The 56,396-nt window shown below is 67.2% G+C and carries 53 protein-coding genes and 1 pseudogene (1 of these 54 running past the window's edge); 19 read left to right on the top strand and 35 right to left on the bottom strand.

Translation table 11 applies throughout. The features are described 5' to 3' along the window. Nucleotides 1-90, top strand: partial view of an Nramp family divalent metal transporter gene (locus O1Q03_RS15325; RefSeq protein WP_269504475.1) — the 3' portion only. The gene continues 1,191 nt to the left of window position 1, outside the view; the window shows 90 of its 1,281 coding nt (coding positions 1,192-1,281); its start codon lies beyond the left edge, outside the window; the stop codon is at nt 88-90. Nucleotides 91-249: 159 nt separating this feature from the next. On the opposite strand, the gene O1Q03_RS15320 is transcribed toward O1Q03_RS15325, so the two are convergent. After that, nucleotides 250-528: a hypothetical protein gene (locus O1Q03_RS15320; RefSeq protein WP_269504474.1), complete on the bottom strand. Its 279-nt coding sequence runs from the start codon at nt 526-528 to the stop codon at nt 250-252. A gap of 476 nt (nt 529-1,004) precedes the next feature. After that, nucleotides 1,005-1,652, bottom strand: coding sequence for a hypothetical protein (locus O1Q03_RS15315; protein WP_269504472.1), 648 nt, complete (start codon nt 1,650-1,652; stop codon nt 1,005-1,007). 242 nt (nt 1,653-1,894) lie between these two features. Here O1Q03_RS15315 and O1Q03_RS15310 point away from each other — a divergent pair, with 242 nt between their 5' ends. The 5 genes from O1Q03_RS15310 to O1Q03_RS15290 all read left to right on the top strand — a co-directional run bounded on the left by O1Q03_RS15310 (nt 1,895) and on the right by O1Q03_RS15290 (nt 6,707). Continuing rightward, complete coding sequence (locus O1Q03_RS15310) at nt 1,895-3,229, top strand: NAD(P)/FAD-dependent oxidoreductase (RefSeq protein WP_269504471.1); 1,335 nt, start codon at nt 1,895-1,897, stop codon at nt 3,227-3,229. 60 nt (nt 3,230-3,289) lie between these two features. Then, nucleotides 3,290-4,381, top strand: a complete 1,092-nt coding sequence (locus O1Q03_RS15305; protein WP_269504470.1) for a potassium channel family protein — start codon at nt 3,290-3,292, stop codon at nt 4,379-4,381. A gap of 148 nt (nt 4,382-4,529) precedes the next feature. After that, nucleotides 4,530-6,008 (top strand): sensor domain-containing diguanylate cyclase, encoded by a 1,479-nt coding sequence (locus O1Q03_RS15300; protein WP_269504468.1) that lies wholly within the window; start codon nt 4,530-4,532, stop codon nt 6,006-6,008. Between the two features lie 6 nt (nt 6,009-6,014). Next, nucleotides 6,015-6,194, top strand: coding sequence for a hypothetical protein (locus tag O1Q03_RS15295; protein WP_269504467.1), 180 nt, complete (start codon nt 6,015-6,017; stop codon nt 6,192-6,194). Nucleotides 6,195-6,374: 180 nt separating this feature from the next. Beyond that, complete coding sequence (locus O1Q03_RS15290) at nt 6,375-6,707, top strand: cupin domain-containing protein (RefSeq protein WP_269504466.1); 333 nt, start codon at nt 6,375-6,377, stop codon at nt 6,705-6,707. A 165-nt stretch (nt 6,708-6,872) separates the two neighbouring features. Here the strand turns inward: O1Q03_RS15290 and O1Q03_RS15285 are convergent, their stop codons facing one another. Continuing rightward, complete coding sequence (locus O1Q03_RS15285) at nt 6,873-7,631, bottom strand: SDR family oxidoreductase (protein ID WP_269504464.1); 759 nt, start codon at nt 7,629-7,631, stop codon at nt 6,873-6,875. A 114-nt stretch (nt 7,632-7,745) separates the two neighbouring features. Further along, the gene (locus tag O1Q03_RS15280; protein ID WP_269504463.1) at nt 7,746-8,690 is read right to left on the bottom strand and encodes a LysR family transcriptional regulator; all 945 of its coding nucleotides are present in this window, start codon (nt 8,688-8,690) and stop codon (nt 7,746-7,748) included. 184 nt (nt 8,691-8,874) lie between these two features. Here O1Q03_RS15280 and O1Q03_RS15275 point away from each other — a divergent pair, with 184 nt between their 5' ends. Further along, nucleotides 8,875-10,089 carry an FAD-dependent oxidoreductase gene (locus O1Q03_RS15275; RefSeq protein WP_269504462.1) on the top strand — a complete coding sequence of 405 codons (1,215 nt, stop codon included), beginning with the start codon at nt 8,875-8,877 and terminating at the stop codon, nt 10,087-10,089. Nucleotides 10,090-10,365: 276 nt separating this feature from the next. On the opposite strand, the gene O1Q03_RS15270 is transcribed toward O1Q03_RS15275, so the two are convergent. Both O1Q03_RS15270 and O1Q03_RS15265 read right to left on the bottom strand, forming a co-directional pair. Then, the gene (locus O1Q03_RS15270; protein WP_269504461.1) at nt 10,366-11,295 is read right to left on the bottom strand and encodes an alpha/beta hydrolase; all 930 of its coding nucleotides are present in this window, start codon (nt 11,293-11,295) and stop codon (nt 10,366-10,368) included. Nucleotides 11,296-11,356: 61 nt separating this feature from the next. After that, nucleotides 11,357-12,460 (bottom strand): OpgC domain-containing protein, encoded by a 1,104-nt coding sequence (locus O1Q03_RS15265; protein WP_269504460.1) that lies wholly within the window; start codon nt 12,458-12,460, stop codon nt 11,357-11,359. A 384-nt stretch (nt 12,461-12,844) separates the two neighbouring features. Between O1Q03_RS15265 and O1Q03_RS15260 the strand changes: the two genes are divergently transcribed. Next, nucleotides 12,845-13,999: a porin gene (locus tag O1Q03_RS15260; protein WP_269504457.1), complete on the top strand. Its 1,155-nt coding sequence runs from the start codon at nt 12,845-12,847 to the stop codon at nt 13,997-13,999. A gap of 54 nt (nt 14,000-14,053) precedes the next feature. On the opposite strand, the gene O1Q03_RS15255 is transcribed toward O1Q03_RS15260, so the two are convergent. Next, nucleotides 14,054-14,956 (bottom strand): LysR family transcriptional regulator, encoded by a 903-nt coding sequence (locus tag O1Q03_RS15255; RefSeq protein WP_269504455.1) that lies wholly within the window; start codon nt 14,954-14,956, stop codon nt 14,054-14,056. A gap of 141 nt (nt 14,957-15,097) precedes the next feature. On the opposite strand from O1Q03_RS15255, the gene O1Q03_RS15250 reads away from it, so the two are divergent. After that, nucleotides 15,098-16,114 (top strand): aldo/keto reductase, encoded by a 1,017-nt coding sequence (locus O1Q03_RS15250; protein WP_269504453.1) that lies wholly within the window; start codon nt 15,098-15,100, stop codon nt 16,112-16,114. A 128-nt stretch (nt 16,115-16,242) separates the two neighbouring features. Next, the gene (locus tag O1Q03_RS15245; protein ID WP_269504451.1) at nt 16,243-16,983 is read left to right on the top strand and encodes a sulfite exporter TauE/SafE family protein; all 741 of its coding nucleotides are present in this window, start codon (nt 16,243-16,245) and stop codon (nt 16,981-16,983) included. A 28-nt stretch (nt 16,984-17,011) separates the two neighbouring features. On the opposite strand, the gene O1Q03_RS15240 is transcribed toward O1Q03_RS15245, so the two are convergent. Together O1Q03_RS15240 and O1Q03_RS15235 are read right to left on the bottom strand one after the other, a co-directional pair. After that, complete coding sequence (locus tag O1Q03_RS15240) at nt 17,012-17,398, bottom strand: ester cyclase (RefSeq protein ID WP_269504449.1); 387 nt, start codon at nt 17,396-17,398, stop codon at nt 17,012-17,014. Between the two features lie 49 nt (nt 17,399-17,447). Beyond that, on the bottom strand, nt 17,448-18,344 hold the full coding sequence (locus O1Q03_RS15235) for a LysR substrate-binding domain-containing protein (protein WP_269504448.1): 897 nt from the start codon (nt 18,342-18,344) through the stop codon (nt 17,448-17,450). Nucleotides 18,345-18,886: 542 nt separating this feature from the next. Between O1Q03_RS15235 and O1Q03_RS15230 the strand changes: the two genes are divergently transcribed. The 3 genes from O1Q03_RS15230 to O1Q03_RS15220 all read left to right on the top strand — a co-directional run bounded on the left by O1Q03_RS15230 (nt 18,887) and on the right by O1Q03_RS15220 (nt 21,712). Continuing rightward, nucleotides 18,887-19,705, top strand: coding sequence for a M23 family metallopeptidase (locus tag O1Q03_RS15230; RefSeq protein ID WP_269504447.1), 819 nt, complete (start codon nt 18,887-18,889; stop codon nt 19,703-19,705). 137 nt (nt 19,706-19,842) lie between these two features. Then, nucleotides 19,843-20,742, top strand: coding sequence for a class A beta-lactamase (gene bla, locus O1Q03_RS15225; protein WP_269504446.1), 900 nt, complete (start codon nt 19,843-19,845; stop codon nt 20,740-20,742). A gap of 97 nt (nt 20,743-20,839) precedes the next feature. Further along, complete coding sequence (locus O1Q03_RS15220; RefSeq protein WP_269504445.1) at nt 20,840-21,712, top strand: LysR substrate-binding domain-containing protein; 873 nt, start codon at nt 20,840-20,842, stop codon at nt 21,710-21,712. A 22-nt stretch (nt 21,713-21,734) separates the two neighbouring features. Here the strand turns inward: O1Q03_RS15220 and O1Q03_RS15215 are convergent, their stop codons facing one another. From O1Q03_RS15215 to sapR, 9 genes are all read right to left on the bottom strand, one after another. After that, entirely contained in the window at nt 21,735-22,070 is a 336-nt protein-coding gene (locus O1Q03_RS15215; RefSeq protein WP_269504444.1) for a type 1 fimbrial protein, read from the bottom strand. A gap of 363 nt (nt 22,071-22,433) precedes the next feature. Beyond that, nucleotides 22,434-22,688 carry a GlsB/YeaQ/YmgE family stress response membrane protein gene (locus O1Q03_RS15210; protein WP_269504443.1) on the bottom strand — a complete coding sequence of 85 codons (255 nt, stop codon included), beginning with the start codon at nt 22,686-22,688 and terminating at the stop codon, nt 22,434-22,436. A gap of 128 nt (nt 22,689-22,816) precedes the next feature. Then, complete coding sequence (locus tag O1Q03_RS15205; RefSeq protein WP_269504442.1) at nt 22,817-23,578, bottom strand: ABC transporter ATP-binding protein; 762 nt, start codon at nt 23,576-23,578, stop codon at nt 22,817-22,819. Further along, on the bottom strand, nt 23,575-24,492 hold the full coding sequence (locus tag O1Q03_RS15200) for an ABC transporter ATP-binding protein (RefSeq protein WP_269504441.1): 918 nt from the start codon (nt 24,490-24,492) through the stop codon (nt 23,575-23,577). Before O1Q03_RS15200 ends, O1Q03_RS15205 begins: the two co-directional genes overlap by 4 nt. Before the next feature lies 1 nt (nt 24,493). Beyond that, complete coding sequence (gene nikC / locus O1Q03_RS15195) at nt 24,494-25,408, bottom strand: nickel transporter permease (RefSeq protein WP_269504440.1); 915 nt, start codon at nt 25,406-25,408, stop codon at nt 24,494-24,496. A 66-nt stretch (nt 25,409-25,474) separates the two neighbouring features. Then, a complete protein-coding gene (locus O1Q03_RS15190; protein WP_269504437.1) occupies nt 25,475-26,545 on the bottom strand; it encodes an ABC transporter permease in 1,071 nt (356 codons plus the stop codon). Nucleotides 26,546-26,555: 10 nt separating this feature from the next. Further along, on the bottom strand, nt 26,556-28,157 hold the full coding sequence (locus O1Q03_RS15185; protein ID WP_269504436.1) for an ABC transporter substrate-binding protein: 1,602 nt from the start codon (nt 28,155-28,157) through the stop codon (nt 26,556-26,558). A gap of 64 nt (nt 28,158-28,221) precedes the next feature. Beyond that, entirely contained in the window at nt 28,222-28,785 is a 564-nt protein-coding gene (gene ddpX / locus O1Q03_RS15180; RefSeq protein WP_269504435.1) for a D-alanyl-D-alanine dipeptidase, read from the bottom strand. A 17-nt stretch (nt 28,786-28,802) separates the two neighbouring features. Then, on the bottom strand, nt 28,803-29,690 hold the full coding sequence (sapR, locus tag O1Q03_RS15175) for a sap1 transcriptional regulator SapR (RefSeq protein WP_269504434.1): 888 nt from the start codon (nt 29,688-29,690) through the stop codon (nt 28,803-28,805). A gap of 258 nt (nt 29,691-29,948) precedes the next feature. Here sapR and O1Q03_RS15170 point away from each other — a divergent pair, with 258 nt between their 5' ends. Continuing rightward, complete coding sequence (locus O1Q03_RS15170) at nt 29,949-30,197, top strand: XRE family transcriptional regulator (protein ID WP_269504433.1); 249 nt, start codon at nt 29,949-29,951, stop codon at nt 30,195-30,197. Nucleotides 30,198-30,200: 3 nt separating this feature from the next. Next, nucleotides 30,201-31,535 (top strand): type II toxin-antitoxin system HipA family toxin, encoded by a 1,335-nt coding sequence (locus tag O1Q03_RS15165; protein ID WP_269504432.1) that lies wholly within the window; start codon nt 30,201-30,203, stop codon nt 31,533-31,535. Between the two features lie 192 nt (nt 31,536-31,727). On the opposite strand, the gene O1Q03_RS15160 is transcribed toward O1Q03_RS15165, so the two are convergent. From O1Q03_RS15160 to O1Q03_RS15140, 5 genes are all read right to left on the bottom strand, one after another. Continuing rightward, nucleotides 31,728-33,317 carry an ABC transporter substrate-binding protein gene (locus O1Q03_RS15160; protein ID WP_269504431.1) on the bottom strand — a complete coding sequence of 530 codons (1,590 nt, stop codon included), beginning with the start codon at nt 33,315-33,317 and terminating at the stop codon, nt 31,728-31,730. 138 nt (nt 33,318-33,455) lie between these two features. Next, nucleotides 33,456-33,788 carry a sugar ABC transporter ATPase gene (locus O1Q03_RS15155; RefSeq protein ID WP_269504430.1) on the bottom strand — a complete coding sequence of 111 codons (333 nt, stop codon included), beginning with the start codon at nt 33,786-33,788 and terminating at the stop codon, nt 33,456-33,458. Between the two features lie 241 nt (nt 33,789-34,029). Then, nucleotides 34,030-34,359: a hypothetical protein gene (locus O1Q03_RS15150; protein WP_269504429.1), complete on the bottom strand. Its 330-nt coding sequence runs from the start codon at nt 34,357-34,359 to the stop codon at nt 34,030-34,032. Nucleotides 34,360-34,519: 160 nt separating this feature from the next. Then, entirely contained in the window at nt 34,520-36,079 is a 1,560-nt protein-coding gene (locus O1Q03_RS15145; protein ID WP_269504428.1) for a DHA2 family efflux MFS transporter permease subunit, read from the bottom strand. A gap of 433 nt (nt 36,080-36,512) precedes the next feature. Beyond that, entirely contained in the window at nt 36,513-37,415 is a 903-nt protein-coding gene (locus O1Q03_RS15140) for a LysR family transcriptional regulator (RefSeq protein WP_269504427.1), read from the bottom strand. 146 nt (nt 37,416-37,561) lie between these two features. Here O1Q03_RS15140 and O1Q03_RS15135 point away from each other — a divergent pair, with 146 nt between their 5' ends. Beyond that, nucleotides 37,562-39,592, top strand: a complete 2,031-nt coding sequence (locus tag O1Q03_RS15135) for an FUSC family protein (protein ID WP_269504426.1) — start codon at nt 37,562-37,564, stop codon at nt 39,590-39,592. Nucleotides 39,593-39,732: 140 nt separating this feature from the next. On the opposite strand, the gene O1Q03_RS15130 is transcribed toward O1Q03_RS15135, so the two are convergent. After that, the gene (locus tag O1Q03_RS15130) at nt 39,733-42,057 is read right to left on the bottom strand and encodes an FdhF/YdeP family oxidoreductase (protein ID WP_269504425.1); all 2,325 of its coding nucleotides are present in this window, start codon (nt 42,055-42,057) and stop codon (nt 39,733-39,735) included. A 152-nt stretch (nt 42,058-42,209) separates the two neighbouring features. Here O1Q03_RS15130 and O1Q03_RS15125 point away from each other — a divergent pair, with 152 nt between their 5' ends. Further along, nucleotides 42,210-43,631, top strand: coding sequence for an aminotransferase-like domain-containing protein (locus O1Q03_RS15125; RefSeq protein ID WP_269504424.1), 1,422 nt, complete (start codon nt 42,210-42,212; stop codon nt 43,629-43,631). Nucleotides 43,632-43,683: 52 nt separating this feature from the next. On the opposite strand, the gene O1Q03_RS15120 is transcribed toward O1Q03_RS15125, so the two are convergent. Beyond that, nucleotides 43,684-44,919 (bottom strand): mechanosensitive ion channel family protein, encoded by a 1,236-nt coding sequence (locus tag O1Q03_RS15120; protein WP_269504423.1) that lies wholly within the window; start codon nt 44,917-44,919, stop codon nt 43,684-43,686. Between the two features lie 356 nt (nt 44,920-45,275). On the opposite strand from O1Q03_RS15120, the gene O1Q03_RS15115 reads away from it, so the two are divergent. Then, a complete protein-coding gene (locus O1Q03_RS15115; RefSeq protein ID WP_269504422.1) occupies nt 45,276-46,994 on the top strand; it encodes a SulP family inorganic anion transporter in 1,719 nt (572 codons plus the stop codon). Between the two features lie 65 nt (nt 46,995-47,059). On the opposite strand, the gene O1Q03_RS15110 is transcribed toward O1Q03_RS15115, so the two are convergent. Continuing rightward, on the bottom strand, nt 47,060-47,935 hold the full coding sequence (locus O1Q03_RS15110) for a LysR substrate-binding domain-containing protein (RefSeq protein ID WP_269504420.1): 876 nt from the start codon (nt 47,933-47,935) through the stop codon (nt 47,060-47,062). Nucleotides 47,936-48,030: 95 nt separating this feature from the next. Here O1Q03_RS15110 and O1Q03_RS15105 point away from each other — a divergent pair, with 95 nt between their 5' ends. Next, a complete protein-coding gene (locus O1Q03_RS15105; protein WP_269504419.1) occupies nt 48,031-48,630 on the top strand; it encodes a LysE family translocator in 600 nt (199 codons plus the stop codon). 30 nt (nt 48,631-48,660) lie between these two features. Here the strand turns inward: O1Q03_RS15105 and O1Q03_RS15100 are convergent, their stop codons facing one another. The 9 genes and pseudogenes from O1Q03_RS15100 to O1Q03_RS15060 form a co-directional block, all read right to left on the bottom strand. Then, entirely contained in the window at nt 48,661-50,115 is a 1,455-nt protein-coding gene (locus O1Q03_RS15100; RefSeq protein ID WP_269504418.1) for a DHA2 family efflux MFS transporter permease subunit, read from the bottom strand. After that, entirely contained in the window at nt 50,112-50,675 is a 564-nt protein-coding gene (locus tag O1Q03_RS15095) for an isochorismatase family protein (RefSeq protein ID WP_269504417.1), read from the bottom strand. Before O1Q03_RS15095 ends, O1Q03_RS15100 begins: the two co-directional genes overlap by 4 nt. 70 nt (nt 50,676-50,745) lie before the next feature. Continuing rightward, on the bottom strand, nt 50,746-51,201 hold the full coding sequence (locus tag O1Q03_RS15090; protein WP_269504416.1) for a MarR family winged helix-turn-helix transcriptional regulator: 456 nt from the start codon (nt 51,199-51,201) through the stop codon (nt 50,746-50,748). A 119-nt stretch (nt 51,202-51,320) separates the two neighbouring features. Then, the gene (locus O1Q03_RS15085) at nt 51,321-51,566 is read right to left on the bottom strand and encodes a DUF7661 family protein (protein ID WP_269504415.1); all 246 of its coding nucleotides are present in this window, start codon (nt 51,564-51,566) and stop codon (nt 51,321-51,323) included. A gap of 51 nt (nt 51,567-51,617) precedes the next feature. After that, nucleotides 51,618-52,697, bottom strand: a complete 1,080-nt coding sequence (locus O1Q03_RS15080; protein ID WP_269504414.1) for a serine hydrolase — start codon at nt 52,695-52,697, stop codon at nt 51,618-51,620. A gap of 570 nt (nt 52,698-53,267) precedes the next feature. After that, the gene (locus tag O1Q03_RS15075; protein ID WP_269504413.1) at nt 53,268-53,522 is read right to left on the bottom strand and encodes a hypothetical protein; all 255 of its coding nucleotides are present in this window, start codon (nt 53,520-53,522) and stop codon (nt 53,268-53,270) included. Nucleotides 53,523-53,557: 35 nt separating this feature from the next. Further along, nucleotides 53,558-53,821 (bottom strand): PAAR domain-containing protein, encoded by a 264-nt coding sequence (locus O1Q03_RS15070; RefSeq protein ID WP_269504411.1) that lies wholly within the window; start codon nt 53,819-53,821, stop codon nt 53,558-53,560. A 194-nt stretch (nt 53,822-54,015) separates the two neighbouring features. Next, entirely contained in the window at nt 54,016-55,608 is a 1,593-nt protein-coding gene (locus O1Q03_RS15065; protein ID WP_269504410.1) for a type VI lipase adapter Tla3 domain-containing protein, read from the bottom strand. 216 nt (nt 55,609-55,824) lie between these two features. After that, nucleotides 55,825-56,396: pseudogene (locus tag O1Q03_RS15060) on the bottom strand (DUF2875 family protein); the annotation flags it as partial.

Below are 56,396 nucleotides of genomic sequence, written 5' to 3'. Positions count from 1 at the left end.
AACGGGCGCGCGACGCACTGGGCCGCGATTGGCGCGACGGTCGTCATTTGTATGCTGAATGTCGTTTTACTCGTGCAGCAATTGCCGTAGTGATTCGTATTGCGGCAGTAAGCGAATAACGGTTTTTCGGCGTGAGTTAAATAAGCGCGGTGGAAAATGTTGCATGCCGGCATCGCGGCGATATGTCTTTTTTACGGTGGCATGCAAGAAGGAGGAGGCAGGCCCGCGTGGGTCGGCGGGCCTGGTCGCTTATCGCGCTTTCAGCATTTCGTCGGCGATGCGATACGCGTGGAGCGCGCGCTTGGATTCGTAGTCGGCAATCGCCGATACGTTGCGGCCGGCATCGCGTGACAATAACCCTTGCAGCGCGGCCGCCGCAAAGAAGTCACGCAGTTCCGGCACCGGCTGCGTCGATTCCGGCGGCGCGGCAACCACGGGCTCCGGCTTCCAGAAAACCGGCGACGGGAGCGAGGCTTTGTGTACGGAAGCAGTTTTCTTGGGGCTCACATCCTGGGACAACGACATCATTTCTTCCCCTTCGATCAGGTGTCAGTTGTGAAGCAACGTAAGGTTCCTCGTTTTACTTGGCCAGCAGGTTTATTTTTGTCGTCCTGAAGAAGTGCTAATCGATGGAGCGACGCGAATATTCGCCGGTAATGCCCCAATCCGTCAGACGAAAACTAACGGGTTGCAGCCGTTATACAAGAGCATCTTTTGTTCCCAAGCGCGTTGAAGACGAGTGCGCTGTGTGTGAATCGATTGCGAGGGGGATGTCGACGCGAACGACGTACCGGGAGCACGCGATGACTGTGCGATGGCGCACTGATGTATGTGCCGGTTTGAGTGTTCGCGCGAAAACTCAGAGGAATAGCGTTCGCGATGAATGGCACCGCACGTGATCGTCATGATCGAACAAGCGGGGCCGGCGACATGCGCGATGTGAGTGTCGAAATGCGCTGTGCGCGCTCGCCATGATTCAGCAACGGCTGCTGAATGCGATCGCGTTACGCCGGCATATAGGTGAACGGCTCGCCGTCTTCCCGTTCGACCGACAACAGCCGCTTCAGTTGATCGAGCGCGAACAACTGCTTGCCTTCCGCCGCCGCTTCTTCGATCGCGGCATCGACGAGTTTTCTTGCGCGTGCAAGGATCACGGACCGCTGACGCGCGATCTCGAGCACCATGCGTTGCTCGACGTTCAGCCGGTTCGATTGCTTGTCGCTCAGGTGACGCCAGCGCGCGCGAAGCTCGGCCCACGTGATGCGCTGAAATTCCGGAATCGTGCGCGGGAGCATACCGGCTTCCGCGGGCTCGGGCTGCGCGCGCAATGCACATCGCAGCGCTTCGCGGGCGCGCCATTCATCGGAAAACGGCGCATACGCGTCGCGCGTGCGGCCGATCGGATTCGCACGTTCGATTTCCTTTTCGAGCAGGTAGGTCAATCGTCTCAGTGCGGAGCCGTGTGCGAGCATGTCGGGATCGAGCATCCGGATCCGGCGCGATGCATCGGCAACGTGGGCCTTCAGCTCCCACAGCGTCAGGCGCAGATGCTGGACCTCGAGGATCAGGCGCTGGACGTCGGCATACGTGCACTTCGTCCACCATTCGGTGAGGTCGTTCAGCTTCGGGGGATCGAAGGGCGGGAGGATCATGGTTACTGCAGCGGTACTGTATGGATATACAGTTTATCGCGCGGTAACATAGCGCCGTCAAGGCGAAAAAATGGGGCCGGCCGGCGGATAATCCTGATCGGCGGTGACGCTGCCGGTGGCCCGGCCGTGCATCGACTTCCCGTGTTTTCGTCATACAGATCCACTTACCTGAGAGCCTGATCCGGCGGCCGCCATCGCATACGTCGACGAATGCACCGGCGTACCGACGCCAACAGAAAACAATGACCACCACCTATCCGCTGCATGACGCACTGACCCGCGCCGACCAGGCGTTCCCGGCCGATGCCGACATCGTGATCGCCGGCGCCGGCATCATGGGTTGCGCGGCTGCGTACTATCTGGGCCTGCGCGGCCTGAAGGCCGTCGTGCTCGACAAGTCGCGCATCGCCGGCCAGCAATCGACCCGCGCATGGGGTTTCGTGCGGCAGCAGGGCCGCGAATCCGCGGAAGTGCCGCTGATGATGGCCGGCATGCGGATCTGGGAAGGGCTCGAGCAGGCGCTCGGCTTCGACCTCGAATGGCGGCAGGGCGGCTGCCTCTATATCGCCGACAACGAAGACGACTGGGCATCGTTCCAGGCATGGCTCGCCGTCGCGCGCGAACACGGGCTCGACACGCGCACGCTCACGCGTGCGGAGATCGGCGCACGCGTGAGCGGCCTGTCGACGCAGGCGCGCACGCTCGGCGGGCTGTACACGGCGACCGACGGGCAGGCCGAACCGCGCCGCGTGGCCGCCGCGTTCGCGGCGCGTGCGGCCGAAGCCGGCGCGCGTTTCTTCGAAGGCTGCGGCGTGACGGCGATCGAGACGGCCGGCGGCGCCGTCGTCGGCGTCGTGACCGAGCGCGGCACCATCCGCACGCGGCGCGTGATCTGCGCGGCCGGCGCGACGAGCTTCCGGCTCCTCCACGGCGTCGGCATCCGGCTGCCGCAGCAGGCCGTGCGCGGCACCTGCATGCGCACCAACGTGCTGCCCGACGTGTCCGCGTCGACGATCTGGGGGCATGGGCTCGGCATCCGGCAACGCAAGAACGGCGCGATCAATCTCGCCGACGACATGCAGGTCGACGTCGAACTGACGCTCGGCCATCTGCGAGGCCTGAGCCTGTTCTGGCCGGAGTTCTGGGCGCAGCGCGAGAAGTTCCGGCTGCATCTGAACGCGGCCGCGTGGCGCGACGCGTGGGCGCGCATCAGCGGCGGAGCCGGGCCGATCGAGCCGCGCGATCCGCAGCCGCAGCCGAACCGCGCGCACGCGCCGCGCGCGCTCGCCAAGCTGAAGGCCATGTTCCCCGCGCTGAAGGACGCGCAGATCGTCGAGGCGTGGGCCGGCATGATCGACGTGCTGCCCGACGGCATTCCGGTGATCGATGCACCGGGCACGCCGTCCGGGCTCGCGATCGCCACCGGGTTCTGCGGGCATGGCTTCGCGATGGGGCCGATCGTCGGCCGGCTACTGGCCGAATGGGTCGATACCGGCGCACCGTCGCTCGACCTGTCGGCGTTTCGTGCGCGGCGTTTCGTCGACGGCACGATGGTGCGGCCCCGCAGCATGCTGTAACGCCGGCGTGCGCCTGTTCCCGTCGTAGAATCGAGCCCGCATTGTTCAGGAGAATTCTCGTTGGCAACGCCTTCCCAGCGCCGCTCGTTGCGCCTGCGCCTGCGTCGCGCCCGCGACCCGTGGCAGGCGCCGCGCACGCGCACGCTGTTCACTCGTCCCGCGACGTCGCCGCGCCGGACGCTGCTGTTCCGCCTCGGCGCGGTCGTGTTGCTGTGCATGCTCGCGTTCCTCGTGCTGTATCTCGACCGCGACGGGCTGCGCGATTCCACCAAGAGCACGCCGATGAACGTCGCCGATCTCGTGTACTTCACGATGGTCACGGTCGCGACGGTCGGTTACGGCGACATCGTGCCGGTCACGGCGCGCGCGCGTCTGATCGATGCCTTCTTCATCGTGCCGATCCGCATCGGCATCTGGTTCATTTTCCTGGGCACGGCCTATCAGTTCGTGATCCAGCGCGTCATCGAGGAATTCCGCATGAAACGCTTGCAGAAGCAACTATCCGATCACATCGTCGTGTGCGGTTACGGCCTGTCGGGATCGATCGCCGTGCGCGAGCTGCTCGAAAGCGGTGTCGATCCGTCGACGATCATCGTGATCGATGCGCAGCAGCAGGCGCTCGAGGCCGCGACGTCGCTCGGCGTGACCGGGCTGCTCGGCGATCCCGCGCACGAGGATCTGCTGCAGCAGGCGCAGGTACGCGCGGCGAAGGCCGTGATCATCTCGGTGACCGACGATCCGACCGCGATCCTGCTGACGCTGTCGGTGCGCAGCATCGCGCCCGAGACGAAGATCGTCGTGCGGATCCAGGAAAACCTGTATCAGCGGCAGCTACGGCAGGCCGGGGCCGACGTGATCGTGTCGTCGACCAAGATCGGCGCGCTGTTGCTCGCGGACGCGGTGCATAGCCGCTATATCGTGCCGTTCGTGAACGACATGCTGTCGACGCGCGGGCGGGCGACGCTGCTCGAGCGTGAGGCATTGCCGCACGAGATCGGCTGCATGACCAACGTCGTGCCCGGCGCAATCGTCGTCGGGCTCGATCGCTGCGGGAAGATTCTGTCGTTTTATGAGGATCCGCCGTGCCGGATCGAGGCGGGCGATACGCTGGTCGTGATTCAGTCGGCGAGGATTCCCGATGCGGATGTTTGACGGCCGGAGATGACTCGGCGCGGCATCGACACACCGATGCCGGACCATGATGGGGGCATTTCCCCAGCTTGATATGCCCCTCTCTATTTTTTAGTATGAAGTAATCGCGTCGAGCGACTAGATACCAACTTGGTTCCCGAGGAGACACATGCATTCCAGGTCGGCGGCTCCCTATACGATCGTCGTGATCGGCATCGTGGTTGCGTGTGCATTGATGGGTCTGTGCGTGCTGCAGTTGTTCCAGAGCCGCAACGACGCGCTGGAGCGGGCGAGCGAAACCTCGCGCAATCTCGGCCTGATCGCCGAGCGCGACATCGAACGCAATTTCGAACTCTACGACCTGTCGCTGCAGGCGGTCATCGACGGCCTCAAGCGTCCCGACGTGATGAACGCGCCCGCGAGCCTGCGGCGCGCCGTGCTGTTCGACAACGCGATGACGGCGCAATTTCTCGGTTCGATGCTGGTGCTCGATGCGGGCGGCAACATCATCCTCGATTCGGCCAACGACGTGCCGCGTCACGGCAATTTTGCCGATCGCAAGTACTTCACCGTCCACCGCGACGATCCGAATGTCGGGCTCTACGTCAGCGACCCGTTCCAGTCGCGCCTGCGCGGGGGCTCGCTCAGCATCGCGCTCACCCGGCGGATCTCGAACCCGGACGGCTCGTTCGCCGGCGTCGCGGTCATCGCCGTCAACCTCGAATATTTCCATCAGCTGTTCGCCGGCCTGTCGCTCGGGCAGCACGGTTCGATGTCGCTGATCGGCAACGACGGCATCATGGTGATGCGCCAGCCGTACGACGTTCACAACATCGGTCGCGACATCAGCCATGCCGCGACCTTCCGGCGGTTCGAGACCGCGCAGGAAGGAGTGTTCTCGGAAACGTCGTCGCTCGACGGCGTGCGTCGCCTCTACTACTTCAGGCACCTGCCGAAGCTGCCGCTGCTGATCATGGTCGCGGAAGCGGAGGCGGATATCTACGCGGCGTGGCGGCATCGGGCCCTGACGATCGGCGCGCTGATGGCAATGTTCGGCGCCGCGTTCATCGCGGTGTCGGTCATGCTCGGCACGCAGCTGCGGCGCCGGATGCGTGCCGAGTCGGAACTCGTGCTGCTCGCGCGCACCGACGGCCTCACCGGCCTGAACAATCGCCGCAGCTTCGCGGAAGTGCTGGATCGCGAATGGCGTCGCGCACGGCGAGCACGATCGGTCTTCTCGTTGCTGTTCGTCGACGTCGACCGTTTCAAGGCCTATAACGACACCTACGGCCATCAGGCGGGCGACGACGCGCTGGCGGCGGTCGCGCGTTGTATCGGCGACAACATCCGCCGGCCGGCCGATACCGCGGCCCGCTACGGCGGCGAGGAATTCGTCGTGCTGCTTCCCGATACCTCCGAGAAGGGCGCCGCCCAGATTGCCGAACGCATTCGCGCGGCGATCGACGAGCTGCCGCTCGAGCACGCCGGCAGCGAATACGGGCACGTCACCGCCAGTATCGGCCTCGCGAGCTGGACGCCCGAGCACGATGCGCAAGCCGAAGCCGTGATCAAGGCCGCCGACGAGGCGCTGTACGCCGCGAAGGCGAATGGACGCAACAGGGTGGCCGCCTTTCACGCGAGCGCGTGACGCGGCGTGGCCGGCGCCGGTAAGCTCGCGAAGAATCCGTTCTCGGCTGCGGCGATCGATGGCTTCATCGAACTGAATCGCGGGCTGAACAGCGGCCATATTTCATTCGCGAGCGACGACACCGCCGTGATTCGAAAAGGGCAGGTGACGTTCGAGCGCGTTGCCGCGGAGATCGTGAGCCAGTGACGGCGCGATCGTTCCATCAATCCGGCAACGTATGTCGCTGCGCGTTGCGAAGCCGACGGCGCGGATGCCGTCGGCGCGTTCCCGACCGGCTGGCGCGGCGAATGAAGTTCGCCGCAACGAGGGTCACCGCGCTACAGTGGACGACAACCGCCTTCATGTGAGGGCCGACGAGGTCGAACCATGCCACTTCAAACCGGCAACCTGTTCAGCATCGAGCAAGCGCGCGGCGACGACGAGCGAGTAGACCTGCTCGTCGCGGGATCGCGCCTGAACGTCGAGCGGATCGTGTCGATGGGGCACGCGAGTCCCGACGGGTTCTGGTACGACGATCCGCGCGCCGAATGGGTTGCGTTGCTGTCCGGCGCGGCCGCGCTCGAATTCGAGGGGGAGCCGGCGCTGCACGACATGCGCGCCGGCGACTACGTGCTGATCGAACCGCATTGCCGGCATCGCGTCGCGTGGACGCATCCGGAAGAGCCGAGCGTCTGGCTCGCGATCTATCACGAACGTTGAAACGCTGAACGGCAGCCTTAAAGGAGTGGAGCGCGTCAAGGATCGCCGTCGGTTCGTCAGCGTCGAGCCATCGTCGACGGGCAAGAAAACGAGGCGGCGGCGACGGAACATGCGGCGCGCCCGCCCCGCACCCGGCACCGCCCGGTCGAACCCTTGCGATCCCGCTTATCCACGCCCGACGAACGGCATCGTCGTCGCCATGATCGTCATGTTGAGGATGTTCGTATCCAGCGGAAGATTCGCCATCTGCACGACCGCGTTCGCGACGTGCGAGACGTCCATCCGCGCTTCGGGCGCCATGCGTCCGTCGGCCTGCAGCACGCCGTCCGTCATCCGGTTCGTGAGCGACGTCGCCGCGTTGCCGATGTCGATCTGGCTGCACGCGATGTTGTATGCGCGGCCGTCGAGTGCGAGCGACTTCGTGATGCCGGCCACCGCATGCTTGGTGGCCGTGTACGCGATCGTGTTCGGGCGCGGCGTATAGGCCGAGATCGAACCGTTGTTGATGATCCGGCCACCCTGCGGCGTTTGCGCTTTCATCACACGCCACGCTGCCCGCGCACACAGAAAGACGCCCGTCAGGTTCGTCGCGACGACGGCGTTCCACACGTCGAGTTCATATTCGTCGAGCGCAACGGCCGGCGCGTTGCGGCCGGCGTTGTTGAACAGCACGTCGAGCCGGCCGAACTGCTGCGCGATCTGCGCGAACGCGCGATCGACCGACGCTTCGTCGGCGACGTCGGCCGGAAACACGTGCGCGTCGCCGTGCGCGGCGGCGATCGCCTCTTTCGTTTCGCGCAACGATTCTTCGCGGCGTCCGATCAGTGCGACGGTAAATCCCGCGCCGGCGAGTGCGATCGCCGCGGCACGGCCGATGCCCGATCCGGCGCCCGTGACGGCTGCGAATTTCTGCGAGACAGACATGACTTGATTCCCTGGGGTTGGGTGACGAAAGAGGCGGCAAGCGCGCAATGGCAGGCCGTGCGCCAATTGAAGCGACATCGTACCGCGCACGGCGGGACACGCGGCGCCGGGCCGCTATTTCCTGCGCGCGGGCGCGGGCTTTCGTGCACGTCCTTCGGCTTCCGAGAACAGGCTGACGACGACCTCCCGCAACCACCGGTTGCCTTCGTCCTGATTCACGCGCGTGTGCCACAGCATATGAATCGGCGCACCCGGCAGCGTGATGGGCAGCGCATGCCAGCTCAGCGAAAACGGCGCGGCGAGTTGCAGCGCGAGATGCTCGGGCACGGTCGCGATCAGGTCGGTGCGTTGCAGGATATAGCCGACGCTCATGAAATGCGGGACCGTGAGCCGCACGCGGCGCTTGACGCGCCGCCGCTTCAGCCATTCGTCGACCTGCCCGTGCCCGGTGCCGGCCGACACCACGACCAGATGCTCCGCTTCGCGCCATGCATCGATCGTGAGTGGCGCGCCTTCGAGCGGATGCCCGCGCCGGAACAGGCACACGTATCGCTGATCGAACAGGCGGCGCTGATAGAAGCCGCCCTGCAATTGCGGCAGCAGCCCGATCGCGAGATCGACGCGGCCGTCGGCCATTTCATCGCTGAGGTTCACGCTCGTGTTGCGCACCGTATTGAGCGCGATGCCCGGCGCCGCTGTCGACAGATGTTCGAGCAGCGCCGGCAGGAACACGACTTCGCCGATGTCGGTCATCCCGATCGTCATCGTGCGCGACGCGCGCAGCGGATCGAAACCCGTCTCGGGATTGAGCGCGGCATGCAGCGTCGACAGCGCCTGCGCCACCGGCTCGGCCAGGCGCAACGCAAACGGCGTCGGGACCACGCCGCCGGGCCCGCGCACGAACAGCGGATCGCCGAGCCGGCGGCGCAGCTTCGCGAGCGCGTTGCTCACGCCCGGCTGGCTCATGTTCATCTGCTCGGCGACGCTCGACACGCGCCGCTCCTGCATCAGCCGCTGAAAAAGCAGCAGCAGATTGAGGTCGATCTCGCTCAGTTCCATGGTGCGGCCGTGCTCCCGGTCATTCCGTTCGGTGATGAAGCAGATTCCCTGCATTTTATTGTGGGATGAGGGTGCGCTGCTGACAATACCGATACCGCGCATGCATTCGACAGGGCGCGCCGAGCAGGCCACGCGCGCCGCGGCCTCGATAACCGACTATCTGAATCCCGGAGACACCTTCATCATGCAGACCAATCTGAACATCGCGATCGTCGGCGCCGGCATCGGCGGCCTGACGCTGGCGCTTGCGTTGCGCGAGCGCGGCATCGACGCGCAACTGTACGAGCAGACCGACGTGCTGCGCGAGGTCGGGGCGGCCGTCGCGCTGTCGGCGAATGCGACGCGCTTCTACGAACGGATGGGATTGCGTGCCGCTTTCGACGCGGTGTGCGCGGAAATCCCGGCGCTCGTCTATCGCGACGGACGCAGCGGGGCGGTCATCGGCCATCATCGCGGCGAACCCGACTATCGCCGGCAGTTCGGCGGATCGTACTGGGGCGTGCATCGCGCGGATCTGCAGGCGATCCTGTCGCAGGCCGTCGGTGTCGAGCAGATTCATCTCGGCCATCGGCTCGTCGATCTCGCGCAGCATCCGGACCGCGTGACGCTGACGTTCGACAACGGCAAGCGTGTCGATGCCGATCTCGTGATCGGCGCGGATGGCGCGCGTTCGATCACGCGGCGCTGGATGCTCGGCTACGACGACGTGCTGTATTCGGGGTGTTCGGGTTTTCGCGGCGTGGTGCCGGCCGGGCGGATGGACCTGTTGCCCGATCCGGAGACGATCCAGTTCTGGGTCGGTCCGCACGGCCACCTGCTGCACTATCCGATCGGCGACGACGGCGACCAGAACTTCCTGCTGGTCGAGCGTCATCCGTCGCCGTGGCCGTCGCGCGACTGGGTCATGCCGGCCGAAGAGGGCGAGCAGTTGCGCCTGTTCAAGGACTGGCACCCGGCGGTGGTGCAGATGATCACCGCGGTGCCGATCAGTCAGCGCTGGGGGCTGTTCCATCGGCCGCCGCTCGGCCGCTGGAGCCGCGGGCGCGTGACGCTGATCGGCGACGCCGCGCATGCGCTGGTGCCGCATCACGGGCAGGGCGCGAACCAGTCGATCGAGGATGCGGTGGTGCTGGCTGAGCAGCTGGCGAAGGCCGGGCCGGGCAACTGGCGCGACGCGCAGGAAGCGTACGAGCGGCTGCGGCGCGGTCGCACGCGCAAGGTGCAGTACGCATCGATCACGGCCGCCGATGTGCTGCATCTGCCCGACGGGCCGGCCGCGCAGGCGCGCAATGTACGGCTCGGCGAACGCGACAGCGTGCTGCATCACCTGGACTGGATTCACGATTTCGACGCGCTCGCCGACGAGCCGAATGAGCGCCAGGGCGGGACGTGGCTTTGATTGGGTTGCGGATTGTGTGATCGGGTCGGTGCGCACGCGGGCAATTGCACCGTGACGAGCTTGTAGATCGGCACGTCGGGCGGGTCGCGTCCCGCAGCCGCGGCCTGCGCGCGCATGTCGGCGACATAGCGCGCGAGCGTCGCCGTAAGGCGGGCGGCTCGCCGTTGCGATTCTGCGTTCAGGAGCGCATCAGCTTTGGCTGTTCACTGGAATGCGTGTTCTCGCGTCCGGGTCCGTGCCGTGCTGGCTTGATGTCGCATGCAACACGGACCTTCATCACTTCACGCACTCCAGCGCGTACTTCAACCCCTGCCCGAGCAGTCCGCGCCACACTTCCCACGTATGCCCGCCGCCGACGATGCGCAGCTCGGCCGCGTTCTGCGCGCGGCGCAGGTGCGTGTACAGCACGCTCGATTCCGCCTGGATCGTCAGGTCGTCGTCGCCGGCCGCGATGAACATCGGCACGCGCCAGTTGCGCGCGAAATAGCCGCGCATCAGCGCCGGATAGTTGAGCTCGTGCCACACGCGCGGATCGAACTGCCGGTCGCCGAATACGCCGACGTAGCGCGCGGCGGAATTGAGCGGCGGCTCGTTCGCGTAGATCGCGGGGCTCAGCAGCATCGCGCCGCAGAACAGGCCGGGCTCGAGCAGCGAGAAACGCAGCGCGCCGAAGCCGCCCATCGACACGCCGCCGATCGCGCGGCCCGCGCGCTGGTTCGATACCGCGAAGTGCGCTTCGACTTCCGGCAGCAGGTCGTTGAGGAACGCGCTCTGCATCTTCTCCTTGCGATCGACGTACCAGTCGGTGCCGCCCTGCGGCATCACGATCACGACGGGCGGAATCTCGTGGCGCTCGATCAGCGTGTCGGTCGTGGCCTGCAGCCGGCCCTGCGTGATCCAGTCGTTCGCGTTGCCGGCATTGCCATGCAGCAGGTACATCACCGGGTAGCGCGCGCCCTCCGGGTTGTAGCCGGGCGGCAGGTAGACGGTATAGGACCAGTCGCGCTTCAGCGACGCCGACCGAAACGAGCGCAGCACGACGCTGCTGCCGGGATTGACCGGCGCCTCCTGCGCGGCCGGCGCCGGCGGGGCGGCCTGCGCCGACGGCGAGGCCGGCAATGCCGCCATCGCGCCCTGCGTGGCATGGGCGGTGGCAACGGAGCCGGCGATCAGGGCGACGGCGAACGGAAGGGCAAGTCGGCGCATGGCGAATCGTTTCAGGAAGAGCGCCCGCTATCGTAGCAGCGGTGCGTGACGGCGCGGCGCGTCATCGCCGCACACGGAACGGGAACGGCAGCCGCGATACCAACGGTGCATAGAGCCTCGCGACGAGATACAGCAAGCCGATCGCGACGACGTCGGCGGTCAGGCCGAGCGGCACGTCGAGGTAGCCTTCGGTCGCCTGGTACAGCAGCGAATCGACCGCGAGCGAGATGCAGGTGCCCGCGACGAAGCACAGCAGCCCCTGCCGGCCGATCGTGCCGATCCACGGCATCGCGTGCGCGACCTTCTTCATCCACCCGAGGTGCACGAGCTTGGCCGCGAGCCACGCGATCGCGAGGAAGTTGCCGAGCCGCAGCGCGCCGAGGTTCTGCTTGATCGACGGATCGGTCGGGAACGGCTCGACGCGCAGCCGGTAGTACGCGCCGGCCGCGACGACCGCGAGCGCCGCGGCCGTGAGCAGCCACCCCTGCGGCTTCGGCGCGAGCGTCTGGTACACGGGCTGGCAGCGCGCGATCACGCCGAACACGAACAGGAACTGCCACGCGAACGGATTGAAGTCCCACGGCAGGCCTTCGACGGTCGGCAGGAAGCGCGCGACATGCGGCGCGGCGTACCACAGCGATCCGCTGAACGCGAGCAGCAGCCACGGCTGCGTGCGCGCGAGCGGCAGCGCGAGCGGCACGAGCAGCGCGAAGAACGCGTACATCGGCAGCACCGATGCGAGATACGGCTGACGGCGGAACAGCAGGATGTCGCGCAGCGCCGCGAGCGGCTTGTGGAGCAGGCCGTCGAGATCGTTGGTCGGCATGTTCGGCCCGTCGATCGAGAACGCGTTCAGCACGGCCGTGATCAGCAGCATCAGGCCGGCCGTCACCAGGAACGCGCGGTAGATCTCGAACGCGCGGCGGATGAAGCGCTGGCGCGCGGCGGCCTCGTCGTGGCGCTCGGCGAGCGCGTTGTACGCGATGGCGGTGGCGAAGCCGCCGAGGAACACGAACACCTCGGCCGCATCGCACAGCGCGTACGCATGCAGCGTCACGCGCGACAGGATGCTGCCGCCGATGTGGTCGACGACGATCACGAGCAGCACGAGGCCGCGGAAGAAATCGAGCTCGGCGTAGCGGCCGGGCCGGGCGGCGGCGGTCATCGAGCCGCCTCCCGGCGCGCGCCGCGGGCGCGGCTGGCAGCCGCCGCGCATGAATCGGGGTGAAGCATGACTTCGTGAAGAAATGACGAATGGATGCGCATTGTGCCATCGATGCGACATCGCTCGGGTTTATGCGGATGGCGCACCGGCCAGCGGCTGCCGGCAAGCCCGGTCCGGCAGCCTGCCGAACGGGGCAGCAGGGCGGCAGTTGGACCCGCGCAACGCTTTGCATGCGGGCTCCACGCCCCCGATGGACGGCCGGTTTGCGACGTGACACCATTTTGTCCTCGCGGCTGCACACCGCGTTGTCCGCCCAGCGGGCCACTCCATATAAACAGACCAATGATGCGCCGGGCGCACGGCCCCCGGCTCCGGAGATCCGTCATGAGGAAGCACGTCATTTTTGCCGCCGCGCTGGCAGCGTTCGCCGCGCCGGCCTTCGCGCAGGACAGCGTCACGCTGTACGGCCTGATCGACGAAGGCTTCGACTACACGAACAACGTAAACGTAAACGGGGTCGGAAAAACGGATTACCAACTGGCGAGCGGCTATGCGCAGGGCAGCCGCTGGGGCCTGAAAGGCAGCGAGGATCTCGGCGGCGGGCTGAAGGCGATCTTCACGCTGGAAAGCGGCTTCGACGTGAACAACGGCCGGCTCAACCAGGGCGGCCGGATGTTCGGTCGTCAGGCGTTCGTCGGGTTGAGCGCGTCGCGCTTCGGCACGCTGACGTTCGGCCGCCAGTACGACTCCGTCGTCGACTATCTCGCGCCGCTGACCGCGAACGGCAACTGGGGCGGCACGCTGTTCTCGCATCCGTTCGACAACGACAACACGGACAACTCGTTCCGCGTCAACAACACGGTCAAGTACGCGAGCCCCGACTGGAACGGGCTGACCTTCGGCGGCACCTACAGCTTCAGCAACAGCACCGGCTTCGCGACCAACCGCCAGTACAGCGTCGGCGCGCAGTATTCGCTCGCCGGGCTGCAGGTCGCGGCCGCGTATCTGCAGGCGAACAGCCCGGGCGTCGGCAGCGCGGGCGCGATCGCGGCCGACGACGCGAATTTCGTCGCCGAGCGCCTGCGCATCTTCGGCGGCGGCATCAACTATACGTTCGGCCCCGCGACGGTCGGCTTCGTCTATACGAAGACCGACATGAAGCACCCGGTGTCGACCATTTACCTGCCGGCCACGACGTTCGACGGGCTCGGGCTGACCGCGACGAAGTTCCAGAACTTCGAGATCAACGGCAAGTACCAGCTCACGCCCGATTTCTATCTCGGCGCGCAGTACGTGTACACCGACGGCAAGTTCGACGGCGCGGGCGGCGCGATCAAGCCGAAATACCACACGGTCGGCCTGATGGCCGACTACAGCCTGTCCAAGCGCACCGACGTCTACCTGCAGGGCGCATGGCAGAAGGTCGGCGGCGACAAGACGGGCACCGCGGCCGACGGCGGCTACGTGGTCGGCACCGACGGCCCGTCGTCGTCGTCCAACCAGTTCGCGGTGCGCGCCGCCATCCGCCACAAGTTCTGAGTGCGCGAGCGCAGGCCGGGGCCCGATCGCCCCGGCAGCGATGCCGTCATTGCGTCAGTGCGTGTCGCCGAGCGTTAGCGCGAGCCAGTCGACGAAGATCCGCACGCGCGGCGCGAGGTGCCGGCCGTGCGGAAACACGACCGACACCGGCAGCGGCGCCGCATGCCATTCCGGCAGCACCTCGACCAGCGAACCGTCTTCGAGGAGCGGCGCGAGCCCGTCGCGCGGCGCCTGGATCAGCCCGAGGCCTGCCAGGCAGCACGCGAGATACGCTTGCGAGCTGTTGACCGCGACGATGCTGCGCATCTTCACCGTATGCAGTTCGCCCGAGTCCATGTCCGCATATTCCCAGTCCAGCTCGCGGCCCGTGCGGTTCGAGAAATAGCCGACCGCGAGGTGGTCGGGCAAGTCGTCCGGCGAGCGCGGCGTGCCGTGTTGCGCGAGATAGCCGGGCGACGCGCAATTGATCTGCGCCATCTCGCCGATGCGCCGCGCGACGAGCGACGTGTCGGACAGCACGCCGACCCGCACCGCGCAGTCGATCCCGTCGGCGATGAGATCGATGAAGCGGTCGGACGTGCTCAGCACGACGCGCAGGTCGGGATAGCGAGCGTGGAAATCCGGCAGCGCCGGAATCACTTTGTTCAGCGCGAAGCGCTCGGGCAGGTCGACGCGGATCAGGCCGCGCTGGGCCGCGCCGGCTTCGTCGAACAGCGTCTCGGCGTCGTCGAGATCGGCCAGCAGCCGCGTGCAGCGCTCGTAGTAGGTCGCGCCCTCGACGGTCAGCGCGACGCGCCGGGTGGTCCGCTGCAGCAGGCGTACCCCCAGGTGTTTTTCCAGATACTGGACGGCATTGCTCACCGTCGGGCGCGGCAATTGCAGCTGCTCGGCCGCTTTCGTGAAGCTGCCGAGGTGGGCGACGCGCGCAAAGATGCGCATTGCTTGCAGATGATCCATGCGGGGCGGGGCGTTGGGGGAATGGGGAGAGGCTCCATTGTTAATCAGCGTCGAATGATTTGGTTGGGCGTTTCGCGTTTATCGTGCGCGCCAATGCGGCCAGAATCCGGTTCATTCATTCACCACTGCAAGGAAACGGACATGGACAAGCGTCAACTGGGCCGCACTGGCCCGCAGGTTTCGGCGATCGCACTCGGCTGCATGGGGATGTCGGATTTGTACGGGCCGGCGGATCGCGACGAGAGCATCGCGACGCTGCACGCGGCGCTCGACAACGGGATCACGCTGCTCGATACCGGCGACTTCTACGGGATGGGCGACAACGAGATGCTGATTCGCGATGCGCTGCGCGGCCGGACCCGCGAGCAGGTGCTGATCAGCGTGAAGTTCGGCGCGCTGCGCGATCCGGCCGGCGCGTTCGTCGGCTACGACGCGCGGCCCGACGCGATCCGCAACTTCGTCGCGTATTCGCTGAAGCGGCTCGGCACCGACCATATCGACATCTACCGGCCCGCGCGCGTCGATCCGGCCGTGCCGATCGAGGAGACGGTCGGCGCGATCGCCGAGCTCGTGAAGGCCGGCTACGTGCGTCATATCGGTCTGTCGGAGCTCGGCGCCGACACGATCCGCCGCGCGGCGGCCGTCGCGCCGATCGCCGACCTGCAGATCGAGTACTCGCTGCTGTCGCGCGGGATCGAGGCGGACATCCTGCCGACCTGCCGCGAGCTGGGGATCGGCGTGACCGCGTACGGCGTGCTGTCGCGCGGGCTGCTCGGCGGCGGCTGGAGCGCGGCACGGCAGGGCGAGCGCGATTTCCGCGCGGCCAGCCCGCGCTTCCAGGGCGAGAACCTCGCGCACAACCTCGCGCTGGTCGACGCGCTGCGCGCGATCGCCGACGAGAAGGGCAGCAATCCCGCGCAGATCGCGATCGCATGGGCGCTGTCGCGCGGCGACGACATCGTGCCGCTGGTCGGCGCACGCAAGCGCACCCAGTTGCAGGACGCGTTGCAGGCGTCTAAATTGCAACTAACGGTCAATGATCTCGCCCGCATCGAAGCGGCGGTTCCCGCCGGGGCGGCAGCCGGCGAACGTTATCCGGCCGCGCAGATGGCGCACCTCGACAGCGAGCAGGGCCGGGGGCCGGCGCACGGCACATGAACGACGAGGCCGACCGGATGACGGGGCCCGTCGGACGGGCCCGAGCCAGCCTCAGGCAAAACCAGATGGCAGGCGGCGCGACGGTGGTTCACCATCGGCGCCGTCTTCAACCGGACGGAATGCCAATCATGCACCTTCATACGCTGACGATCATCGTGCTGGTCTTTCTGCTGGCCGGCGCGGTCAAGGGGATGATCGGCCTCGGGCTGCCGACGATCGCGATGGGGCTGCTCACGCTCGCGATGCCGCCGTCGGCGGCCGCGAGCCTGCTGCTCGTGCCGTCGTTCATCACCAATGTGTGGCAGCTGTGGCTCGGCCCGTCGTTCGGGCCGCTGCTGCGTCGTCTGTGGCCATTGCTCGGCGGGCTCGCGATCGGCACGCTGACGGGCGGCCTGCCCGCGCTCGCGGCCGGCAGCGCGTGGACGCACGCGGCGCTCGGCGTCGTGCTGATTGCGTACGGCGGCTGGGGGCTTGCCGCCGCGCGGCTGCCTGCGCCGGGGCGCCATGAAAAGTGGCTGTCGGCCGTGGTCGGCTACCTGACCGGCGTCGTGACGGCCGCGACCGGCGTGTTCGTCGTGCCGGCCGTGCCGTACCTGCAGGCGCTGCGCCTGTCGAAGGACGACCTGATCCAGGCGCTCGGGCTGTCGTTTACCGCGTCGACGATCGCGCTCGGCCTGCAGCTGCACGTGACGGGCGCACTGCAAACCGTCGATCTCGGCGTGTCGGCGCTGGCGCTCGTGCCGGCGCTCGCGGGAATGATCGGCGGCCAGTATGCACGCCGCGTGATGAGCGAGAACGCGTTCAAGCGCTGCTTCTTCGTCGGGATGATCGCGCTCGGCGCGTACATGGCCGCGTCGGGGCTGCGATAAGCGATAAGCGCCGCGATGGCCTGCGCCGTCAGAGTTGCGCTTCGATCGCCGCCTTGTCGATCACCGACCACACCTGCCGGATCTTGCCATCGTGATATTCGTAGAACACGTTCTCGGCGAACGTGACGCGCGTGCCGTCGACAGCGAGCCCCATGAACGCCCCCTTGGGCGCGCATGCGAAGCGAAGCCGGCACGCGACGCGCGGCGGCTCGCACACCAGCAGCCGGATGTCGAAACGCAGATCCGGAATGTCGCGGAAATTCTGCTCGAGCAGCGCGCGATAACCGGATAGCCCGAGCGGCCTGTCGTTGTGGATCACGTTGTCCGCGACGTGCTCGCCGAGCGCCGCCCAGTCCTGCCGGTTCAGGCAGTCGATATACGCGCGGTAGCGGGTAGCGAGATCCGTTTCTGCCATGGCCAATGCCTCCGTAGATATCGATGGGGTGCGCCGGAACCGGCGCGTGTTACCGCGACGCGGTCTCGCCCGACAGGAACGCGACGAATGCCTGCGTGTATTTCGGCAGCGCGTCGAACGAACGCGCGCAGAGCGTGAGCTTGCGGTGGCTCCACGCGTCGGACAGCTCGACGAGCCGCACGTCCATCGTCTGCATCGCCCGTTCGGCCGCATGGCGCGACACGATGCCGATTCCGACGCCGCTCTCGATCACGCGGCAGATCGCGTCGAAACTCTTCAACTGCACACGGTAGCGGATCCGCTTGCCGAGCGCACGTGCCTGATCCGCGAGATGGACCTGCAGCGCGCTGCCGTCGGTCAGCCCGATGAAATCCGCATCGGCGATCTCGCCGAACGCGACCTTGTCGCGCGCGGCGAGCGCGTGCGCGGCCGGCACGACGACGATCAGCCAATCCTCGCGGAACGGCTTCTGCTCCAGCCCGCCGAGCCCGACCGAATCCGCGACGATCCCGACCTCGGCCGTCTTGTTGCGGATCGCATGCACGATCTCCTGGCTCGAGCGCTCCTCGACGCTCATCGACAGTTTCGGATGATGCGGCAGATACGCGGCGAGCGCGTCGGGCAGGTATTCGCTCAGCGAGGCCGTATTGCACAGCAGCCGGATGTGCCCGCGCAGCCCCTGGCCGTATTGCTGCAGTTCGCCGCGCATGTGGTCGATCTGCTGCAGCACGGTGCGCGCGTGGTGTTCGAGCGCGAGGCCGGCATCGGTCGGCTGCGCGCCCGACTTGGTCCGGTGCAGCAGCGGCACGCCGAGTTCGTCCTCCATCCCGCGAATGCGCTCGCTCGCGGCCTGCAGCGTGATGTGGGTACGCTCGGCGCCGCTCGTGATCGTGCCGGCCTCGCAGATGTTCAGGAAAAGCCGTAGGTCGGTCAGGTCGAAGCGCATGGTCGGGTGGGGGGCGCGTAAGGACGGGAATGGCCGATAAGTTAGCAGGAACCGCAGCCGCGGTCTCAGGCTGCGCTTGAGGGCCCGTTCGTCGGTTCCGCATTTTCCGGGCACGCTCGACACCGGATCATGGCCGCATATCAACCGGGGAGACTGTGATGCGGATCGATTCGTCGTGGGGCGTGGCGTTCAAGATCGCGTTGCACCTGCTGTTCCTGTGCATCGGCATCGCGTGGGCGTGCGCCGAATTGATGGACTGGTTGCGCTAGGCCGAACGCGCGGCCGACGCTTGCCGTCTCGGCTGAGCTGGCGCGCTGGATGGTTTATCGAAAGTCATTCGAAATAACGACGCAGCGCGCCATTTTCTTCGCGTATAGCATCGACGGCGGCGAAATTATTCCGATTCCGATCATTTTTTCGGCAATAAATATGTGTCCGTGCCGCGTTCGTGATCGTTTGTCATCATTGTTTGCATCCGGTTACACGTCGGTCGTTCCGTTTTTGAGATGCTTGAAAGATTGTCAAAACGGAGTCGATCGTCCATGAAACAGCACGCGATTAACCGCAATGCGGCGTGGTTGTCGGGCTTGGCCGCCGTGCTCGTCATGGCCGGTTGTGCGAGCACGCAGTCCGTTCCGCCAAGCGACACGCTGGCGAGTTCGGCGCCGTCGGCTGCCGCACCGGCCGGGCCAGCACCGGCGCCGATCCTCGTCGCGCAGAAGTACGTCGTGAAGCGCGGCGACACGCTGTCGCGCATCGCGTCGTCGAGCGACTGCAGCGTGGCGGAGTTGCGCACCTGGAACAAGCTCGGCGCGCGCAGCGCGTTGCGCAGGGGGCAGGTGCTGCGCATCGTCCGGCAGCAGCCGTTGCAGGCGCCGGGTGCGACCGGTGGCACCCGGCAGGCGGCCGTCGCCGCCGCGAGCGATGCGGCGGCCGGCGCGTCGGCGTCGAGCGACCGGCAGGTCGTGAAGGAAACGAAGCGGCACGCGGGCGCGGTCACGCTCACCTGGCCCGCTCAAGGGCGCATCGTCGACGCGTTCCGACCCGGGCAGAACCGCGGCATCCAGATCGCCGGGCGCTCCGGCGACCCGGTCCGTGCAGCGGCCGATGGGCGCGTGATGTATGCGGGCACGGGCCTGAACGATTACGGCAGCCTGATCATCGTGCAGCACAACGCGGATTTTCTGACGGCGTATGCACACAACCGCAAGCTGCTGGTGAAGACCGGCGACATCGTGCACCGGGGCGACGCGATCGCCGAGATGGGCGACCTCGACAACTCGCGCGTCGCGCCGCTGGAACGCGGCCGCACTCGCTGCTACGCTAGCACCTGTTCATGCGGCCCCGTTCATCGTGGGTAGACGGACGCCTCGCGGCGATGCCCGGCAAATGCCGTCGCGAGCCGGCCGTCGGCGTGAACCGGCGCGCATCGTCGTGTTGCCGTGTTGCGCGCCCGCGTTGCCTGGTGCCACCGTTTCCGACAGAACCCCAGCCATTCATGGAACACTCTCCGACACGCCGCTCGCTGTTGCTCGCCGCCGTCGCCGCACCGTTCGTCGCCGCGTGCTCGTCGGCGCCCGTGGCCGACCAGGGGCGCGCCCACGCCGCGCAAGCCGAGCTCGCCACGCTCGAACAAGCGTCGAACGGCCGGCTCGGCGTCGCCGTGCTCGATACGTCGAACGGCACGCGCATCGCACATCACGCACGCGAGCGCTTCCCGCTGTGCGGCACCTATGCGGTCTCCGCCGCCGCCGCGATCCTCGCGCGCGCCGCGCTCGACGCATCGCTGCTGCCGCGCCGCATCCTGTATCGCCGCTACGACGTCGTGGCCGGCTCGCCGGTGACGGAAAGCCACGTCGACACGGGGATGACGATCGCGCAGCTGTGCGTCGCGATGCTGCAGTCGGGCGACAAGGGTGCGGGCAATCTGGTGATGAACGTGCTCGGCGGCCCGCAGGCCGTGACCGCGTTCGAGCACGAGAGCGGCGACACCACGTTCCGTCTCGACCGCTGGGAACCCGAGCTGAACGAGGCCGCGCCTCACGACGTGCGCGATACGTCGACGCCGGTCGCGATGGTCGACATGATGCAGCGGCTGCTGCTCGGCGACACGCTGGCCGACTCGCAGCGCGCGCAGCTGACGGAGTGGCTGGCCGGCGCCGCGCGCGGCGCGACCGGGATCGCGGCCGGCGTGCCGGCCGGCTGGCGCATCGCTGGCAAGTCCGGCAGCGGCGGCTACGGCACGACGACCGAGGTGGCGGTGGTCTGGCCGCCGTCGCGCGCGCCGATCGTGATGGCCATCTCGTTCACGCAGCCGCGTGCCGATGCGGCCGCGCGTGCCGACGTCGTCGCGTCGGCGGCGCGCATCGCGTCGCGCGCGCTCATCCCGGCGGCCTGAGCGCGCGGCACACCTCGCGCAAAGCCGGCGTTTGGCTTATCGTGTCGGTCAGCACGCGCCGATGCCGGCGCGCGGTTTTCCGTTTACCCGCTTCATCATGCGCCGACTTCCGCCCCTGCACGCGTTGCAGATCTTCTCGACGGTGGCCCGCCACCGCAGCTTCACGCGCGCGGCCGAGCAGCTGTGCCTCACGCAGGGCGCGGTGAGCCGGCAGATCCAGACGCTCGAGGCGCATTACGGGTTTCCGCTGTTCAAGCGCCATGCGAAGGGCCTCACGCTGACGCCGGAGGGCGAGCAATTGCTGCCGGTGGTCGACGAGAGCTTCGCGCGGATCGAGGACATCTCGATGAAGCTCACGCGGCAGCGCACCGATCTCGCGCTGAAGGTGCCGACCTGCGTGATGCGCTGGATGCTGCCGCGCATCATGCGCTTCCAGGGCGAACATCCCGATCTCCATGTGCAGATCACGACCGCGTGGCAGCACGTCGTCGATTTCTCGACCGAGCCGTTCGATGCGGCCGTCGTCTACGGCACGTCGCCGGGCGCGGGCGTGTTCGCGCTGCCGCTGTTCGACGAACGGCTGACGCCGGTATGCGCGCCCGAGCTGCGGCAGGCATCGCCGCTCGATGCGGTCGGCGATCTCGCGCGCCATACGCTGCTGCATCCGACGCGCGACCATCGCGACTGGCGCGCGTGGCTCGAACACGCGGGCGCGCGCGCCGTCGATGCCGAGCGCGGGCCGACCTTCGACACGCTCGATCTCGCGACCAACGCGGCGATGCAGGGCTTCGGCGTGGCGATCGGCGACGTGACGCTGGTCGACGACGACGTCAGCGCACGCCGGCTCGAGCGGCCGTTCGACATCGTGCTCGAAACAGGCGCACGTTACTTCTTCGTGTATCCCGAGAACATCGGCAGCCAACAGAAGATCCGCGCGTTCAGCGACTGGATCGCCGCCCATCGCGACTGACGCGCTGCATCGCCGGCGCGTTTCACTGGTAAGTCACGACGGCGATCACCGGTGCACGATCGTTGCCCGGTCGGTCGGGTAAAACGATTGCGCGCGAGGCCTGCGTAAAGGTCGTGGTCCTGATCGTCTGCAGGCTGGCCGCGTCGACGAACGCGACTTGCCCGCTCGCCGGGCGCGGGCAGTCGGGATGCACGCGCGCATGCGCGGCGTCCGTCGTATCGAGCGCGAACGAGCATGGCGGCTCGACGATCATGCCGGTGAAGTGGATGATGCCGGACGCGCCGGCGGCGAATGAAGCGGATGAGGCCAGAAGCGCGGCAGCCAGCGCAGACGAGGCGGCAAACAGGCGATGCTTCATGACAGGCTCCAGAGAGGAAGCGCGTCGCAGCGGGGCCGCTCGAATGGCAGTCCGTCAACGCTGCGGTGCTGTATGCGTAAACGGCAACTTCATCGGACCTCTTGAATGCAAAACCCGAAATAACGGCAATAAGCAAACGACGCCGTATTCCTCCAATCAATCTATCTCAAATTTGTGCGCCCGCAAGTCGGGGTATTGCCGGTGGCGTATGCTCGCGCAACGCGCGTCGATGAATGCGCGCGTTTGCGGATAAATGGTTGAGCGCTCAACGAGCCTGCGATCCGGTGAATCGCGACGATCGAAAAGGAAACGGCCGCCCGGATGCTGGGCGGCCGTCCGGCGTTGAAGCGGGCGCTGCGGCGATCAGGCCGTGCGCTTGCGCACCGCGCCGACGATCACGAGCAGCACGATCGCGCCGATGATCGACGCGATCCAGCCGGCGCCCTGGCCCGGTGCATACCAGCCGGCCGCGCGGCCGACGTAGCCTGCGACGAGCGAGCCGACGATGCCGAGCACGATGGTCATCAGGATGCCCATCTTGTCGTCGCCGGGCTTGAGCGCGCGTGCGAGGAGGCCGACGATGAGCCCGACCACCAGGGTTTCGATGAATTGCAGCATGAACGCCTCCCTATCGCTGTTGAGCTGTTGAAGAAAGGAAGTGGACCGGCGCGGGGTGCGTGGGTTCCGTTCATGGGGCACCGGCGCGCGGGCGGCCGAGTATCGCACGCCCGCGCGTCGCCGATGTGTCAGGCGACCGGATCGAGCCGGCGGTAGCCTTCGGTCGCGCGCAGCAGCGTGCGCGTGTAGTCGCGTGCGACCTGTCCGGCGCGCACGTCCTCCACGCGCAGCTGCTCGACGATCTCGCCGTGCTGCATCACCGCGACGCGCTGGCACAGGAAGCCGATCACCGCGAGGTTGTGGCTGACGAGCATCATCGTCAGCTTGCGTTCGCGATGCAGGCGGCGCAGCAGGTTCAGGATCTCGGCCTGCACCGATACGTCGAGCGCGGAGGTCGGCTCGTCGAGCAGCAGCACGCGCGGCTCGACGATCAGCGCGCGCGCGATCGCGACACGCTGGCGCTGGCCGCCCGACAACTGATGCGGGTAGCGAAAGCGGAACGTCGGGCCGAGCCCGACCTCGGAGAGCGCGCGGGCGATGCGTGCGTCGGCGTCGCCGATCCCATGAATCGACAGCGGCTCGCGCAGCGTCTGGTCGACGGTGAAGCGCGGATGCAGCGACGCATACGGATCCTGGAACACCATCTGCACGTGGCGGCGGAACGCGCGATCGGGCGTGCCGCCGACCGGCCGTCCGTCGATCGACAGGCTGCCGCCCGCGAGCGGCACGAGGCCGGTCAGCGCGCGCAGCAGCGTCGACTTGCCGGAGCCCGACTCGCCGACGAGCCCGAACACTTCGCCGTCGCGCACCGCGAAGCTCGCATCGCGCACGGCGTCGACGTGACCCGTGCGGGTCGGAAAACGGATAGAGACATGATCGACGTCGATCATCGTGCGGCCTCCTGCGGGTCGTGTGAGGTCGGCGCGAGCGCGGCCGCGTCGAGCCACGCCGGATCGCGCCGCAGCACCGGCAATTCGTCGGGCGGGTTCACGAGCGGCGGATTCGCCGCGAGCAGCCCGCGCGTATAGGGATGCGTCGCGTTGCGCAGGTCGCGCGCGGCGCAGGTCTCGACCACGCGGCCCGCATACATCACCGCGACGCGATCGCAGAACGACATCACGAGCGGCAGGTCGTGGCTGATGAACATCAACCCCGTGCCGTGCCGCGCGATCATCGCGTCGAGCACCGCGAGCACCTGCATCGATACCGCGACGTCGAGCGCGGAGGTCGGTTCGTCCGCGATCAACAGGCGCGGGCCGGTCGACACCATCATCGCGATCATCACGCGCTGGCCCATGCCGCCCGACAACTCGTGCGGATACGCATCGGCGACGCGCGCCGGATCGCGAATCTGCACGGCCGCGAGCGCCTCGACGATCCGCTCGCGCAGCGCGCGGCCGCGCAGGCCCGGCTCGTGCCGATGGAACGCTTCGCCCATCTGCTTCGCGACGGTCATCACCGGGTTCAGCGAATACTTCGGATCCTGCAGGATCATGCCCATCTGGCTGCCGCACAGGCGCCGGCGTTCGCGCGCCGACATCGCGAGCAGGTCGTGGCCGGCGAAACGCATCGTGCGCGCCGAGCAGCGCGCGGCTTCGGGCAGCAGCCCGAGCAGTGCGCGGCCCGTCAGCGATTTGCCGGAGCCCGATTCGCCGACGATGCCGAGCCGTTCGCCGGGCGCGAGCGTCAGCGACAGGTCGCGCACCGCGTCGGTGACGACGCCGTCGTGCCCGCGAAAGCCGATCTTCAGGCCGTCGATCTCGCAAAGCGGCGCTGCCGGCGCGGTGGTGGAATTCATTGGCATGTCACGCTCCATGACGCGGATCGAAGACGTCGCGCAGCCCGTCGCCGAGCAGGTTGAACGCGAGGCTGACGAGCAGGATCGCCACGCCGGGCAGCGTCGCGACCCACCAAGCGTCGAGCAGCACGTTGCGGCCCGACGCGACCATGAAGCCCCATTCGGGGCTCGGCGGCTGCGCGCCGAGGCCGAGGAAACCGAGGCCCGCGACGGTCAGGATGATGCCGGCCATGTCGAGCGTCGCGCGCACGATCACCGACGACATGCACAGCGGCATGATGTAGCGCAGCAGGATCCGCGGGCCCGACGCGCCTTGCAGCCGCGCCGCGTGGATGAAGTCGGCCTGCGCGATGCGGATCGTCTCCGCGCGCGCGAGCCGCGCATACGCGGGCCACGCGGTGATCGAGATCGCGACGACCGCGTTGATCACGCCCGGCCCGAGCGCAGCCGCGAACGCGAGCGCGAGCACGATCTTCGGGAACGCGAGTGCGATGTCGGTGATGCGCATCAGCACGCTGTCGACGAAGCCGCCGCAATAGCCGGCGGTCATGCCGATCATGAGGCCGATCGGCACGACGATCACGACGACGAGCAGCGCGATGCCGAGCGTGAGCCGGGAGCCCGCGATCATCCGCGACAGGATGTCGCGGCCGAGCTGGTCGGTGCCGAGCCAGTGCGTCGGCGAGCCCGGCGGCAGCAGGCGGTCGGACAGCACCTGGTGCAGCGGATCGTGCGGCATGATCAGCGGGCCGATGATCGCGACGACGATCAGCGCGAGCAGGATCGCGAGCCCGAACAGGTTCAGCGGATTGCCGGCGAAACGGCGCCAGCGGCGATACGCGAGGCCGAATGCGGCCTGCGAGCGCGATGCGGGCGCATCGGAGAGAAGCCACGCGCGCAGCGGGAGACGCTCGGCATTCATGATCGGACGACCTTCGGCATGGACGGTGAAAGAAGCAGGATGGAAACGGTCATGTCGAAGCGGCCCTCAGCGCGCACGCGGATCGAACACGCGGTACAGCGCATCGGTCAGCAGGTTGACGGTAATGAACATCGCGCCGATCACGAGCGTCGCGCCGAGCACCGCGTTCATGTCGGCATTCAGCAGCGCACCCGTCAGGTACGAGCCGATCCCCGGCCATGCGAACACGATCTCCGTCAGCACCGACCCTTCGAGCAGGTTGCTGTAGGTGAGCGCGATCACGGTCAGCAGCGGCACCGCGATGTTGCCGAACGCGTGCCGCCAGATCACGCGGCGCTCGGACAACCCCTTCGCGCGCGCGGTGACGATGTACTCCTGGCTCAGCTGATCGAGCATGAACGAGCGTGTCATCCGGCTCAGGTACGCCACCGAGTAGTAGCCGAGGATCGCGGCCGGCAGCGCGATGTGCGACACCGCGTTGCGGAACACGTCCCACTCGCCGGCGAGCGCCGAGTCGATCAGCAGGCTGCCGGTGCGCGCGTCGACCATCCCGTCGTACGCCGGGTCGAGGCGGCCGGGGCCGGCGACCCAGTGCAGCCGCGCATAGAACAGCAGCAGCCCCATCAGCCCGAGCCAGAACACCGGCACCGAATTGCCGATCAGCCCGACGAAGCGCGCGATGTGGTCGATCGGCCGGTTGTGCTTCACCGCGGCCGCGACGCCGAGCGGCACGCCGATCGCGATCCCGATCAGCGTCGCGATCGTCGCGAGTTCGAGCGTGGCCGGGAACACGCGCCTGATGTCGTCGAGCACGGGGTTCGACGTCAGCAGCGACATGCCGAGATTGCCGTGCAGCACGTCGCGCGCGTAGATCAGGAATTGCGTGGCGAGCGGCTTGTCGAGGCCGAGCGCGATGCGTTCGGCCGCGTATGCCGCGGCCGACGCACGATCGCCGAGGATCGCGAGCACCGGATCGATCGGCACCTTGCGGCCGATCACGAACGTCAGCGCGAGCAGGCCCGCGAACGTGACGGCGAGCGTGAGCGCCCAGCGCAGCACGCGCAGCGCCCAGCGTACGGCCGGGCGCCGCGCGGGCAGCGTGCGCAGCGCTTCGAGGGAGGAGGCGGGAGTCGACATGCGGCGAATCTTATTGCTTCTTCAGGTTGCGGTACGACACGAGATCGTTGATCGGTCCGACTTCGAGCCCGCTCACGCCGGGCCGCGCCGCGACCTGCGCGACTTTCTCGAACATGATCACGAACGGCGAGCGCGCGAGCATTTCCTTCTGCATCGTCTGATACAGCTGCGCGCGTTTCGCGGCCGTCGGTTCGGCGAGCGCGGTGTCGGTTTCCTTCGTCAGTTGCGGGATGTCCCAGCTGTTGCGCCAGGCCAGCATCTTATAGCTCGACTTGTCGGAGTTGTCCGGGTTCCATGCAAACCCCTGCGCGTTGCTGTGCGGATCGATGTAGTCGGCCGACCATTCGCCGATATAGATGTCGTGCTGGCGCGCGCGGTATTTCGCGAGCGTCTGCTTGTTGTCGCCCGGAATCAATTGCACCTTGATGCCGGCTTGCGCGAAGTTCGCCTGCACGGCCTGCGCGATCTCCGTGTACGGGTAGTCGTTGCGAACGTCCATCGTCACCGGGAAGCCGTTGGGCACGCCGGCTTTCGCGAGCAGCGCCTTCGCCTTCGCGACGTCGAGCTTGTACGGGTTCGTATTCAGCGTGCCGAGGAAGCCTTCCGGCAGGAAGGTCTGGTGCACCTTGTAGGTCGTCTTCACGACGTTGGCCTGGATGCCCGAATAGTCGACCAGCCACTTCAGCGCTTCCTGCACGTCGGGTTTCGCGAGCGTCGGGTTCTTCGTGTTCAGCCCGAGGTAGAGCTGCGTCGCCTGCGGCGACGCCGTGACCTTCGCCTTGCCCGATTTCACCACCGACGCGAGATCGTCGGGGCTCAGGTCGCGCGCGACGTCGACGTCGCCGTTTTCCAGCAGCAGGCGCTGGCTCGCCGCTTCGGGCACGTGGCGCAGAACGATGCGCTTCATCGCGAGCGGCAGCCGGTAGCCGTCGAAGCGCTGCAGCACGATGCTGTCGCCGGCCGTCCACTTGACGAGCTTGTACGCGCCGGAGCCGGCCTCGTTGGTCTTCAGCCATGCGTTGCCGAAGTCGTTGCCCTGCTGGTGCGACAGCAGCAGCTTCTTGTCGACCACCGACGCGGGCCACGAGCCGAGCACGTTCAGCACGAAGGTCGGTGCGTATTTGCGGTCGGTCGTGATGGCTACCGTCTGGTCGTCGAGCTTCTTCACGTTCGCGGCGACGTTCGCCTTCGTGAGGCCGATGCCGGTCAGCACGGCAGCCGGCCCCTTGTCGAGCAGCACCGCGCGCTGGATCGACCACGCGACGTCGTCGGCCGTCAGCGGATTGCCGGAGTGGAACTTCAGGCCCGCACGCAGCTTGAACGTGTACGTCAGCCCGTCGGCGCTCACCGTCCACGACTGCGCGACGTCGCCGTTGAATTTCGACGGATCGCGCAGGTCGACACGCACGAGCCGGTCGTACGTGTTCGCGACGTATTCCTCCGGCACCAGCTCGTAGATCTCGCCCGGATCGAGCGTCGTGAATTCGTCGAGCAGCGTGGCCATCACGAACATGTCCTTCGGCGTTTCCGCATACGCGGCGGAAAGCGGGGCGACGGCGAGAACGGACGCGGCGGCCAGCGCCGCGACGAGCCGGGAGGTCAGGGGTTTCATGTGCGCTTCTCCAGTGTCGTTGAAGTCGTTGTAGGTGAACGGTGAAGGGGGACTTGCATCGTCGTTACATCAGGCGCCACGGGCCGCTCGCCGCGTTGTCGATCTGCGGCAACGCGTGCGAGCCGGGCAGTTCGTAGTGCCACCATTCGCTGTCGATGTGCGCGAAGCCGGCCGCATGCATCACGCCGAGCAGCAGCAGGCGGTTGCGTTGGACGGCTTCGGGCAACCCCGCGTGAAAATGGCCCGATGCGGCCACCATCTCGTCGAAGCCGGTGCCCATGTCGAGCGGCTCGCCGTCGGCGCCCACCAGCGTCAGGTCGAGTGCGGTGCCGCGGCTGTGATTCGAGCCGCGGCCGAGATCGGCGACGAAGTTCGGGTCGGGCAGGAACTCCCACAGCACCTGCTGCGCCTGCGGCGGCCGGTATGCGTCGTAGATGCGCAGCGTGAAGCCGGCCTGCGCGGCGACGTCGACTGCGCGGTGCAGCGCGGCTTCGGCCGGTTCGAGCAGCAGGCAGTGCGCGCGGCGGTAGATCGGCTTGCCGGTCAGGTTGCGGTCGGTCGCGTAGACGAGATCGATGTCGACGCGATGCGTGGCGGGCGTGATTTCGACGAGGCGGTGATGGGTCATCGGCGGTCCGGGTTCGCTCAGGATTCGAATTGGTCGAACGTGCGCTGCAGTTCGCGGTTGCGCGCGACACGTCGGTCGATCGCGGGGCCGAGGCGGTCGATCACGGCCGTGATCAGCAGGTTGAACAGGCAGGTGAGCGGCGCGAGCGAATCCCAGAACTGGCCGACGTCGGTTTTCACCTGCAACAGGTCCGCCGGCCATTCGCGCGCCCACGGACAGTAGAGATCGGTGACCAGCGCGAACGGCTGGCCGCGCTCCGCGGCCGCCTGGCAATAGCGGCGCGCGCTGCGCGAATACGCGCGCGTATCGGTGACGATGCAGTACGGCCGCTCGAACTCGGAATTCAGCGAATCGACGTACGAGCCCGATTGCCCGTCGGAATAGAACACGCGCGGGCGCACATATTCGAGATAACTGCTGAACGCATTGCTGATACCGCGGGTCGACTGGATACCGAGGATGAACACGGCGTCGGCATGCGCGATCCGGTCCGCGACCTGCGCGAACACCGGTTCTTCGGCGAGCCGGTACACGTGACGGATCGCATCGAGTTCGCGCTCGAGCGACGACGCGAGCATGCCGTCGCCGTTGGTGTCGGCGCCCGTGCCGACGCTCGCGTGCGGAGCGGTCGTGCGGCGGTATTCGTCGAGACGATCGGTGATCATCCACGGCCGATCGCTGCCGCCGCGCAGTTCGCGCTTCAGATCGTCGAGGTTCCGGTAGCCGACGCTGCGCAGGAAGCGCCCGACCGAGATGCCGCTGGTGCCGGTCTGCTGCGCGATCTGGTCCGCCGTTTCGAGCCCGAGCCGCTCCAGGTTCGCGAGCATGTAGCTCGCGATACGCTTGGCGGTCGGCGTCAGCTCGGCAAAGCGGGATTCGACGGTATGGGCGAACGTGCAGGTCATCGCGCTGTTAGATCATTGTCATTCGATGATTCGGTGACATCTATCTAACAAAAACAAAATCATTCGCGCCAGCAGATAAATACTATGGTTTAGCGGAGGGTGATAGGGGTCGGATAGGCACGTCAAGCGACAGGATCACGAGACACAGCAGCAGAGATTATTTCTGCCAGGCATATTTTGCGTTTATCTCCGATAGGAATAATTTGCGTTTATGTCTGTGGCAGATATACTGCATTGATCGCCTACTGGACCGACGCCGTGAATCTCATTGTCAATACCCCCGCGCAACTGGCGGAAATCCTGTCGTCGGCGCGTCAGGCCAAGGGGCTGACGCAAACCGAGGCGGCGGCGCGCATCGGCGTCGGCCAGTCGCGTCTGTCGTCGCTCGAGAGCACGCGCACCGAAAGCCTGTCGCTGCGTCAATTGCTCGAATTGACCGCGCTGTACGGTCTCGAACTCAGTATCCGAACGAAGGACGAGCGCGACGCTGCCGACGTCGAGTGGTGAGCGATGGGACGTAAATCGCACACCCGCGCCCTGTCGATCTGGGCCAACGGCCAGCGGGTTGGAGCCTGGCGGATCCCCGCGCGTGGCGACATGGAATTGTTGTACGACACCGGCTGGAAGCAGTCCGATGCCGGGCGTCCGCTGTCGCTGTCGCTACCGTTCGGCGTCGGCAATGCGCCGTTGCGCGGCGCACGCGTGAATCACTACTTCGACAATCTGCTGCCCGACAGCGATGCCATCCGTCGCCGGCTTGCGTCCCGGTTCGGCACGGCGACGATCGAGCCGTTCGATCTGCTCGCCGCGCTCGGCCGGGATTGCGCCGGCGCGGTGCAGTTGCTCGGCGAGGACGAAACACCGACAGGCCATGATCGGATCGACGGTACGCCGTTGTCCGACGACGAGGTCGCGCACGCGCTCGATCAGGCGAGCGGGGTGGCGGCAGGTGCCGGGAATGACGACGACTTCCGCCTGTCGCTCGCCGGCGCGCAGGAAAAGACCGCGTTGTTGTTTCACGATGGGCGATGGATGCGCCCGCATGGCGCGACGCCGACCACGCACATCCTCAAATTGCCGTTCGGGCTGGTCGGCAACAAGCGCGCCGATCTCACGGCATCCGTCGAGAACGAGTGGCTGTGTCTGGCGATCCTGCGTGCGTTCGGTTTGCCGACGGCGCGTGCCGAAATCGTGCATTTCGGCGCGCACAAGGTGCTGTCGGTCGAGCGTTTCGATCGTGTGCTGCATCGTGACGGCGGCTGGTTGCTGCGCTTGCCGCAAGAGGATTTTTGCCAGGCGCTCGGCGTGCCGCCGCATTTGAAATACGCATCGCAGGGCGGCCCGGGCGCGCCGGATCTGGCCGCTATCCTGCGCCGCTCGGAGGCCGCGCAGCCGGATCTCGATACCTTGTTCAGTGCGCTCGTCGTGTTCTGGATGCTGGCCGCACCGGACGGACATGCGAAGAATTTCAGCCTGCGCTTGCTGCCGGGCGGACGGTTCCGTCTCACGCCGCTCTACGACGTGATGTCGATCTGGCCGGTCGAGGGCGACGGCGCGAATCAGTGGTCGTGGCACAAGGCGAAGCTCGCGATGGCCGTGCACGGCAAGCGCAAGCACTATGCGATGCGCGACATCACGCGTCGGCACTTCAGCGCGATGGCCGAACAATGCCTGCTCGGCGATATCGCGACGCCGATCGTCGACCGGCTGATCGCGGCGACGCCGCAGGTGATCGAGTCGGTCGGTGCCGCGTTGCCCGCGGGGTTCCCGGCGCGGATCGCCGACCGCATTCTGGGCGGATTGCGCTTCGCCGCGCAGCGTCTCGACGACATGCCGCGCGCTTGAGCAGCACTTCGCACCAGCACTTCGCACCGCAGCGGCGAGCGTCTGCTCGTACGTTGCGTGGTGTCGATGAACAGCGGGTCGGATGCCGGCGGCTCCATCGCGAGATCGTTGGCAATCGTGAATCCGAACCCGACCGTATTGGAAGCGTGATGCGCCCGCGCGCCGGCATGGCCGGCAGCGCGGGCGGCGGCGTTACTTGGCCAGCGTCCGGTACGACACGAGATCGTTGATCGGCCCGATCTCCGGCCCCGTCGCGCCGGGGCGCGTCGCGACCTGCACGACCTTCTCGAACATGATGATGAACGGCGAGTTCGCGAGCACGGCTTTCTGCAGCGCTTCATAACGCTGCGCGCGCTTCGCGGGCGACGGCTCGACGAGCGCGGCCTCGGTGTCCTTCGTCAGTTGCGGGATGTCCCAGCTGTTGCGCCACGCGAGCATCTTGGTGGTCGACTGGTCGGAATTGTCCGGATTCCATGCGAAGCCGCGCGCATTGCTGTTCGGGTCCATGTAGTCGGGCGACCATTCGCCGATGAAGATGTCGTGCTGGCGCGCGCGGTACTTGCCGATCGCCTGCTTCGCATCGCCCGGGATCAGCTTCACGCGGATGCCGCCCTGCGCGAAGTTCGCCTGCAGCGCCTGCGCGATCTCGATGTACGGATAGTCGTTCGGCATGTCCATCGTCACGTCGAAACCGTTCGACAAGCCGGCCTTCGCGAGCAGCGCCTTCGCCTTCGCGACGTTCTGCTTGTACGGGTTCGAATTCAACGTGCCGAGGAAGCCTTCGGGCAGGAAGGTTTCGTGCACCTTGTAGGTCGTGCTGACGATGTTGCGCTGGATGCCGTCGTAGTCGACGAGCCACTTCATCGCCTGCTGCACGTCGGGCTTCGCGAGGTTCGGGTTCTTCGTGTTCAGGCTCAGGTACAGCAGCGCGGACACCGGCCACGACGCCACCTTGATCTTGCCGGCCTTCGTCAGCGCGGCGAGGCTGTCCGGGCTCAGGTTGCGCGCGGCGTCCACGTCGCCGTTCTCCAGCAGCAGCCGCTGCGCGGACGCTTCGGGCACGTGGCGCAGCACGACGCGCTTCATCGGATACGGCGTGCGGTACTTCTCGAAACGCTGCAGCACGATGCTCTCGTTCGGCGTCCACTTCGCGAGCTGGTACGGGCCCGAGCCCGCATCGTTGGTCTTCAGCCAGCCGCTGCCGAAATCGTTGCCTTGCTGATGCGACATCAGCAGCTTCTTGTCGAGGACCGACGCGGGGCACGCGCTCAGCACGTTCAGCACGAAGCTCGGCGCATATTTGCGGTCGGTTTCGAGCACGAAGGTCTGCGGATCGACCGCGCGGACCTTCTGCATCACGTTCGCCTTCGTGAGGCCGAGATCGGCGAGCACGCCGGCCGGGCCCTTGTCGAGCAGGACGGTGCGCTGCAGCGACCATGCGACGTCGTCGGCGGTCACCGGGTTGCCGGAGTGGAACGTGACGCCGGGGCGCAGCTTGAACGTGTAGGTGACGCCGTCGGCGCCGACCGTCCACGATTGCGCGATCTGTCCGTTGAAGTGCGTCGGATCCTTCAGGTCGACCCGCACGAGGCGTTCGTAGGTGTTCGCGACGTACTCGGACGGCACGAGCTCGTAGATTTCGCTCGGGTCGAGGGTCGTGAATTCGCCGAGCTGCGTCGCGACGACGAAGATGCCGGGCGGCGTCGCGGCCTGCGCCGGCAGCGCCGGAACAAGCGCGACGAGCGCGGCGCTGACGAACAGCCGGGACAGCAGATGCTTCATGTGGGCTCTCCATCGAAAAGGAATCGTGGTGCGATTCTCTCATCGACGGGCACCCGGATGAAAATATTCGGCAGGCGCGCCGGTTGGCGCGTAGCGGCAGGCAAGGCGGGCCGGGCGAGCGCCCGGCGCCGGCGGTGCTCAGATCACGCAGCGCGCGATCGCGTAGCGCATCGCTTCCTCGGCCGGCTCGCTGCCCGAGCCGCGCACGACCTTGACGACCGAGCCGTTGCCCGACGGCGTCAGCGTGACGAAATACGAGCGCGAGCCGACGGTGATGTCGGTCACGCCGTTGTGCTGCGACTGCTCGGTGCCGGACAGCCGGCTGTCGAGGCAGTTGGCGATCGCGTGGGCCGGCCGTGCCGACGACACGTAGATCATCGGTGCCGAACCGGATGCGGCCGAGTTGGACGAGGGCGCGGAACCGCAGGCGGCGAGCAGGGCGGCGGGCAGGAGCAGCAGGAATCGTTTCATGATCGGAATCGTCGTGTGTCTCGTGTCGAGGCGGGGGCGCGGGGTACGCGAAACGCGAAGCTTCGCGACGAAACCGCCGGGATCGTACCGATTTTGACGGTCGACGCGGGAGGCGGCTGACGCCGGAGTATACCTGCGGCACTTGACGCGAGCGCCGTGCTGAAACGATTCGATACAAAGCGCCCGCTGTCGCGTGGCGGCAGCGGGCGTTTCAAGGATGGCGAATCGACGCTCGCCGGCGTTACTGGCCGATCTTGTGGCTGACCGCATTTTCCTGCTGGTTCAGCGCGTGCTTTTCGCTCTGGGTGATGTGGCCGCGATCCTGCGCAGCCATGTCCCGCTCTTCCTGGCGGATCCGGTGGTCGTCACGGTGCAGGCGCGCGGCCTGCGCGTGCGACATTTCGCCTTCCTTCACTTCTCGATGGATCCGCCGATTCTGGTTGGCGAGGCGCTGGTCGACCTCTGCGCGGCGTGGATGCGCGTGTTGCCACGGCGTGTCGGCGAACGCGGTGCCGGTCAGCACCGACAGCAAGGCGGCCGCAATCGCGAGATGGCGGGTGAAGGTTCGCATGACGTTTTCTCCTGTCGTTGCGCGTCACGAAACGTGCGCGCCTGTCGAAAAAACGCTGTGCGGGCCGCGGCTGTTGACGTTTCCGGCTGTATCGATTGCAAGTCTTTATTACGTCTGCCCACGGTGCTTCGCATCCCGCCAGTGCGATCGATGCGCGCGCTCAATGCGCGCCCGCTGCCGCCGCATCCGTATCGCCACCGCCCGAGCGCGCCGGCTTCGTGATCCAGATCAGCGGAATGATCGCGACGAAGATGATCGCCGATACGTAGAAGATGTCGTTCAACCCCATTACCGCCGCCTGCGAATCGACCGACGCGTTGAAAAATGCGAGCGCCGCATCGGGGCTCAGGTGCAGCAGCGAGCGGGCCGCGTCGATCTGCTGCCCGAAGATCGGGTTGCCGGCGCTCGCCTGTTCGGTGAGCCGGACGTGATGCAGGATCGTCCGGTCGTTCCATGCGTTGCTGATCAGCGACGTGCCCACCGCGCCGCAGAACGTGCGGCCGAAGTTCGACAGGCCGGCCGCGGCCGGGATCTTGTCCGGCGGCAGCCCCGACAGGATGATCGCGGTGAGCGGCACGAAGAACATCGCCATCGGGATGCCCTGCAGCAGCGTCGGCAGCACGAGGTCCCAGTGCGACACGTCGGAATAGAACATCGTGCGCATCATGAACACGACGGCGAAGCCGATGAACGCGAGCGTCGCGAGGTAGCGCGGATCGGTGCGCGGCAGGATGCGTCCCATCACCGGCGTCAGCACGATCGCGAAGATCCCGAGCGGCGCGGTGGCGAGCCCCGAGTCGATCGCGCGATAGCCGAGATAGCCCTGCATCCACTGCGGCAGCAGCACGAGCGTGCCGAAGAACATTCCGTAGGCGACCGAGATCGCGATCGTGCCGCCCGCGAAATTGCGCTGCGTGAAGAGCCGCAGGTCGACGATCGGATCGGCCGCCGTGAGCTCCCACACGAGGAAGAACGCGAAGCCCACCAGCGCGACGATGCCGAGCGCGACGATGAAGGGCGAATTGAACCAGTCGAGATCCTTGCCCTTGTCGAGCATGATCTGCAGCGACGCGACCCACAGCACCAGCAGCACGAGGCCGACCGTGTCGATCGGCATGCGGCGCGTGGCCGATTCGCGTTCGCGGAACACGATCCAGGTGACGGCCGCCGCGAAGAAGCCGACCGGAATGTTGATGTAGAAGATCCATGACCAGTTGTAGTCGTACGTGATCCAGCCGCCGAGCGACGGGCCCGCGATCGGGCCGACGAGCGCCGTCATCGACCACAGTGCGAGCGCCGTTGCCGATTTCTGCCGCGGCCATGCGCCGAGCAGCAGCGCCTGCGACAGCGGCGCGAGCGGCCCGGCGACCGCGCCTTGCAGGATCCGCGCGGCGAGGAGCGTCGGCAGGTTCGGCGCGATCCCGCACAGCCATGACGCGAACACGAACAGCAGGATCGACATGACGAACAGGCGCACCTGGCCGAAGCGCTGCGTGAGCCAGCCGGTCAGCGGAATCGACACCGCGTTCGCGGCCGCGAAGATCGTGATCACCCACGTGCCTTCGTCGACCGACACGCCGAGGTCGCCGGAGATCGTCGGAATCGCGACGTTCGCGATCGACGAATCGAGCACGTTCATGAACATCGCGAGCGAGACGGCGATCGTGCCGATCGCGAGGCGGCCGCCCGTCAGCGGGCCGGGATTGGACGGAGAGGACATGGCGTTCCTGTGTGATGGACGGAGCCGTGCGGCGTGTTGCCGGCCGCGCATGCATGCGCACGCATGTGCGTGCACTGCCTGCGCGAACGAACCGCGAAGCGGGCGGAAGCACGCTGCCCGCGAACGGCGCGGTCAGGCGGCGCCGCCGTGCGGCAACGAGTGGTTCAGTTCAAGTGTTGCGGCGGAGACGCGAAGCCGTGACGGGCTCCGGCGGCGCGGGCTGGCGCCGGTCAGGAAGGCGCGACGCGCGTGACGCGTCGGCGGGCAGCGGGCACATGGCCGCCGCAGCGTGTGGTGTCGTTTTTCATCGCAACAGGCTAGCGATGCCGAGAACGTCGATCAACGCTCGCCCGCTCATTAATGCCTTTCCTGCGCCGCAATAATGCCGTCGACGTACATCGATTGCCGGTCGGACGACGGGCGGTTACGCCGGTTACGGCGCGCTTCGCCACGGGGTGAAGACTTCCGTCAGGAACTCGACGAATGCGCGCACCTTGCTGTCGAGCGTCGCGCGCTTCGGGTAGAGCGCGTGCAGCTCGACGTCGTCGGTGCGATACCAGTCGGGCAGCACGATTTCGAGTTCGTTGCTCTCGAGCCGCCCTGTGGTGAAGTGCGTCGAAATCAGCGCGATGCCGCCGCCGCTCGCGGCCTGACGCAGCACCGTGACCGATTCGTTCGAGATCAGCACGGGCCGCACCGGCACGTCGGCGACGTCGCCGGCCGCGTTGGTGAGGCGCAGCGTCAGGCCGGGCGTGTCGCGGCCGACGTACAGGATGTCGTGCCGGGCGAGATCCTGCGGCGTGTGCGGCCGGCCGGCGCGGTCGAGATAGTGCGGGCTGGCCGCGAACTTCGCATGCGACCAGCCGAGCGAGCGCGCGACATAGCCGGAATCGGTCAGCTCGCCGGTGCGCAGCGCGACGTCGAAGCCGTGCTCGACGAGGTCGAGCGTGCTGTTGTCGTAGATCAGCACGAGCTGGACCCGCGGGTAGCGGCGGCGAAACTCGGCGAGCGCCGGTTCCAGCTCGAACAGGCCGATCGCGTAGGGCACCAGCACGCGCAGCGTGCCTTCGGGTTCCGTGCGCAGCGCGCGCACCTGACGGTCCGCGTCGAGCAGGATCTCCTCGGCGCGCAGGCAGCGTTCGTAATAGTCGCGCCCGGCTTCGGTGACGGACACGCGGCGCGTCGTGCGGTACAGCAGCTGGACGCCGAGGTCGTCCTCGAGCTGCCTGATCTTGCGGCTCACGCGGCTGAGCGGCATGTCGAGTTGCGTGGCGGCGGCGGTGAAGTTGCCGCGCTCCACCACGCGCAGGAATATCCGGATGCTCTCGAGGTCCATGCGATTCGTTTTAGTGTTCGGCCTGCGCGCATCTTACCGTCGCGGGCCGGATCGCCGCGGGTCGAGCCGATTATCCCGCCCGGCGCAATAACGCATCCCGCCGCTGCCCCGTAGTGGCGGCCGGCGCGCGGCCGTATGCTCGCCGGATGAAATTCGCCTTTCCCAGCATGCCGCCGCTCGCGGCCGTCCGGGCCGCGCTGCGCGACGCGCGCCCGACCTTGCCGCCCGGCGCGCTTGCATTCGCACTGCGCAATACGGCCGCGTCGCTGCTCGCGCTCTATGTCGCATTCAGGATGAATCTCGACGATCCGAAATGGGCGGCGTCGACCGTGTGGATCGTCGCGCAGGGCACGCGCGGGATGGGACTGTCGAAGGGCCAGTACCGGATTCTCGGCACCGCGATCGGTGCGGTCGTCGCGCTCGTGCTGACCGGTGCATTCGCGCAGACGCCCGAGCTGTTCCTGCCGGCGCTTGCCGCGTGGATCGGACTGTGCGCGGGCGTCGCGACGTTCCAGCGGAATTTCCGCGCGTATGCGGCGGTGCTCGCCGGCTATACGGCCGCGATCGTCGCGATGGACGCGGTATCCGCACCGCTGCACGCGTTCGATATCGCGGTCGCGCGGTTCCTGTACGTGGTGGTCGGCATCCTGTGCGCCGCGCTGTTCGAAACGGTCTTCGCGCCGGGCACGCCGTTGCAGGATGTCCGGACGCGGCTCGCGCGCTATCTCGAGCGGGCGGCGGCGGTCGGCGCGGGCGCGCTGCGTCGCGAGCCGAACAGCGCGGCCGTGCACCGGCTGTTCGCGGACGCGCTCGAACTCGACACCGCGGCAGAATATGCGGCGGCCGGCGCACCGCCGGTGCGCAGCGCGATCGGCCATTTGCGCGCGGCGGCGCTCGGGGTGCTGACGGCGCAGGCGGCGGCGCAGGCGATCCGCAAGCACGCGGCGCGCGCGCACGATGCGCCGGACCCGCTGGTCGACGAGGGCGCGCGCGTGCTCGACGGTATCGCCGCAGCGGGCGACGCGGGATACGAGATGGCGGCACTGCGCGCACGCGTGGACGACGCGCTGCGCGCCGAGGCCGCTGCGCCGGCTGCGCCGGACACGTCGCGCCTGCTCACGCTCGACCGGCTGGCGGCGCTGCTCGACGGGTTCGATCGTGCGTGTGCGAGTCGGGCGCTGCTCGACCGGCCCGAATTGCCGCCGTCGCGCGTGCGCTATGCGTTCCACCGCGATCCGGTGCTCGCGTGGCACAACGGCCTGCGCGCGTTCATCGCGGTGCTGGCCGCGTCGGCGATCTGGATCGTGACCGCGTGGCCGGCGGGCGGCGGCTTCGTCACGATCACGGCCGTCGTCGGCTCGCTGTTCTCGACCCGTCCGAACTCGGTACGCGCGGCCTTTGGTTTCCTGAAAGGCACGGCCGGCGCGGCGGTCGCGGGCATCGTCTGCAACTTCATCCTGCTGCCGGCGGTGTCGGGCTTCGAGATGCTCGCCTACATCCTCGGCGTGTTCCTGATCGGCACCGGCATCGCGATGCGTCAACCGCGCACGGCCGCGATGGGCAGCGCGTTCTCGATCTTCTTCTGGAATTTCACGTCGCCGGACAACACGACGCGCATCCGCGACGCCGCGTTCCTGAACAGCGCGCTTGCGACGCTGCTCGGCATCGCGTTCGGCGCGCTGATCTTCGCGCTGGTGTTTCCCGGCGATTCGGGCACGAGCCGACGGCGCCTGCATCGCGCGGTGCGCCGCGATCTGGCGAGTATCGCGCGCGATCCGCGTGCGTGGTCCGCAAGCGCGTGGCTGAGCCGCACGGCCGACCGTCTCGCGCGCGAGCTCGGTTTCGCGGGCAGCCTTCCGCAGACGCTGATCGAGCGCGACATGCGCGACCTGCTCGCGATCTGGGAAATCGGCGATAGCCTGCTGTCGCTCGCCGAACTGGCCACGCGCGAGCCGGTCGCGCGCCGCGCGGCGGCGGTGGTGCGCGCTCGCATCGCACAGGCGGATTTCGCTCGGCTCGAGCAGACCTGCGCCGCGGCGGCCCGGCTGTTGCGACGCCGCGTGGCCGCGCGCGACGGCGACGGCGCGCAGGCGTTGCTGAACGGCATCGTCCTGCTGCGGCGGATCGCGGACGCGACCGCCGAGCACGGCGGCTTCCTGCGACACCGCCGGGGTTGAGCCGCCAGAGTCAGGCGAGGCGAGTCAGGTGCGGCGAGTCACGTGCGGCGAGTCAGGTACGACGGGACGGGCGTCACTTCGTCCGGCATCCGCAGCCGGTGCTCGTGCTCGCGCGGACGAACGAGCATCGTCGTGCTCCGTCAGACGGCGATCGACGCGGGCGCGGCCGCGCGATGCAGCAGCACGGGCACCGACTTCGACGTCGGCGTGTTGCACACGTCGCCGACGCTGTCGAGCGGCACCAGCGGGTTCGTTTCCGGGTAGTACGCGCCGATGCAGCCGCGCGGGATGTCGTATTCGACGAGCAGGAAGCCGTCGGCGCGCCGTTCGATGCCGTCGTGCCACACGGTTTCCATGTCGACCCATTCGCCCGCCGCAAGGCCGAGCATCGCGAGATCGTCGCGGTTGACGAACACCACGCGGCGCTGGCCGTACACGCCGCGATAGCGGTCGTCGAGCCCGTAGACGGTCGTGTTGTACTGGTCGTGCGAACGCGTCGTCATCAGCGTCATCAGGCGCTCGCCGTGCAGCGCGCGGGCGCGCTGGATCGGCGTGTCGGTCGGCAGCGCATGCGCGATGAAGTTCGCCTTGCCCGTCGGCGTCAGCCATTCGCGGTCACGCGACGCGACGCGCAGGTGGAAGCCGCCGGGTCGCGCAATGCGCGCGTTGTAGTCGTAGAAGCCGTCGAGGGTCGCCTCGATCGCGTCGCGGATCTTCGCGTAGTCGTCCTTGTACGCGAGCCAGTCGATCTTGCCGCTGCCGAACAGCGCGTGGCCCATGTGCGCGACGATCGCCGGCTCCGACATCAGGTTCGCGGACGCCGGCTTGTTCATCCCGTACGACACGTGGACCATGCTCATCGAATCCTCGACCGTCACGCCCTGCGCGACGTTGTCCTGCAGGTCGATCTCGGTGCGGCCGAGGGTCGGTAGGATCAGCGCGTCGCGGCCGTGGATCAGGTGGCTGCGGTTCAGCTTCGTCGTGATGTGCACCGACAGCTCGCAGCGGCGCATGCCTTCCCACGTGCGCGGCGTGTCGGGCGTCGCCATCGCGAAGTTGCCGCCCAGGCCGATCAGCACCTTCACGTGGCCTTCGAGCATGCCTTCGATCGTCTCGACGACGTCGTAGCCGTGGTGGCGCGGCGGTTCGAAGTCGAACACGTGGCCGAGCCGGTCGAGGAACGCCTGCGACGGCTTTTCCTCGATGCCGACGGTGCGGTTGCCCTGCACGTTCGAGTGGCCGCGCACCGGGCACAGGCCCGCGCCGGGGCGGCCGATGTTGCCGCGCATCAGCATCAGGTTGGTCAGCATCTGCACGGTCGCGACCGAATGCTTGTGCTGCGTGATGCCCATCCCCCACGTCGCGATCACGCGTTCGCTGCGCGCATAGAGCTGCGCGAGGCCGTCGATCTGCTCGTACGACACGCCGCTTTCGGCGGTCAGCGCGGACCAGCTTTCGCGGCGCAGATCGTCGGCGAACGCGTCGAAGCCTGCCGTGTGCTCGTCGATGAACGCGGTGTCGAGCACGCGCGGCGCACCGGCGGCGCGCGCGGCATCGTCGAGTTCGAGCACGCGCTTGGCCATCCCCTTGATCAGCGCGAAGTCGCCGCCGATGGTCGGCTGGATGAACGTCGACGCGATCTTCGTGCCCGACATCGTCAGCATCTCGAGCGGGCTTTGCGGATCGGCGAAGCGTTCCAGCCCGCGTTCCTTCAGCGGGTTGATCGACACGATCGTCGCGCCGCGCCTTGCGCATTCGCGCAGCTCGCCCATCATCCGCGGATGGTTGGTCGCCGGGTTCTGGCCGAAGATCAGCAGCGTGTCCGCGTGCTCGAAATCGTCGAGCGTGACGGTGCCCTTGCCGACGCCGACCGATGCCGGCAGCCCGCGGCTCGTCGCCTCGTGGCACATGTTCGAGCAGTCGGGGAAGTTGTTCGTGCCGTACAGGCGCACCAGCAGCTGGTACAGGAACGCCGCTTCGTTGCTCGCGCGGCCGGACGTGTAGAACGCGGCCTGGTTCGGGTCCGGCAGCGCGCGCAGATGGCGCGCGATCAGCGCGAACGCGTCGTCCCACGCGATCGGCACGTAGCGATCGGTCTGCGCGTCGTACACCATCGGGTCCGTGAGCCGGCCATGCTGTTCGAGCTCGAAATCCGATTGTTCCAGCAACTCGGTGACCGTGTGTGCGGCGAAGAATTCCGGCGTCACGCGCTTGCTCGTCGCTTCGGCGGCCACGGCCTTCACGCCGTTCTCGCAGAATTCGAACGTCGACGCGTGCTGGCGGTCCGGCCATGCGCAGCCCGGGCAGTCGAAGCCGTCGGGCTGGTTCTGGCGCAGCAGCGTGCGGTAGTTGCCGCCGGTGACCTTTTCCTTGATCAGGTTGATCGTGACGGCTTTCAGCGCGCCCCAGCCGGCAGCGGGGTGGGTATAGGGTTCGATGCGCGCGGCGGCGGATTTCTTTTTCATGATGCGTGTGTCAGGGGCGATGCATGGAGAGTACGCGCGGCGCCGCGGCCGCTGTGTGTACACCTCTTCGCTTCAAAAAAGAGTACAGTTTCGAGCATTCACGCAGTGCGGAGCGCAACTGTGTTGTTGAAGGGAAGTTGAAAGGGAGGCGCGTGAAGCGTTACGAACAACTGGCCGACGAACTGCAGGCGCAGATCGAACGCGGCGTGTACCGGCCCGGCGAGCGGATTCCGTCGGTGCGGCAGGCGAGCCGGCAGCAGCAGCTCAGCGTCACGACCGTGCTGCGCGCATACCTCGTGCTGGAGAGCCGCGGGCTGATCGAGAGCCGGCCGCAGTCGGGCTATTTCGTGCGGGCGCGCGCCGCGGCGCCGGCCGAGGCCGAACTGCACACGTCGGCGCCGGCCGCGGAGCCGTCGGCGGTGGACGTGAGCCGGCTCGTGCTGTCGACGCTGCGCTCGATCGCGCGCGACGACGCCGTGCCGCTCGGCTCGCCGTATCCGGATGCGTCGCAGTTTCCGGTGCAGCGTCTCGCGCGCTACGCGCAGACGATCGGGCGCCGCCGCACGCGCTGGGGCGTGATCGACGACCTGCCGCCCGGCAACCAGGAACTCATCCGCCAGATCGCGCGGCGCTACGCGGAGCGCGGGATCGCGATCGAGCCGGGCGAGATCGTGATGACGATCGGCGCGACCGAGGCGATCAACCTGTGCCTGCAGGCCGTCGCGCGGCCGGGCGACACCATCGCCGTCGAGTCGCCGACGTTCTACGCGATGCTGCACGCGATCGAGCGGATGGGCATGCGCGCGCTCGAGGTGGCGACGCATCCGGGCGACGGCATCGATCTCGACGCACTCGAACGGATTCTCGCGCGCGAGCGCATCGCCGCGTGCATGGTGATGCCCAATTTCCAGAACCCGCTCGGCTTCCAGATGCCGGACGAACGCAAGCGCGCGCTCGTCGAGCTGCTCGCGAAGCACGGCGTGCCCGCGATCGAGAGCGACGTCTACCACGAGCTGCACTTCGGCGACACCGCGCCGAGCGCGCTGAAGTCGTTCGATCGCGACGGGCTGGTGCTGCATTGCGCGTCGTTTACGAAGAGCCTGTCGCCGCGCTACCGGATCGGCTGGGCGATGCCCGGGCGCTACCGCGATCAGGTCGAGAAGCTGAAATTCCTGAACACGCTCGCGACGCCGGCGATCGAGCAGCTCGCGATCGCCGAATACCTGAAGCACGACGGCTACGATTTCCACCTGCGGCGGATGCGCAAGCAGTATGCGCAGCAGGCGAACCTGATGAGCGCGATGGTGCGGCGTTTCTTCCCCGAAGGCACGCGGCTGTCGCAGCCGCAGGGCGGCTACGTGCTGTGGGTCGAGCTGCCGCGGCAGGTCGACGCGATGAAGCTGTATGCGCTCGCGCTCGCACAGCGGATCACGGTCGGGCCCGGCCACATGTTCTCGGCGACGAACGATTATCGGCATTTCATCCGGCTCAACTACAGCTATTCGTGGTCGCGGCAGATCGAGGAGGCGTTGAAGGTGCTCGGGCGGCTCGCGTCGGAGTGTGCGGGGCGGTGAGCGGCACGACGGCCGCCGGCGGCGGCCCGTTGCAGGGCGCCGCCGGTATGCGTCACGCTGCGCGCTGCGGTTCGGGCTGCGCGGCGCCGGCCATGCTGCGCATGTCGAAGCCCGACGGGTGCTGGTACACGCGCAGCCCGAATTCCGGCAGCACCGCGATCAGGTGATCGAACAGGTCGGCCTGGATCGTCTCGTAGTCGACCCACGTCGTGGTGTCGGTGAAGCAGTACAGTTCGAGCGGAATGCCTTCGGCCGTCAGTGGCAGTTGCCGCGCCATGCATGTCATGTCGCGACGGATTCGCGGATGCTGCTTCAGGTAGTTCGCGACGTACGCGCGGAACGTGCCGAGATTCGTCAGCTGGCGACGGTTCGCCGGGCATTCGCCGGCCGCGCCGAGCGTGCCGTTCCATTGCGAGATCGCGTCGACCTTGTCTTCCAGATAGTCCTTCAGCAGCGTCAGGCGTTCGAGCCGCTCGATCTCGTCGTTGCCGAGAAAGCGCACGCTCGTCGCGTCGACGAACAGCGCGCGCTTGATGCGGCGTCCGCCGGCTTCGGTCATCCCGCGCCAGTTCTGATAGCTCTCGGTGATCAGCTTCCACGTCGGCACCGTGATGATCGTGTGGTCGAAATTCGCGACCTTGACGGTGTTCAGCGTGATGTCGATGACGGTGCCGTCCGCGCCGGCCGACGGCATCGTGATCCAGTCGCCGATCCGCAGCATGTCGTTCGACGACAGTTGCACGCCCGCGACGAGCCCGAGCAGCGTGTCCTTGAAGATCAGCATCAGCACCGCCGACATCGCGCCGATGCCCGACAGCAGCAGCCCGATCTGCTTGCCGGTCGCGTCGCCGATCACGACGAGCGCGGCCGTGATGAACATCACGAGCTTGACGAGCTGCATCGCGCCTTTCAGCGACAGCCGCGGCTGATCGCGCTGGCTCGTGCGATGCGCGTGTTCGAGCGCGGACAGTGTCGCGCTGATGGTCATCGACACGACGAACACGATCAGCGCGAACAGCACCTTGTCGGCGGCCTGCGCGGCCGCGGCCGGGATGCCGGGCACCGCGCCGAGCCCGAGCTTGATCACGACGAACGGGACGATGCGGTTCAGCCACTTGAACGCGCCGAACTCGAACAGCGCATCGTCGATGCGGGTGGCCGACAGCCGCGCGATGCGCGCGACCACGCGAAACAGCAGGAAATGGACGGCGGCCGTCATCGCGCCGGCGGCGGCGATCAGGATGAGGGTGCCGACGAGCGGCGCAAACCAGGATTCGTTCAGGGTCATAGGGGCAGCTTGGGTCCTTCTCGTGCATTGAATCGGCGCCGCGCTGCGGCGCGTGCCCGATGAAGGGCACATGAAAGGGACCGTGATTGTGCCATCGGGTTCCGGGCGCGTGCCGCGCAGGCGCCGCGCGGCTCCCGAAGGTTCTCACCGTTGCGCGGGCATCCTTCCGGCACGTGCCGCGCAACATACTGTGTACTTGCCACGGGATGCCCGCTCGGGGCACGATGCGCGAACGACTTCGCGAACCGCGTCTTCGTGTCTTCACGTCTTCGCGTCGTTCGCGGCACGTACGCAAGCACCGCAAGCACCGCAAGCACCGCAACCACCGCAATCCACGCATTTCACGCATTTCACGCATGCAAGATTCCAACGAACGCCGGCCGCCCGCGCCGCGGCTGCTGAAGGGCATTCTTCCGGTCCACCGCGCGACGGCGATCCGCGACGTCTTCGCGGGCATGTCGCTCGCATCGATGGATATTCCGCAGGTGCTCGGCTATGCGCGCATCGCCGGCATGCCGGCCGTGACGGGCCTCTATACCGCGTTCCTGCCGCTCATCGCGTTCGCGTGCTTCGGCGCATCGCGCCATCTCGTGGTTGCCGCCGACTCCGCGACCGCGACGATCTTCGCGAGCCGCCTGTCGTCGATGGCGCCTGCCGGCAGCGCCGACTATGTGGCGCTGGCCGGCATGGTCGCGCTGCTGACCGCCGCGATGCTGCTGCTCGCGCGGATCTTCAAGCTCGGCTTTCTCGCCGATTTCCTGTCGCGCACGGTGCTGGTCGGCTTTCTCGCGGGCGTCGGCGTGCAGGTGTCGATCGCGATGCTCGGCGACATGCTCGGCCTGTCCGTGCCGTATCCGGCGTCGCGCAGCGTCGCCCAGCTCGACTACGTGATCACGCATGCCGTCCATGCGCATCGGCCGACGCTCGCGCTCGCCGTGCTCGTCGTCGTCGCGATTCTCGCGTGCAAGCGGTTCCTGCCGCGCGTGCCGATGCCGTTGATCGCGGTCGCGGGCAGCATCGCCGCGAGCCATGCATTCGGCTTTTCCGCGCGCGGGATCGCGGTGCTCGGGCCCGTTGCTGGCGGCTTGCCGCCGCTGCGCTGGCCGTCCGTCACGTGGCAGCAGTTCCTCGATCTCGTGCCGGTGGCCGCGTCGTGCTTCGTGATGATCATCGCGCAGAGCGCGGCGGCCGCGCGCGTGTTCGCGCAGCAGTACGGCGAGGACGTCGACACCAACGCCGACATCCTCGGGCTCGCGGCCGCGAACGCGGCGGCGGCGGTGGGCGGCGCGTTCGTCGTGAACGGGAGTCCGACGCAGACCGCGATGGCCGACGGTGCAGGCGTGCGCAGTCAGATCGGACACCTGACGTTCGCCGCGGTCGTCGCGGTCGTGCTGTTGTTCCTGAGCGCGTATTTGCAGTATCTGCCGCATGCGGTGCTGGCCGGCATCGTGTTTACGATCGCGCTCGGGCTGATCAACGTGCGCAGCCTCGCCGCGATCCGCAAGGAAAGCCCCGGCGAATTTATGCTCGCGCTCATCACCGCCGTGGCCGTCGTGACGGTCGGCGTCGAGCATGGCATCCTGCTGGCCGTCGCGTTGTCGCTGATGCGGCACGTACGGCACAGCTACCAGCCGCATACGATGGTGCTCGAGGCGGCGCAAGGCAACGGGCGCTGGCAGCCGGTGCCATCGCGGCCCGGCGCGATGACCGCGCCCGGGCTGATCGTCTACCGGTTCGGCTCCGACCTGTTCTTCGCGAACGATCACCGGTTCGCCGCCGAAGTGACCGAGCTCGTCGACGCGGCACCCGCACCGCTGCGCTGGTTCATCGTCGATGCGGGCGCGATCACCGATCTCGACTACTCGGCCGCGCGCACGGTCACCGATCTCGTCAACGCGCTGCACGCGCGCGGGATCGGCGTGCTGTTCGGGCGCGTGAACCGCTACCTGCACGCGGACATGGAGCGTCACCGGATCACGGAGATCGTCGGCGCGTCGTGCATCTTTCCGACGCTGCACCAGGCGCTGGAGGCCGCAGGCGTGGCGGCGACGCCGCAGGAGCCGGGGGTGGTTTAAGTATGTGGTGCGAAGCCGGGACCGGCGCTAGGCCGCTGCGTGCCGGTGCGTGGAGTGAACCGGCGCTAGGCCGCCGCGCGCACGCGCGTAAAGCCGTTGCGCAGGTGACGAGCCAGCTCTGCGGCGGCCGGCGTGTGCTGGCCGCGCGGCAAATGAAGGTTGATCGCGAAATTCGGCAGCGCGGGCAGGCCGCTGTCGGCCGGCAGGATGTCGAGATCGGCCGGCACGGTGGACGCGAGCGATACGGTCACCGCGAGATCCGCACGCACGGTCGCGGCCGTCGCGTCCAGGCTGCCGTTCTCGAACAGCGTGCGCCATTCGCGATCGGATTCCCGCAGCGCGTCGAGCACGGTCGGGCGGAACGCGCAGGTTTGCGCGACCATCGACACCGGCAGCGGCGTGCGCCGGTACGCGGCGCCGCCTTTCGCACCGACCCACACCAGACGATCGACGGCGACACATTCGCCGCCCGGTTGCCCGACCGGCGCCTCGATCAGCGCGACGTCGATCTCGCCCTGCCTGAGCGCACGGCGCAGCTCCGGCGACGCCGCGCACACGAGCGACAGCGCGACTTGCGGATGCGCTTGCGCATAGCCTTTCAGGATCGGCGCGAGACAGCTGCCGACGAGGTCCTGCGGCGCGCCGACGCGCACCGTTCCTTCCATCGCGCCGGCCGTCATGTCGGCCAGCAGTGCGTCGTGCGCGGCGAGCAGCCGGCGCGCGTGCCCGAGCAGCCGCTCGCCGTCCGCCGTAAGCAGCAGGTTGCGATGCTCGCGCACGAACAGCGGGCCGGACAGCGTTTCGAGCCGCGCGACCTGCTGGCTGACCGCGCCTTGCGTCAGGTGCAGCGCGTGGCTCGCCGCCGTCATGCTGCCGTGATCGGCGACGGTGACGAACGCGCGAAGCAGGGCGATGTCGAGGTTGTGTACCATGCGTCGCATTATGAACGCTAATGCCAGGCATAAAAAGCTTTCGCTTTCGTAATGCTTTGGGTGCGGGTAAAACGGAGTTTCGACGACGACGACCGGGAGCCCTCGTGCTGCTTCGCGACTACCTGCCACTGATGCTTTTCGTGATCGGATCCACCGGGACGCCCGGCGGCGCGACCACGCTCGCGACCGCGTCGGGCGCGCATTTCGGTTACCGGCGTTCGTTGCCGATGATGGCGGGCATCGCGGCCGGTCTTGCGTCGATGGCCGCGGCGGCGGCGGCCGGGCTCGGCAGCGTGTTGCTGGCGCTGCCCGCGCTGCAGCTCGCGATGAAGGTGCTCGGCTCGTTGTATCTGTTGTGGCTGGCCGTGCGCATCGGGCGCGGCGGCAAACCCGGACTCGACACCGCGATGCAGCGGCCGCAGCGGTTCGTCAGCGGTGTGTGGATGCTGTGGCACAACCCGAAAGGCTGGGCGATGACGCTGGGCGCGGCCGCGTCGTTCGCCGCGCTCGCGCCCGGCCCCGTGACGCTCGGTGCGTTGCTCGGCGTCGCGTTCGGCGCGGCCGCGATGGCGTCGCTGTCGCTCTGGTGTTGCGCCGGGTTGCTGTTCGCGCGCGTGTTGCGCACGGAGCGGCAGTGGCGTTGCGTGAATGCCGCGCTTGGGCTGTTGCTCGCGGCGTCGATCGTGCCGATGTGGCTGTCGTAGCGGGGCGCGCACGAAGCGCCGCCCCGCCGCTCAGCGCGAACCGGCTCGCGCGTGGGTCGTGCGCGCTCCGCCCGCGCCGCTCGCCCACCGCGGCAAGCGCAGCGTCGTGACGAAGCTCGCCGCATGCAGCGTGCAAAGCAGGCCGAACGCCCACGCGTACGCGGCGGCATGCGTACCGCCGGTCGACGCCGATTCGACGTGCAGCCGCCACGCGAGAAACAGCGTGCACATCGTCGTGAACGTCGGGCCGCCGAGCCGCTGGACGATATTGAGCGACGTCGTCGCCATCGGCAGGTCGCGCCGCTCGACCGACGCATACGCGGCGGAAATCGACGGTGCGCCGATCGCGCTTTGGCCCATTCCGCGCAGAAACAGCGCGGGCACGAGCACGTAAGGATCGTAGCCGGTCAGCGCGAGATACACGAACGGCAGCGTGGCGAGCAGCGCAAGCATCGCGCCGGCGGCGGCGAGCCGACGCACGCCAAACCGGCTCGTCAGCGCGCCCATCGACGGATAGGTGACGAGCATCCCGAGCCCGAGCGGTGCCAGCAGCCACCCCATCTCGCCGGGCGAGCGGCCGCACGCGTCGATCAGGAACACCGGGATCAGCATCTGGCCCGCGTAGATCATCCCGTTCGACAAAAACTGCGTGCCGGCCGCCGCACCGAACACGCGCGAGCGAAACAGCGCGAGGTCGATCAGCGCGTGCTCGCCCTTGCGTCGTTCGACGCGCAGGAACGCCGCGAGCAGCAGCGCCGAGCACGCGATCGCCGCGATGCCGGGCGCGGCGTCGATGCGCTCGGCGCCGTACAGGAACAGCACCAGCGCCGGCGACAGCAGCGCGAGGCCGACCCAGTCGAGTTCCCGTCGTTGCGTTTCCGTGCGGTCTCCCGGCAGGAACCACGCGGCCAGTGCGAGCGCCAGCGCGCCGACCGGCAGATTCACGAGAAAGAGCCAGCGCCACGACGCGTGCTGCAGAATCGCGCCCGCGACGACGGGGCCCAGGATCGGCGCGATCAGGACGGGCACCGCCGCATACCCGATCACGCGCGCCATCTGCGGGCCGGCGACGCGCGCGATCATCATCTGCGCCATCGGCGCGAGCAGCCCGCCGCTGACGCCTTGCAGCACGCGGAACGCGATCAGCGACGGCGCGGACCACGCGAGCCCGCACAGCGCCGACGTCAGCGTGAACGCGGAGAAACACCACAGGTACAGCGCTTTCGCGCCGATGCGATCGACCAGCCAGCCGTTCAGCGGCAGCACCAGCGTGAGCGCGAGCAGATAGCCGCTCGTCACCCACTGGATCGTCGACAGGCTCGCGTGCAAGTCGGTCGCGAGGCTCGACAGCGACACGTTGACGATCGTCGCGTCGAGCTGCGACAGCAGCGAGCCGAGCGTCGCGACCGCGCTGACCTTCCAGATCGACGGATCGAGCCGGCCGGTCGCGCGGCCCGGCGACGGCTGCGCGCGCGGGTCGCTCACGCGCCGCGCTGGTCGAGCAGCGCGAGGATGTCTTGCGTCGAACCCGTTTCGCCGAGGCGCGGGAACACGCGTTCGACGCTGTTCGTGTGCGCGTCCGCGTTCAGGTCGGTCATTGCGTCGACGGCGAGCGTCACGTTGTAGCCGAGTTCATGCGCCTGGCGCGCGGTCGATTCGACGCCGATGCTGGTTGCGACCCCGGTCAGCACGATCTGCGTGACGCCGGCCGCCTTCAGGTGCGCGTCGAGATCGGTGCCGGTAAACGCGCCCCAGGTTTGCTTCGTGACGACGTGGTCGCCGGGCCGGCGGTCTAGTTCGGGGATCAGGTCGGCCCAGTCGGCCGGGAACGGTTCCGTGCGCGGCGGTTGCTGCGTGCGGCCCGGTGCGCCGCCGGCGACGTTGACGAGGACGACCGGCAGGCCGCGGCTGCGGAAGGCGTCGAGCAACGTGCGCGTGTGCGCGATCACCGGGGCGACCGGATGGGCGGTCGGCAGCGCGACGATGCCCTTTTGCAGGTCGATGACGACGAGCGCCGTGTTCGTGTCGAGACGGGTTGTGCTCATGAGACGGATGCTCCGTGAATGGGGCGAAGGAAAGCGTGCGCGCGGATGGCGCGCCGCACGCCGGCGGGGATTACTGCTCGCCGATGCGCCGGATCAGCGGGATCGCGGCGGCGAGCGTACGGATGTCTTCGGGGGCGAGCTTCTCGATCGCGGCGCCGAGCCACTCGTGCTTCGCGGTGTTGCGCTTGCGCCGCGCTTCGATGCCGGCCGCCGTCAGCAGGAAAAGGATCTGGCGGCCGTCGGTGGGATGCGGTTCGCGTTCGACGAGCCCGTCTTCCTTTAGGCTCGCGAGAATCGCCTTCATCGACTGCGGCTTCATGGCTTCAGCGCGGGCGAGATCGGCGGTCGTCATCGGGCCCTGTCGTTCGAGTCGCGCGAGCGCGCTTGTCTGCGACATGCCGAGCCCTTCGGACTCGATCTCGGAGCGCAGCCGGCGAATGAGCTGACCGACCGCGAGGGTCAGGTCGGCGGCGACGGCTTCGGCGGAAACGCGGGGCGTGCGGGGAGGGTTCATGCGGCGGATCATAGAACATGACAGCTAAACTTGCAAGTTTAGCTGTCGAATTCAAAGATGAGTCGCGGCGCGCGCGGGACGAACCGCGATCCGCGCGGATCGGCGGGCTGTCGGTAGCGAACGGCGGCGCGCTATGCGCGGCGCGGCGGCACGCCTGGCGCGATCGGCACGACGTCGTTGTATCGCGGCGACGCGTTCTCGTGCAGCAGATCGCCGAGATATTGCGCGAGTTCGTCCGCGGCGAGGGCGGACGGAATCTGCAGGGTGGCCGGCCGCCGCTTGCCGTCGGCGCCGAGATCGAACACGGCCCAGCGGTCGTTCGCGCGCACGACGGCGAGCAGGCGTCCGAACGCGTTGAAACGGTATTCGTGCTGCATGGCATCGCTCCTTCGTGGATGAACGCGCCGGCCGCGTGCGTCGTGTCGTGCTTACTGGATCGAGCAGGTGAGCCAGCGATGAATCTTCAGCGCATCGCTCGACACGCCGGCGCGCGTCGGCGCGCCGAGCAGCACGATCGTTTCGCGGCGGCCCTTCACGCGCATGCGCATCACGACGCCGTGCCCCGATTCGTTGATGAAGCCCGTTTTCTGCAGCCGGATCGGCAGGCGGCCGTCGCGGACGAGCGGATCGGAATTCACGTACAGCAGTTCGCCGTCGGCGTGCCGCACGGTCGTCGACGTGTCCGTCGAGAAATAGCGGATCAGCGGATCGTGCGCGGCGGCGCCGACGAGCCGCGCGAGATCCTCGGCCGTCGACACGTTGTGCGGCGACAGGCCGGTCGGCTCGCGGAAGTGCGTATCGCGCATGCCGAGCCGGCGTGCTTCGCGGTTCATCGCCTTCACGAATGCCGCGCGTCCGCCCGGATAGTCGCGGCTCAGCGCGGCCGCCGCGCGGTTTTCCGACGACATCAGCGCGATATGGAACATTTCGCGGCGCGACAGTTCGGCGCCGATCGGCAACCGCGAACCCGTGAACTTGATCGTGTCGCGGTCGCGCGCGGTGACGCGCAGCACGCCGTTCAACGGTCGATCGGCGTCGCGTGCGACGACGGCGGTCATCAGCTTCGAAATCGATGCGATCGGCCGCACGGTGCGTGCGTTGCGCGCCAGCAGCGGCGTGCCGGAGTCGACGTCGAGCACGTAGGCTGCGCGTGAATGCAGCGCGCGCACCGCGTGCGGGCTGTAGCCGCAACTCGCGAGCAGGTGTGGTTTTGCGGCCGGGCGTGTGCGCACCGCGCTCGTGCGCTTCGCGCGCCGCTGTTGCTGCGCGGGCGCGGCGTGATGCTTGACCGCATGATGCTTCGCGCGCGGGCGGCGATGTTTGACGGTCTGGTGCTTGCGGGGCGCGGTTTTTTTCTTGACGACTTTCGCATGCGCATGGGGTGGTGCGGCGCGCTGCGGTTGCGCGTGCCGCGCGGACGCATTCGTCGCGAACGCGAGTGTCAGGAACGAGAGGGCGATGATGACGGTAGTCCGGGCGCGGGGCAGGCGCGCGATGAGGCCGGTCAAGCGAAAGTCTCCTTTTCACGCGCGTTGTGGCGGCGCGAAATGCGTGGAAATGCGTGGATGGTCGGCGGGTGCGAAGATTATACGGGCGATCGTGTGACGATGACGATGCGGTCGATCGTGAGCAACGGTCCTGCAATTCGCGTTTTTTTCGTTGTCGTTCGGGTTCGAGCGGCTGAATCCGTATGAATGGCAGGGATGGCCGGCACGCGGCATGTGACTCGGTCCGTGTCATGCAGGCGCGCGGCGATCGAAGGGGGCGTGACGGATTGAAGCCGCTGCTGGGTCGGTGGTTGGAGCGGCGTGCCCAGATGAGCCCCCTCTGGATTTTCAACGCTGTGTCGGGGGAGCGCGTTGATCGGCATTGACTGCCACGCTCGTTCGAAAGGCGGAAAGCATCGGCCTGTTCCAATCGCCGTTCAGACAGGCGAAGCCCAGGCGCGTTGCAGGCTGCCGAAGCTGTTTGGTGTGGTCCGGAACTGGACGGTGGTTTGCAGACATCTCGCCTTCTTCAGCAGGTTCGGCATGGCGGAGTCCGTTACTGCCGCATGCCGAGTGTCGTGTGCGCCGGTGTCAGATTCCGCGGCTTAGTTTGACGGCGAACGCGCGAGTGGCTTCTTCGATATCACCGGGCGTACCCGGCAGGGTCGGCAGATCTTTTACCCGCTGGTAAATGGCAATCTGTAGTTCGCTTTCGATGGGGCGCGGCGTGAGCCTTTTCAGATTGGCAACCGCTTGTCTGAGCACCTTGTTATCGCTGGGATGCGAACTGAACCACGTGGGCCTTGACGCCCAGCATTCGATGGCTTGTTTAACGTCTTCTCGCATGAAAACTCCATGTCGGCGGATGGGGGGAGGTGAAGCTATTCAGCGACGCGTCCATTGGCGTTGCTGGCGAGGAGGCTGGCGCCGCAGGCGGTTTTCATCCCGTGCAGTGCTGCTGGCGTGCCGTCCACCTTGTACTTGTCGCTGCCTTCCGCGATGGGGAAGACGCCATTGCACTTCGGGCAAGACACCAGGTGCCCGATACCTGCGATTGGTCTGCCGTTGAGATTGGTCTGTGGGAAGCCTTCCAGCACCGTGCCGCCGTGGTCGGTGCTGTCTCCCTTGCGGATGATTTCTCGCATAACGTTGCCTCTGTTTGTTTTCTGTCCTGTTTACAGCGGTTTGATAAGGCGCCATGTGACGATGTGGACGTTTGCTTGGGCGGCGCATGCCATAGTCGCCCGAGCGCCGCCCGCAACGGATGGCGATGATTGACCCGATGTGGCTGCTGGCGCGATGCCGCCAGCACGGCACGCGGCCCCTCCGACGAAGCACTTCATCCGCGGTTCTTCGGATCGAGCGGATCGATGCCGATGCCCCCTGCGATGAAATCGTCCAAGATGCGCTGTTCGCGAGCACGCACTGCCGGGTCGACGTAAGGATCGGCGATGCGTTCCCGACGCGCTTCCCATGCGCGCTGTTGCGCGGCCATGGCGGCCAGTGCTTCAGGTGACGGTTCGTTGCTGGTGTCGCTGAACTGCGGACGCAGTTTCACGCCGAACGGTTCGTCGGCCGGTTGCTTACCCGGTTGGGTTGGTGTGATGGCGATGAAGGTGGCTTGATCCGTGCGCCGTAGCGGGGCCACCATGCTGGTATCGGCGTTTAAGTAGGTTGCCATCGTTGCCAGGGCGATGCCGACGAACGGTGATGATGCACCGGTGTCGCCGAAGCGTTGGCTGAGGTCGTAGCTCTGGTTCGACGCCAGGATATCGACCGGTCGTTGTGCCTGGAACATCGCCGGTGCGAGTACCGCTGCACCGCCGATCGGCGCGCCGGTATCGTAAAACACTCGTGCCGGCGGCGCATTCAGATCTGCGGTGGCGGTGTCCCATGCTTGTGCGAGCGCAACCGTGCGCGCCTGATTCGTCTGCGTTGTGCCGGCGGGACGCAAGGGTACAGTGACGGGCCGATGCAGTTTGGCGAGGACCTTCAACCCGTCCCATTGCTTGAAGCCGTACTCGGTGATCGGTTCGGGGAAGAACAGGGTGGGAGTGAAGGGCGGTGACGGCGGATGTACCCAGCCGTTGAAGACGGGATCGATCGGATTGGCTGCGGGGCGCGTGTTGCGTGCGTAGCGACGCAGCCAGTTCAGGCGTTCGGGGCGAGCGACGACCAAGGCCACAATGGCGTCGGTTAGTTTTCCCGGTTGACGAGGCCCGCTACCTGCTCCCAGCGATTTCAGCTTGACGTCTTTGGTCGTCAGCGTCGCGGCCATGTTCACACCTTCTACCGCATACACTAGTAACGCCGGCATATCGGGATTACGTTCGAAGACTTGGAAGATGGCCTCGACCAAACCTTCTGGCGTGTCGTTGCAAATCACGCCGTTTTGCAATTGTTTGATCCGGTGCCAATGCAAGCCTGCTGGTTGCCGCATCATATTTGCCGTATCGACCAGCATGTCGGCGATCATGTCGGCTGGCGTACGCAGATTCTCGGCTTTGGAGTTATAGCCACGTACTACCGTCACCGTCGGAATCGGCCAGCGCTCAGGGAAGCCCTGCAAAGCCAGTTCGAGTGCATTGGCCTTACGTTGACGCCAAGCCATATCCTTGTCATTGGCATTCGTCGGGTAGTCCTTCGGGTCCATCGGTAAGGCCGTACCGATGTGAAGTGCATTGCTTTGCAGTGCGTTTTGTTGTTGCAGCCGTGCCCACGCTTGGCCTTGGCGATACACGTCCAAGCTCAAGCCGACACGGACGATATCCAAGGTTGTCAGTTTGGGAGCATTGACGGTCGTTTGCGCTGTACCTGATGTAGGACGATTATTCGGTATAGGCGGCAGTGCATGGCGTGACTCGACGTTTGGTAATGGGCAGGTGAGTTGGCTCAGCGGGTCGTCGTCCATCGGTGCGGCCATCGCAGACATACTAGCTAATATCCATAGGGCCACACCACTCAAGAAAATTTGAACACGTTTCATTGTGTCTTCTTCACACTCGATTGCACTGGAATAGCGTCACGTCGATCGCCAACGGCTGGATATATGCATTCTTCGTGACCTCGAGAAGCACGCCTGATTCACCATAGACATCTTTGGCAGCAATGCCGCCAGTACGTCACGCGGCCCCTCCAACGAAGCACTTCATCCGCGGTTCTTCGGATCGAGCGGATCGATGCCGATGCCCCCTGCGATGAAATCGTCCAAGATGCGCTGTTCGCGAGCACGCACTGCCGGGTCGACGTAAGGATCGGCGATGCGTTCCCGACGCGCTTCCCATGCGCGCTGTTGCGCGGCCATGGCGGCCAGTGCTTCAGGTGACGGTTCGTTGCTGGTGTCGCTGAACTGCGGACGCAGTTTCACGCCGAACGGTTCGTCGGCCGGTTGCTTACCCGGTTGGGTTGGTGTGACGGCGATGAAGGTGGCCCGGTCCGTGCGCCGTAGCGGGGCCACCATGCTGGTATCAGCGTTCAGGTAGGTTGCCATCGTTGCCAGTGCGATGCCGACGAACGGTGAGGCCGCACCGGTGTCACCGAAGCGTTGGCTGAGGTCGTAACTTTGGTTTGAGGCCAGGATATCGACCGGTCGTTGTGCCAGGAACATCGCCGGTGCGAGTAGCGCTGCGCCGCCGATCGGCGCGCCGGTATCGTAAAACACTCGTGCCGGCGGCGCATTCAGATCTGCGGTGGCGGTGTCCCATGCTTGTGCGAGCGCAA

The sequence above is a fragment of the Burkholderia sp. IMCC1007 genome, from assembly GCF_027257875.1.
Classification (GTDB): Bacteria; Pseudomonadota; Gammaproteobacteria; order Burkholderiales; family Burkholderiaceae; genus Burkholderia.
The sequence above is the reverse complement of the archived record's forward strand: the minus strand, read 5'-3'. Positions and strand labels throughout refer to the sequence as shown.

Bases quoted from the DNA above. Each gene is read 5' to 3' on its own strand.
- O1Q03_RS15320 (WP_269504474.1), bottom strand. From the start codon at position 528: ATGATGTCGTTGTCCCAGGATGTGAGCCCCAAGAAAACTGCTTCCGTA.
- O1Q03_RS15090 (WP_269504416.1), bottom strand. From the start codon at position 51,201: ATGATCCGCCGCATGAACCCTCCCCGCACGCCCCGCGTTTCCGCCGAA.
- O1Q03_RS15215 (WP_269504444.1), bottom strand. From the start codon at position 22,070: ATGAAGCATCGCCTGTTTGCCGCCTCGTCTGCGCTGGCTGCCGCGCTT.
- O1Q03_RS15200 (WP_269504441.1), bottom strand. From the start codon at position 24,492: ATGCCAATGAATTCCACCACCGCGCCGGCAGCGCCGCTTTGCGAGATC.
- O1Q03_RS15250 (WP_269504453.1), top strand. From the start codon at position 15,098: ATGGACAAGCGTCAACTGGGCCGCACTGGCCCGCAGGTTTCGGCGATC.
- O1Q03_RS15285 (WP_269504464.1), bottom strand. From the start codon at position 7,631: ATGTCTGTCTCGCAGAAATTCGCAGCCGTCACGGGCGCCGGATCGGGC.
- O1Q03_RS15300 (WP_269504468.1), top strand. From the start codon at position 4,530: ATGCATTCCAGGTCGGCGGCTCCCTATACGATCGTCGTGATCGGCATC.
- O1Q03_RS15145 (WP_269504428.1), bottom strand. From the start codon at position 36,079: ATGTCCTCTCCGTCCAATCCCGGCCCGCTGACGGGCGGCCGCCTCGCG.
- O1Q03_RS15075 (WP_269504413.1), bottom strand. From the start codon at position 53,522: ATGCGAGAAGACGTTAAACAAGCCATCGAATGCTGGGCGTCAAGGCCC.
- O1Q03_RS15210 (WP_269504443.1), bottom strand. From the start codon at position 22,688: ATGCTGCAATTCATCGAAACCCTGGTGGTCGGGCTCATCGTCGGCCTC.
- nikC (WP_269504440.1), bottom strand. From the start codon at position 25,408: ATGAATGCCGAGCGTCTCCCGCTGCGCGCGTGGCTTCTCTCCGATGCG.
- O1Q03_RS15260 (WP_269504457.1), top strand. From the start codon at position 12,845: ATGAGGAAGCACGTCATTTTTGCCGCCGCGCTGGCAGCGTTCGCCGCG.
- O1Q03_RS15270 (WP_269504461.1), bottom strand. From the start codon at position 11,295: ATGCGCCGACTTGCCCTTCCGTTCGCCGTCGCCCTGATCGCCGGCTCC.
- O1Q03_RS15245 (WP_269504451.1), top strand. From the start codon at position 16,243: ATGCACCTTCATACGCTGACGATCATCGTGCTGGTCTTTCTGCTGGCC.
- O1Q03_RS15085 (WP_269504415.1), bottom strand. From the start codon at position 51,566: ATGCAGCACGAATACCGTTTCAACGCGTTCGGACGCCTGCTCGCCGTC.
- O1Q03_RS15255 (WP_269504455.1), bottom strand. From the start codon at position 14,956: ATGGATCATCTGCAAGCAATGCGCATCTTTGCGCGCGTCGCCCACCTC.
- ddpX (WP_269504435.1), bottom strand. From the start codon at position 28,785: ATGACCCATCACCGCCTCGTCGAAATCACGCCCGCCACGCATCGCGTC.
- O1Q03_RS15235 (WP_269504448.1), bottom strand. From the start codon at position 18,344: ATGCGCTTCGACCTGACCGACCTACGGCTTTTCCTGAACATCTGCGAG.
- O1Q03_RS15065 (WP_269504410.1), bottom strand. From the start codon at position 55,608: ATGTCTGCGATGGCCGCACCGATGGACGACGACCCGCTGAGCCAACTC.
- O1Q03_RS15110 (WP_269504420.1), bottom strand. From the start codon at position 47,935: ATGCGACGCATGGTACACAACCTCGACATCGCCCTGCTTCGCGCGTTC.
- O1Q03_RS15190 (WP_269504437.1), bottom strand. From the start codon at position 26,545: ATGTCGACTCCCGCCTCCTCCCTCGAAGCGCTGCGCACGCTGCCCGCG.
- O1Q03_RS15310 (WP_269504471.1), top strand. From the start codon at position 1,895: ATGACCACCACCTATCCGCTGCATGACGCACTGACCCGCGCCGACCAG.
- O1Q03_RS15220 (WP_269504445.1), top strand. From the start codon at position 20,840: ATGCGCCGACTTCCGCCCCTGCACGCGTTGCAGATCTTCTCGACGGTG.
- O1Q03_RS15185 (WP_269504436.1), bottom strand. From the start codon at position 28,157: ATGAAACCCCTGACCTCCCGGCTCGTCGCGGCGCTGGCCGCCGCGTCC.
- O1Q03_RS15150 (WP_269504429.1), bottom strand. From the start codon at position 34,359: ATGCGAACCTTCACCCGCCATCTCGCGATTGCGGCCGCCTTGCTGTCG.
- O1Q03_RS15135 (WP_269504426.1), top strand. From the start codon at position 37,562: ATGAAATTCGCCTTTCCCAGCATGCCGCCGCTCGCGGCCGTCCGGGCC.
- O1Q03_RS15160 (WP_269504431.1), bottom strand. From the start codon at position 33,317: ATGAAGCATCTGCTGTCCCGGCTGTTCGTCAGCGCCGCGCTCGTCGCG.
- O1Q03_RS15230 (WP_269504447.1), top strand. From the start codon at position 18,887: ATGAAACAGCACGCGATTAACCGCAATGCGGCGTGGTTGTCGGGCTTG.
- O1Q03_RS15275 (WP_269504462.1), top strand. From the start codon at position 8,875: ATGCAGACCAATCTGAACATCGCGATCGTCGGCGCCGGCATCGGCGGC.
- O1Q03_RS15140 (WP_269504427.1), bottom strand. From the start codon at position 37,415: ATGGACCTCGAGAGCATCCGGATATTCCTGCGCGTGGTGGAGCGCGGC.
- O1Q03_RS15130 (WP_269504425.1), bottom strand. From the start codon at position 42,057: ATGAAAAAGAAATCCGCCGCCGCGCGCATCGAACCCTATACCCACCCC.
- O1Q03_RS15115 (WP_269504422.1), top strand. From the start codon at position 45,276: ATGCAAGATTCCAACGAACGCCGGCCGCCCGCGCCGCGGCTGCTGAAG.
- O1Q03_RS15265 (WP_269504460.1), bottom strand. From the start codon at position 12,460: ATGACCGCCGCCGCCCGGCCCGGCCGCTACGCCGAGCTCGATTTCTTC.
- O1Q03_RS15280 (WP_269504463.1), bottom strand. From the start codon at position 8,690: ATGGAACTGAGCGAGATCGACCTCAATCTGCTGCTGCTTTTTCAGCGG.
- O1Q03_RS15095 (WP_269504417.1), bottom strand. From the start codon at position 50,675: ATGAGCACAACCCGTCTCGACACGAACACGGCGCTCGTCGTCATCGAC.
- O1Q03_RS15120 (WP_269504423.1), bottom strand. From the start codon at position 44,919: ATGACCCTGAACGAATCCTGGTTTGCGCCGCTCGTCGGCACCCTCATC.
- bla (WP_269504446.1), top strand. From the start codon at position 19,843: ATGGAACACTCTCCGACACGCCGCTCGCTGTTGCTCGCCGCCGTCGCC.
- O1Q03_RS15290 (WP_269504466.1), top strand. From the start codon at position 6,375: ATGCCACTTCAAACCGGCAACCTGTTCAGCATCGAGCAAGCGCGCGGC.
- O1Q03_RS15165 (WP_269504432.1), top strand. From the start codon at position 30,201: ATGGGACGTAAATCGCACACCCGCGCCCTGTCGATCTGGGCCAACGGC.
- O1Q03_RS15240 (WP_269504449.1), bottom strand. From the start codon at position 17,398: ATGGCAGAAACGGATCTCGCTACCCGCTACCGCGCGTATATCGACTGC.
- O1Q03_RS15070 (WP_269504411.1), bottom strand. From the start codon at position 53,821: ATGCGAGAAATCATCCGCAAGGGAGACAGCACCGACCACGGCGGCACG.
- O1Q03_RS15205 (WP_269504442.1), bottom strand. From the start codon at position 23,578: ATGATCGACGTCGATCATGTCTCTATCCGTTTTCCGACCCGCACGGGT.
- O1Q03_RS15155 (WP_269504430.1), bottom strand. From the start codon at position 33,788: ATGAAACGATTCCTGCTGCTCCTGCCCGCCGCCCTGCTCGCCGCCTGC.
- sapR (WP_269504434.1), bottom strand. From the start codon at position 29,690: ATGACCTGCACGTTCGCCCATACCGTCGAATCCCGCTTTGCCGAGCTG.
- O1Q03_RS15315 (WP_269504472.1), bottom strand. From the start codon at position 1,652: ATGATCCTCCCGCCCTTCGATCCCCCGAAGCTGAACGACCTCACCGAA.